Annotated in this window: 34 protein-coding genes (1 of these 34 running past the window's edge); 14 read left to right on the top strand and 20 right to left on the bottom strand. The window is 62.5% G+C overall.

Features of this window, described 5'->3' with window-relative positions:
• Positions 1-146: the 3' portion of an ABC transporter substrate-binding protein gene (locus tag KW842_RS22195; RefSeq protein WP_218306307.1), read on the top strand. Its footprint begins 625 nt before the window's first position; only the last 146 of its 771 coding nucleotides appear in the window; its start codon lies off the left edge, out of view; its stop codon occupies positions 144-146.
• A 3-nt stretch (positions 147-149) separates the two neighbouring features.
• Here the strand turns inward: KW842_RS22195 and KW842_RS22190 are convergent, their stop codons facing one another.
• Positions 150-2195 (bottom strand): NADPH-dependent 2,4-dienoyl-CoA reductase, encoded by a 2046-nt coding sequence (locus KW842_RS22190; protein ID WP_218306306.1) that lies wholly within the window; start codon positions 2193-2195, stop codon positions 150-152.
• 99 nt (positions 2196-2294) lie between these two features.
• On the opposite strand from KW842_RS22190, the gene KW842_RS22185 reads away from it, so the two are divergent.
• Entirely contained in the window at positions 2295-2888 is a 594-nt protein-coding gene (locus tag KW842_RS22185) for an SRPBCC family protein (RefSeq protein ID WP_218306448.1), read from the top strand.
• A gap of 9 nt (positions 2889-2897) precedes the next feature.
• Here KW842_RS22185 and KW842_RS22180 read toward each other — a convergent pair whose 3' ends face one another.
• The 6 genes from KW842_RS22180 to KW842_RS22155 form a co-directional block, all read right to left on the bottom strand.
• Positions 2898-3350, bottom strand: coding sequence for a hypothetical protein (locus tag KW842_RS22180; protein ID WP_218306305.1), 453 nt, complete (start codon positions 3348-3350; stop codon positions 2898-2900).
• 21 nt (positions 3351-3371) lie between these two features.
• Complete coding sequence (locus tag KW842_RS22175; RefSeq protein WP_090188952.1) at positions 3372-3812, bottom strand: DUF2721 domain-containing protein; 441 nt, start codon at positions 3810-3812, stop codon at positions 3372-3374.
• Positions 3813-3883: 71 nt separating this feature from the next.
• A complete protein-coding gene (pip, locus tag KW842_RS22170; protein WP_218306304.1) occupies positions 3884-4840 on the bottom strand; it encodes a prolyl aminopeptidase in 957 nt (318 codons plus the stop codon).
• Between the two features lie 108 nt (positions 4841-4948).
• Complete coding sequence (phbB, locus tag KW842_RS22165) at positions 4949-5689, bottom strand: acetoacetyl-CoA reductase (RefSeq protein WP_218306303.1); 741 nt, start codon at positions 5687-5689, stop codon at positions 4949-4951.
• A 73-nt stretch (positions 5690-5762) separates the two neighbouring features.
• Positions 5763-6941: an acetyl-CoA C-acetyltransferase gene (locus KW842_RS22160; protein ID WP_218306302.1), complete on the bottom strand. Its 1179-nt coding sequence runs from the start codon at positions 6939-6941 to the stop codon at positions 5763-5765.
• A gap of 230 nt (positions 6942-7171) precedes the next feature.
• A complete protein-coding gene (locus KW842_RS22155) occupies positions 7172-8080 on the bottom strand; it encodes a LysR family transcriptional regulator (protein ID WP_218306301.1) in 909 nt (302 codons plus the stop codon).
• 248 nt (positions 8081-8328) lie between these two features.
• Here KW842_RS22155 and minC point away from each other — a divergent pair, with 248 nt between their 5' ends.
• From minC to minE, 3 genes are read left to right on the top strand one after another with little or no spacing between them, the layout of a single operon-like run.
• Entirely contained in the window at positions 8329-9111 is a 783-nt protein-coding gene (gene minC / locus KW842_RS22150; RefSeq protein WP_218306447.1) for a septum site-determining protein MinC, read from the top strand.
• Between the two features lie 26 nt (positions 9112-9137).
• Entirely contained in the window at positions 9138-9953 is an 816-nt protein-coding gene (minD, locus tag KW842_RS22145; RefSeq protein ID WP_218306300.1) for a septum site-determining protein MinD, read from the top strand.
• A gap of 2 nt (positions 9954-9955) precedes the next feature.
• Positions 9956-10207 (top strand): cell division topological specificity factor MinE, encoded by a 252-nt coding sequence (minE, locus tag KW842_RS22140; protein ID WP_072782712.1) that lies wholly within the window; start codon positions 9956-9958, stop codon positions 10205-10207.
• 14 nt (positions 10208-10221) lie between these two features.
• Here minE and KW842_RS22135 read toward each other — a convergent pair whose 3' ends face one another.
• On the bottom strand, positions 10222-10737 hold the full coding sequence (locus KW842_RS22135) for a hypothetical protein (protein WP_218306299.1): 516 nt from the start codon (positions 10735-10737) through the stop codon (positions 10222-10224).
• 237 nt (positions 10738-10974) lie between these two features.
• On the opposite strand from KW842_RS22135, the gene KW842_RS22130 reads away from it, so the two are divergent.
• The 5 genes from KW842_RS22130 to prmC all read left to right on the top strand — a co-directional run bounded on the left by KW842_RS22130 (position 10975) and on the right by prmC (position 15534).
• Complete coding sequence (locus tag KW842_RS22130) at positions 10975-11664, top strand: response regulator transcription factor (RefSeq protein WP_218306298.1); 690 nt, start codon at positions 10975-10977, stop codon at positions 11662-11664.
• A 98-nt stretch (positions 11665-11762) separates the two neighbouring features.
• Positions 11763-13037, top strand: coding sequence for a glutamyl-tRNA reductase (gene hemA, locus KW842_RS22125; protein ID WP_218306297.1), 1275 nt, complete (start codon positions 11763-11765; stop codon positions 13035-13037).
• Positions 13038-13112: 75 nt separating this feature from the next.
• Positions 13113-14189 (top strand): peptide chain release factor 1, encoded by a 1077-nt coding sequence (prfA, locus tag KW842_RS22120; protein ID WP_218306296.1) that lies wholly within the window; start codon positions 13113-13115, stop codon positions 14187-14189.
• A gap of 65 nt (positions 14190-14254) precedes the next feature.
• Entirely contained in the window at positions 14255-14725 is a 471-nt protein-coding gene (locus KW842_RS22115; protein WP_218306295.1) for a disulfide bond formation protein B, read from the top strand.
• Positions 14722-15534 (top strand): peptide chain release factor N(5)-glutamine methyltransferase, encoded by an 813-nt coding sequence (gene prmC, locus KW842_RS22110; RefSeq protein WP_218306294.1) that lies wholly within the window; start codon positions 14722-14724, stop codon positions 15532-15534. The genes KW842_RS22115 and prmC overlap by 4 nt, the downstream gene beginning before the upstream one ends.
• Here the strand turns inward: prmC and KW842_RS22105 are convergent, their stop codons facing one another.
• From KW842_RS22105 to KW842_RS22095, 3 genes are read right to left on the bottom strand one after another with little or no spacing between them, the layout of a single operon-like run.
• Complete coding sequence (locus tag KW842_RS22105) at positions 15535-16452, bottom strand: hypothetical protein (RefSeq protein WP_218306293.1); 918 nt, start codon at positions 16450-16452, stop codon at positions 15535-15537.
• Positions 16449-17333 (bottom strand): response regulator, encoded by an 885-nt coding sequence (locus KW842_RS22100; protein ID WP_373925222.1) that lies wholly within the window; start codon positions 17331-17333, stop codon positions 16449-16451. The genes KW842_RS22105 and KW842_RS22100 overlap by 4 nt, the downstream gene beginning before the upstream one ends.
• Before the next feature lie 18 nt (positions 17334-17351).
• Positions 17352-30407, bottom strand: coding sequence for an Ig-like domain-containing protein (locus KW842_RS22095; RefSeq protein WP_218306292.1), 13056 nt, complete (start codon positions 30405-30407; stop codon positions 17352-17354).
• Between the two features lie 241 nt (positions 30408-30648).
• Between KW842_RS22095 and gshA the strand changes: the two genes are divergently transcribed.
• Positions 30649-32259, top strand: coding sequence for a glutamate--cysteine ligase (gene gshA, locus KW842_RS22090; protein ID WP_218306291.1), 1611 nt, complete (start codon positions 30649-30651; stop codon positions 32257-32259).
• Between the two features lie 2 nt (positions 32260-32261).
• Complete coding sequence (locus KW842_RS22085; RefSeq protein ID WP_218306290.1) at positions 32262-33305, top strand: histone deacetylase family protein; 1044 nt, start codon at positions 32262-32264, stop codon at positions 33303-33305.
• Between the two features lie 42 nt (positions 33306-33347).
• Here the strand turns inward: KW842_RS22085 and KW842_RS22080 are convergent, their stop codons facing one another.
• Together KW842_RS22080 and KW842_RS22075 are read right to left on the bottom strand one after the other, a co-directional pair.
• Entirely contained in the window at positions 33348-35756 is a 2409-nt protein-coding gene (locus tag KW842_RS22080) for a sulfite reductase flavoprotein subunit alpha (RefSeq protein WP_218306289.1), read from the bottom strand.
• Positions 35753-37849, bottom strand: coding sequence for a TonB-dependent siderophore receptor (locus tag KW842_RS22075; protein ID WP_218306288.1), 2097 nt, complete (start codon positions 37847-37849; stop codon positions 35753-35755). The genes KW842_RS22080 and KW842_RS22075 overlap by 4 nt, the downstream gene beginning before the upstream one ends.
• Before the next feature lie 182 nt (positions 37850-38031).
• On the opposite strand from KW842_RS22075, the gene KW842_RS22070 reads away from it, so the two are divergent.
• Positions 38032-40587 carry a TonB-dependent receptor gene (locus KW842_RS22070; RefSeq protein ID WP_229223847.1) on the top strand — a complete coding sequence of 852 codons (2556 nt, stop codon included), beginning with the start codon at positions 38032-38034 and terminating at the stop codon, positions 40585-40587.
• 31 nt (positions 40588-40618) lie between these two features.
• On the opposite strand, the gene KW842_RS22065 is transcribed toward KW842_RS22070, so the two are convergent.
• From KW842_RS22065 to KW842_RS22040, 6 genes are all read right to left on the bottom strand, one after another.
• Entirely contained in the window at positions 40619-41431 is an 813-nt protein-coding gene (locus tag KW842_RS22065) for a DUF4198 domain-containing protein (protein ID WP_218306286.1), read from the bottom strand.
• Between the two features lie 65 nt (positions 41432-41496).
• Entirely contained in the window at positions 41497-43803 is a 2307-nt protein-coding gene (locus KW842_RS22060) for a TonB-dependent hemoglobin/transferrin/lactoferrin family receptor (RefSeq protein ID WP_218306285.1), read from the bottom strand.
• A gap of 176 nt (positions 43804-43979) precedes the next feature.
• Positions 43980-46100, bottom strand: coding sequence for a TonB-dependent siderophore receptor (locus KW842_RS22055; protein ID WP_229223846.1), 2121 nt, complete (start codon positions 46098-46100; stop codon positions 43980-43982).
• A gap of 259 nt (positions 46101-46359) precedes the next feature.
• Entirely contained in the window at positions 46360-51075 is a 4716-nt protein-coding gene (locus KW842_RS22050; RefSeq protein ID WP_218306284.1) for a hypothetical protein, read from the bottom strand.
• Between the two features lie 273 nt (positions 51076-51348).
• Positions 51349-53298: a UvrD-helicase domain-containing protein gene (locus KW842_RS22045; protein ID WP_218306283.1), complete on the bottom strand. Its 1950-nt coding sequence runs from the start codon at positions 53296-53298 to the stop codon at positions 51349-51351.
• On the bottom strand, positions 53295-55604 hold the full coding sequence (locus KW842_RS22040; protein ID WP_218306282.1) for an AAA family ATPase: 2310 nt from the start codon (positions 55602-55604) through the stop codon (positions 53295-53297). The genes KW842_RS22045 and KW842_RS22040 overlap by 4 nt, the downstream gene beginning before the upstream one ends.
• Positions 55605-55916: 312 nt before the next feature.
• Between KW842_RS22040 and KW842_RS22035 the strand changes: the two genes are divergently transcribed.
• Positions 55917-56414 carry a hypothetical protein gene (locus KW842_RS22035; protein WP_218306281.1) on the top strand — a complete coding sequence of 166 codons (498 nt, stop codon included), beginning with the start codon at positions 55917-55919 and terminating at the stop codon, positions 56412-56414.
• 938 nt (positions 56415-57352) lie between these two features.
• Here the strand turns inward: KW842_RS22035 and KW842_RS22030 are convergent.
• Complete coding sequence (locus tag KW842_RS22030) at positions 57353-57490, bottom strand: SEC-C metal-binding domain-containing protein (protein WP_218306280.1); 138 nt, start codon at positions 57488-57490, stop codon at positions 57353-57355.
• Positions 57491-57671 lie beyond the last annotated feature (181 nt).

Raw genomic sequence — 57671 nt, 5'->3', positions numbered from 1 at the left:
GCTTCGAACCCTTGCTCATCGCCGTGCCGAAAAGCGGCGGCTATACAAAACTGCTGCCGGTGCTGAACCAGGCCATCACGCGCATCAGCAAATCTGGCAGCATACAGAAAGCCATCGACAGCGTGGCCAATGTGTCCGGCTGCTGATGCCTAAAGTCTTGCCGCCAGCTCGGCGCCTTCCTTGATGGCGCGCTTGGCGTCCAGCTCCGCCGCCAGCGCGGCGCCACCGATTTTGTGGAAGCGCGGCCAGGACGCGTTGGCTTTCACTTCCTGCTCGCCCGGCATCAGCTCCGCCAGGCTGTCCTGGCCCGCGCAGATGACCACGTTGTCCACCGATAGCAGGCGCTGCTCGCCGCCCACGGTGATATGCAAGCCCTGATCGTCGATGCGGTCGTACTGCACGCCGGCCAGCATCACCACGCCGTTGCGCGCCAATACCGCGCGGTGCACCCAGCCGGAAGTCTTGCCCAGGCCAGCGCCCGGACGCGAAGTTTTCCGCTGCAGCAGATACAGCTGCCGCACAGGGTCCGCCTGCACCGGCGGCACCAGGCCGCCCGGCGTCTCGCCTTTCAGGCTGACGCCCCATTCCCTGGCCCAGACATCCAGCGCCTGCGGCAGTGGATGGGCGGCGTCGTGCAGCAGGAATTCGCCCATGTCGAAGCCGATGCCGCCCGCGCCGATGATGGCCACGCGTTTGCCGACCGGCGCCTTGTCGCGCAATACATCGACATATGACAGCACCTTCGGATGATCGATGCCTTGAATCGGCGGCTTGCGCACCTTGATGCCGGTGGCGACGATCACATCGTCATAGCCTTCGGCCAGCAACTGCTCGCGCGTGGCGCGCGTATTCAATCGCAGCTTGACGCCGGTCAGTTCGAGCTTGCGCGCGAAGTAGCGGATGGTCTCGGCGAATTCCTCCTTGCCCGGCACCTGCATGGCGATCTTGAATTGCCCGCCGATGCTGTCGGACGCATCGAACAAGGTCACCGCGTGGCCACACTCCGCCGCCACCGTGGCCGCCGACAAGCCAGCCGGCCCGGCGCCGACCACCGCCACGCGGCGCTGCTTCGCCGTCGGCGCATACACCAGCTCCGTCTCATGGCAGGCGCGCGGATTCACCAGGCAGCTGGCGCGTTTATTCGAGAAGGTGTGATCCAGGCAGGCTTGATTGCAGCCGATGCAGGTGTTGATCTCGTCGCTGCGGCCAGCCGCAGCCTTGGCGACAAAGTGCGCATCGGCCAGGAAGGGACGCGCCATCGAGATCATGTCCGCCTCGCCGCGCTGCAGAATGCCTTCCGCTTCGGCCGGCATGTTGATGCGGTTGGAGGCCACCACCGGTATCGTCACCTCCAGGCGCAGGCGTCCAGCCAGGCTGGCAAAGGCGGCTCGCGGCACCGAGGTAACGATGGTCGGCACGCGCGCCTCATGCCAGCCGTAGCCGGTGTTGAGGATCGACACGCCGGCCTGCTGCAAGGCCTTGGCCACCGTCACCACATCGTCCCAGGTATTGCCGCCTTCGACCAGGTCCAGCAGCGAATGGCGGTACATGATGATGAAGTCCTTGCCCACTTCAGCACGGATGCGCTTGACGATTTCCAGCGGCAGGCGCATGCGGTTCTCGATGCTGCCGCCCCATTTGTCGGTGCGCAGATTGGTGCGCGCACACAAGAACTGGTTCAGCAGATAGCCTTCGCTGCCCATCACCTCGACGCCGTCGTAGCCGGCATCGCGCGCCAGTTTCGCACAGCGGGCGTAATCGCGGATGGTCTGCTCGATGCCGGCCTCGCTCAGCGCGCGTGGCTTGAAGGGCGAGATCGGCGACTTCCTGGCGGACGCCGACACCACGAAGGGCTGGTAGCCATAGCGGCCCGAGTGCAGGATCTGCATCAGGACCTTGCCGCCCTCCTCGTGCACCGCCTTGGTGACGCGCCGGTGATTGGGTACGTCGCCCTTGAAGTTGAGCGTACCCCCAAAGGGTAACAGCCAGCCGGACCGGTTAGGAGATATCCCACCTGTAACGATTAAACCTACGCCACCACGCGCGCGTTCACGATAGAATGCGGCGAGCTTGCCGTAATTGTAGAAACGGTCTTCCAGGCCGGTGTGCATCGATCCCATGATGACGCGGTTACGCAGCGTCGTGTGTCCGAGATCGAGGGGTGCCAGCAAGTGTGGGTATGGTGTCGTTATCATAATGCCCGCATTTAATCCCAAATCTCTAGACCTGGGCTTCTAAAGTCCCCGCGTGCCGCTCTTGTATTCTGCCACCCTTTACCGTACGCTGGACAAATGATGCGATTCCTTGTGTTTTTGTTGTTGGGTGTCACCGCGCCGCTGGCGGCGGCACAAGCACCCAAGCCTGACATGCCCAAGCTGGAGGTATCCGTCAACCGTGTCGACCAGGACGGTCAGCATATGTATGAGGTGGACGCCACCGGCATGGTCAACGCGTCGCTGCCCAAGGTATGGCGCATCCTCACCAACTACGAACGCATGACAGAATTCGTGCCGGACATGGAGTCGTGCAAGGTCCTGTCACGCAATGGCAATGAAGTCATCATCGAGCAATTCGGCGTGGCGCGCTTTCTGTTCATGAACCGCACCATCCACCTGATTGTGCGCGCCACCGAACAGCCGATGTCGGCTATCGACATCGCGCTGATTTCCGGCGATATGAAGCATTATGAATCGCGCTGGGAACTGATCCCTGTGCCGGAAACCGGCGGCACCAAAATCGTCTATCACGGCAAGCTATTGCCGAACTTTTACGTGCCGGGCCTGATCGGTTCCAAGATGATACGCAGCGACATCGAGCGCATGATGAGCGCCGTGCTGGCGCGCCTCGACCGCCGCGACGATGCGCGCGTCGAAGCCATCCCCAAATAATCCGGGAGTTTAGGCGAGGTAGGTGTCGCGCGAACGCAGCTCGGCGAAGTTTTCCAGGCTGCCGATTTTGATCAGCACGGGATTGAGGCTCAGCTGCGCCTGCATGGCGCGCCAGGCGAATTGCCATTCCTGCTCCTGCGCTTCGGCCGCCGTTTTGGTGAAGGCCGCGCCCAGCGCGGCGCGGGTGCCGTATTCGACGGCGCCGTCGATGCCGGCCCAGCTCGGCAAGGCGCGCTGTACGGCGCGGTGCAGGCGCTCACCGAATTCCTCCGTGTTGTGGATGATCAGGCAGGCGTCCGAGGCAAACAGTTCGAACAGGCTGCTGTCCCAGGCCTGGGAAAAGCTCAGCGTCAGGCAGTTGGAGGCTGGACGCAGGATGAACTGGCCCTGGCTCAGCGCCAGTTCCAGGTCTTCGCGCACGCCGTAGCGGTACAGGGTGGGCGGGCGTTGGTAGTCGTGCATGATGTTTCTCACATAAAAAGTTTAACGCTTGCGGCGGACGTGGCGCTGGGAACGCATCCAGTTCGACGCAATATAGATTTCGCGCAGCAGCGAAACAAAGCTGCCAACCAGGCAGATCACTGCCACCACGAACATGCCTGCAATATACTTGTCCAGTCCGAGATTGGTGATGTCGCCCAGGAACAGCATGGCCACGATCACGCACACGAACAGCCCGCAGGCGGTCGACAGGAAAATCGACATATTGATCAGGTGCGAGCGGCGATACAGCACATCCAGTTCATTCAGATAAGGATCGCTGTAGGCGACGTCCAGCCGGTCCTCCAGCACGCGCGAGCGGTCGATGATGCGCGCCAGCCGGTTGGTCAGCACGATCAGGTTGGTGCATACGCCCGACAGCAGGAATACCGGCGCAATCGCCAGCTGGATGATGTGACCGATGTCAGCGGTCTGCAGTGTCATGAGTGCCATTACGATTTATTCTTATCGATTAATCCACAGTGTAGCAGCCCACGTCTCCGGTGGGCCTTTTTTCAGGCGAAGCCGCGCTTGTGCTTGAACTGTTCGGTGGCGGCCACCAGCGCGCGGGCGATGCCTGTTTCCATGGCACCATGGCCGGCGTCGGGGATCATCTTCAGCACGGAACCGGGCCAGGCCTGATGCAAACGCCAGGCGGATACCGGCGGACAGATCACGTCGTAACGGCCCTGCACGATCACCGCCGGCAGATGGGCGATACGGCTGACCTCGCGCACCAGCTGGTCGTCGCTGAAGAAGCCGAGATTGGCCATATAGTGCGATTCGAGCCGGCCGACGCCCAGGTCCAGCGTGTCCGATGGCGCTTCCTCGGCTTGCGGCAGCAGGAATACGCGGCGGCCTTCGAAGCGGCTCCAGGCGCGCACCGCCGGCCAGTGCACGGCCGGATCGTCGCTCATGATGCGGCTGACGTAGGCTTGCAGCAGTTTGCCGCGTTCCTGTTCCGGGATCGGTGCGATGAACTCGGCGTGAATTTCGGGATGGAACCATTGGGCGCCGTCGAGGAACCAGTCGATTTCCTTTTGCGTGCACAGGAAGATGCCGCGCAGTACGAAGCCGAGGCAGCGTTCGGGATGCGCTTCGCCATAGGCCAGCGCCAGCGTCGAGCCCCACGAGCCGCCGAATACCAGCCATTGCGCAATGCCCGCCATCACGCGCAGTTTTTCGATGTCTTCGATCAGCAGCTGGGTGGTGTTATTGCGGCATTCGCCCAGCGGCGTCGACTTGCGGGCGCCACGCTGGTCGAACAGGATGACGCGGTATTGTTCGGGATCGAAGAAGCGGCGGTGCTGCGGCGACAGTCCGGCGCCAGGGCCGCCGTGCAGGAAGATCACCGGGATGCCGTCCGGATTGCCCACTTCTTCCCAGTAGATGGTGTGCAGTTCATCCACCGCCAGCATGCCGTGGCGGGATGGTGCGACTGGTGGGAACAGGGGCGAGGCGGCATCGAACATGGCTATCCTTTGAGCATTGATAGCCAGATTGTACCGCCAACCCGCACTGCGGCGGCAAGGGTCTGACCCCGTACGGGGTCAGACCCTAGTGGGGTGCGGGCTGCGGGGTCAGGACATGTGCTGGCCGCCGTTAATGGCGATGTTGGCGCCAGTAACGAAAGCCGCTTCATCAGAGGCCAGATACGCCACCAGGCCCGCCACTTCGTCCGGCTTGCCCAAACGGCCCATCGGGATTTGCGGGATGATTTTGCTATCCAGCACGTCCTGCGGGATCTCCATCACCATCTTGGTGCCGATATAGCCCGGCGAAATGGTGTTGACGGTCACGCCTTTTTTCGCCACTTCCAGCGCCAGCGCCTTGGTGAAGCCGTGCATGCCGGCCTTGGCGGCCGAGTAGTTGGTCTGGCCGAAAGCGCCCTTCTGGCCGTTGACCGACGAGATATTGATGATACGGCCCCAGCCGCGCTCGATCATGCCGTCGCACACCGGCTTGGTCATATTGAACACCGAGTCCAGATTGGTCTTCATGACCGCGTCCCAGTTGACCTTGTCCATTTTCTTGAAGGTCATGTCGCGCGTGATGCCGGCGTTGTTCACCAGCACGTCCACCGGACCGATGTCTTTTTCGATCGCGGCGATGCACGCCTGCGCCGATTCGTAATCCGATACATCGCACGGATAGGCGCGGAAGTTATAGCCCTGGTCACGGGTCGTGGCCAGCCACTGTTCTACCTTGGGATTACCTGGGGAATAAGTGGTGACCACGCAATAGCCCAGCGCGGACAGCTTGTAGCTGATCGCTTCGCCCAGACCACCCATGCCACCGGTTACCAATGCAACTCTTGCCATTTTTGTGTCCCCTTCTATGTGTCGCCAAAATCGGAAACGGTCCGGTCTATCGCCGGACCGAAAGTTTTTCTTGTTATGCGCGCTCGATCGCCAGCGCCACGCCCATGCCGCCGCCGATGCACAGCGAGGCCAGGCCTTTCTTGGCGTCGCGGCGTATCATTTCGTGGATCAGCGTGACCAGCACCCGCGCGCCGGACGCGCCGATCGGGTGGCCGATTGCGATTGCACCGCCATTGACGTTGATCTTGCTGGTGTCCCAGCCCATTTCCTTGTTGACCGCCACCGCCTGCGCGGCAAACGCCTCGTTGATTTCCAGCAGGTCCAGGTCGTCCGGGGTCCAGCCGGCTTTTTTCAGGCACAGTTTGGTGGCCGAAACCGGGCCCATGCCCATGTAAGCCGGGTCCAGGCCCGACGAGGCGTAGGCCTTGATTTTGGCCAGCACCGGCAAGCCCAGTTCCCTGGCTTTCGAGGCGGTGGTCATGATGACGGCGGCAGCGCCGTCGTTCAGGCCGGAAGCGTTGCCGGCGGTGACCGTGCCATCCTTGGCGAAAGCAGGACGCAAGCCGGCCAGGCCTTCCAGCGTCGAGCCCGGCTTGATGTATTCGTCGCTGTCGAAAATGATGCTGCCTTTTTTCTGCACGATTTCCAGCGGCAGGATCTCGTCCTTGAATTTGCCGGCTTTCTGCGCGGCTTCCGCCTTCAGCTGCGATTGCAGCGCGAACTCATCCTGTTCGGCGCGCGAAATCTCGTATTTCTTCGCGACGTTCTCGGCGGTGGTGCCCATGTGGTATTGGTTGTACGCGTCCCACAGGCCGTCGACGATCATGCTGTCGGTCATTTTGATGTCGCCCATGCGGAAACCGTCGCGCGAACCGTTCAGTACGTGCGGTGCAGCGCTCATGTTTTCCTGGCCGCCAGCGATGACGATCTGCGCGTCGCCCGCCTTCAGCGCCTGCGCCGCCAGGTGGGTGGCTTTCAGGCCGGAACCGCACACATGGTTGATGGTGAAGCCAGGGATGGTGTTCGGCAGGCCAGACTTGATCACTGCCTGGCGCGCCGGATTCTGGCCGACGCCGGCGGTCAGCACCTGGCCGAGGATGGCTTCGCTGATCAGATTCGGATCGATACCGGACTTGGCGATCAGGCCCTTGATGACATGGGCGCCCAGTTCCGACGCCGGCACTTTTGCCAGGCTGCCGCCGAATTTACCCACACCCGTACGACCAGCAGCAACGATAACTACATCATCCATTTGATTCTCCAATGCGCCGGCCTCAGCCGGCTAAGTTGAGCGAAACTTGAGCGAAAACGCAAGCTTTCATCATACGCCGTCCCCATGGAAGGCGTGGCAGGTTTCAATGCTGCGCTGCCGCGAGAACTCCGTCGCGCGAGGGGCTATTTATCGTATGCGCCGGTTTCAACGCCTACCTTGATATGCATCAAATCACTTATCTTGTATTTTGAAGAAACAATAATTTTTTTTCAAGATAATAATTTGATACCGTCCAGTGACGCCGCGCATTGCGCACGTATCACATTGACGAAGTCCAGCACATAGGCCTTGTGCCGCTGCACTTCGGGCACCGAGACGAACAGGTCACTCCACAGGCCCTGCTCGCCGACCGGGCGCGCGATCACATAGTCGTACTCGACATAGTTCTTGATGGCCCAGTTGGGCAGCGCGGCAATCCCTCGGCGGCTGGCGACCAGCTGCAGCACCGCCACCGTCAGCTCGGCGGTGCGGCGCTGGTAGCGGATGTGGGCCGGTTGCAGCACTTCGCGGATCAGGTCGACCCGCTGTTCCGGCACCGGGTAGGTAATCAGGGTTTCGCCTTCGAAATCGGCAGCCTGCAGGCGGCGCTGTGCGGCCAGGCGGTGCTTCTGTGCCATCACCACCAGGTTTTCGTAGCGGAACAGCGGGAAGCTGGCGTACTCCGGTCCGCACGGCGAGCCAATCACCAGGTCCGCTTCGCCGCTATGCAGCAAATCTGCCGGCGCGCTATGGAAGCCCGACACCAGGTCGATCTCCACTTCCGGCCAGCGCTTGCGGAATTCGTCCAGCACCGGCATCAGCCAGTCGAAGCAGGTATGGCATTCCAGCACCACCCGCAGCTGGCCGGTGTCGCCCTGGCTCAGGCGCGCCACTTCGCGCTCGGCGGTTTCGATTTCCGGCAACAGCAGGTCGGCCAGCTTGAGCAGCCGGGCGCCGGTGGCGGTAAAGCCGATCGGCACCGATTTGCGCTCAAACAGCGGCGCGCCGTAGCGGTCTTCCAGCAATTTGATCTGATGCGACAGGGCGGACTGCGTCAGGTTGAGCAGTTGTGCGGCGCGGACCAGGCTGCCGGCCGAGCGCAGTGCGCTCAAAGTGCGTAGATGACGGATTTCGAGCATTATGTATTACTTGTTTTCATCTGAAGACGAGAAATCTTTCATTTTAATGATAGACCGGCTGCCGCACACTGTAGCGCATCAATATGAAATGCGGATGACAGCGCAACTCCCTTAAACCTGCTCAGGCCGCCTGCTCAGACCGCCTGTTTACGCGCCCGCACGCTTGCCGGGCCTCCCCTTTCCTGATTTTCCACAGTAGAATGCTGATGCCTGCGCATGCGCGCAAGTTAACCCTGATACTGTCGCCCATGTCCAAGAGCCTGTTTCAAAAGCCCATAGAAATAAAGATTTCCACCGTCGTCGCCGTTTCCGCCATCCTGGCCACGGCAGACCGCATCGCTCTCGACGCCGCGCTGGCTGAAATGACCGGCGGCACCGCCGACTTTTTCGAAGACGACCTGACCGTGATCGACGTGGCCGCACTGCCGGCCGGCGGCGATCCGGTCGATTGGGGCGGCCTGATCGCCCTGCTGAAAAAATACCGTTTGAATCCGGTTGCCGTGCGCAACGCGCCGCCGGAAATGGCGGCCGCCATCGCCGCCCACGGCCTGAGCCTGGAAACCGCCAGCGCCAAGCCGAAAGAGGAAGCGCCTGGCGCAGCCAGGCCGGCGCCAACGCCAGCCGCTACGCCGGTGGCAGTCGCCGCCGCCCAGGCCCAGCCGCCGGCCGCCGCCAGCAACGGCACCGACGTGATGATCATCGACACTCCGGTGCGCGCCGGCCAGCGCATTTACGCGCGCGGCTGCGACCTGGTGGTTACCGCCGTGGTCAACAACGGCGCCGAAATCATCGCCGACGGCAGCATCCATGTGTACAACACGCTCAACGGCCGTGCACTGGCTGGCGCCTCGGGCAATGCCCAAGCGCGTATTTTTGCATTGAACATGGCGCCGGAACTGGTCTCCATCGCCGGCGTCTACAGCACGTTTGAAGACGGCTTCCCGGCCGAATATGCACGCGCGCCGACGCAAATTCGCCTGGTTGGTGACAGAATCGATATATCATCTGTCAATACTGCAAACCGCGCTTAAGCACACCACTCTGAAAAGGATTATTCGTGGCAAGAATTATTGTTGTAACGTCCGGCAAGGGCGGTGTAGGTAAAACCACCTCCAGCGCCAGTTTCTCCACTGGCCTGGCCATGCGCGGCCACAAGACGGCAGTCATCGACTTCGACGTCGGCCTGCGCAATCTCGACCTGATCATGGGTTGCGAACGCCGCGTGGTGTACGACCTGATCAATGTGATCAATAAAGAAGCAACGCTGACCCAGGCGCTGATCAAGGACAAGCACTGCGACAACCTGTTCATCCTGCCGGCCTCGCAGACGCGCGACAAGGATGCGCTGTCGGAAGACGGTGTGGAAGTCGTGCTGCACGAGCTGATCAACATGGGCTTCGAGTTCATCATCTGCGATTCGCCGGCCGGCATCGAGCACGGCGCGCTGATGGCGCTGACCTTTGCCGATGAAGCCATCATCGTCACCAACCCTGAAGTATCGTCGGTGCGCGATTCGGACCGTATCCTCGGCATCATCCAGGCCAAGTCGCGCCGCGCCCAGACCGGCGGCGAGCCAGTCAAGGAACACCTGCTGATCACCCGCTACTCGCCGAAACGCGTGGAAGCGGACGAGATGCTGTCGTACGTAGACGTGCAGGAAATTCTGCGCATTCCATTGGTCGGCATCATTCCGGAGTCGGAACAGGTGCTGCATGCTTCGAACCAGGGTAACCCGGCGATTCACTTCAAAGGCACCGATGTTGCGGAAGCCTATGAAGACGTGGTGTCGCGCTTCCTCGGCCAGGAACTGCCGCTGCGCTTTACCACCTATGAAAAGCCCGGCCTGTTGCAGCGTATCTTCGGGAGCAAGTAATCATGGCACTGCTTTCTTTCCTGTTTCCACCCAAGCCGAAAACCGCGACCGCGGCCAAGGAACGCTTGCAGATCATCATCGCGCGCGAGCGCAGCGGCCGCGCCGGTCCGGACTTCCTGCCGGCGCTGCACAAGGAACTGATCGAAGTGATTTCCAAGTACACCAAGGTCAACGCCGACGACATCAAGATTTCGCTGGACCGCCAGGGCAACCTGGAAGTCCTCGACGTCAACGTGGTACTGCCTGACGCTTGACGCCTGATTAAGCGTCAGGCCGGCTGGCGATGCACGCCCGCCGCGATCAACTCCTGCGCCACCTTGGCGCAGGCCTCCACATGCTGATAGCCAATCTGGCGAAACGCATAAAAGCCGATCCCGGCGGAGGCCAGCTGCCCGGCCAGCGGCACCAGCTTGCCCGCCTGCCGCGCCACCGTCTTGAAACCAGTGCGGCGCAACAGCTGCATCACCACCTCCCGCGTCACCAGTTTCCCCACCAGCATGCCGCCCACGCCGATCGCCGCTTCATAAGCAATCAGGCGGAATTTCGGCTGCAAGCGCTCAATTTGCTGTTCGGAAAGACCGAATTCCTTATTGATATCGTCAATTAACAACGAAAACAGGCGCAGGTCGGACACGATATCCAAGCCCGGAATGGGCACTGCGGCCATGCCGGCGGACACCATCGCGCGCCGCCGCACCAGCTGGCGGCAGCGTTCCCGTACAGAGGCAATATCGCTAGCCGAGGCCGGCAACAGCGTCCAATGTGTGTCTTTTTTGCTGCTCATGCCGCCTCCTTGCACGCGCTGGGTGTTCTTGCCATTTTTCAACTTCTGCATTGAATTCGCGGTTTTTCCAGTGTACCGTGTAATCCATATAGGGCCCGTCTCAGTGGAAAACAAGCATTGCCAAGAAATCACTGATAGTGTCCATAAAAAATATTTTTAGCCTTTTTGCTAATTTATTTGTGAATCTCTGTTATATTTACGGTGACTTCTCCTTAACATTTCCCCACAGGCAAGAGCATGAGAATTGCCGTACTCGACAACGACCGCAGCCAGGCTGAGCTGATTTGCCAGGTGCTGACTTCGGCTGGCCATATCTGCCACAGCTTCCAGACCGCCAAAGACGTGCTGGCGCAATTGCGCAAGGACAGCTACGACATGCTGATACTCGACTGGCAGGTGGTGGATCTGGGTGGTGCCGAAGTGCTGCGCCGCGCCAAGGAGAAGCTGCCGGACAACGCGCCGGTGCTGTTCCTCACCACCAGTTCCGGCGAAGACGATATCGTGGCCGGCCTGGCCGCCGGCGCCGACGACTACATGATCAAGCCGCTGCGCCGCAGCGAGATGGTGGCGCGCGTGCAAGCGCTGCTGCGCCGCGCCTATCCAGCGCAAAACGGCGCCGAACAGCTGCAATTCGGCCAGTACATCTTCGAAACGCGCCCCGGCCGCCTGCTGATGGACGGCATCGTGCTGGATGTGACCCACAAAGAGTTCTACCTGGCGCTGTTATTTTTCCGCAACATTGGCCGTCCGCTGTCGCGCGCCTACATTCATGAGGCGGTATGGATACGCGAAACCGTCGTGCCATCGCGCACCATGGACACCCACGTTTCGCGGGTCCGCAACAAATTGCAATTAAAGCCAGAAAACGGCTTCCGCCTGGTACCGGTCTATAGCTACGGTTACCGCTTGGAAAAACTCGGCGCTTGATAGTAGCCGACTAAACTGCTATAGCATTAGGCAGTCCTGCGGGCAACATACTGGCAGTAGGGGTATAATGTCCGCATATTTACCAGCCTGGACCCGAAATGCAGTTGCTTGCCGTCGGCCTCAATCACACCACCGCCCCGGTCTCGCTACGCGAGCAGCTGGCGTTCGCCCCTGACCAACTGGGCCAGGCGGTGATGGCGGCGCGTTCGTGGTTCGAGCGCATCGACCATCGTGGTTCCGACGAAGCGGCCATCCTGTCGACCTGCAACCGCACCGAGTTGTACGCCGCCAGCCATGTGCCGGATCCGCTCGACGCCGGCGCGCATTTCCTGGCTGATTTCCACAAACTCAATTACAGCGAACTGCGGCCGCACCTGTACATGCTGCCGCAGCACGACGCCGTGCGCCACACCTTCCGCGTCGCCTCCGGGCTGGACTCGATGGTGCTGGGCGAAACCCAGATCCTCGGCCAGATCAAGGACGCGATCCGCACCGCCGATGAAGCGGGCGGCCTCGGCACCTATCTGCACCAGCTGTTCCAGCGCTCGTTCTCGGTCGCCAAGGAAGTGCGCAGCACCACCGAGATCGGCGCGCACAGCGTGTCGATGGCGGCCGCTGCGGTACGCCTGTCGCAGCGCATCTTCGACAAGATCGCCGAGCAGAACGTGCTGTTCATCGGCGCTGGCGAAATGATCGAGCTGTGCGCCACCCACTTCGCGGCGCAAAATCCAAAAACCATCACCATCGCCAACCGCACACTGGAACGCGGCGAAGTGCTGGCGCACCGCTTCGGCGGCCGCGCCATCCGCCTGGCCGATTTGCAGGACAAGCTGCACCAGTATGACATCGTGATTTCCTGCACCGCCTCGTCGCTGCCGCTGATCGGCCTTGGCATGGTGGAGCGGGCCATCAAGGCGCGCCGCCACAAGCCGATGTTCATGGTCGACCTGGCCGTGCCGCGCGATATCGAGCCGGAAGTGGCGCGCCTCAACGACGCCTTCCTGTACACCGTCGACGACCTCGGCAAAGTGGTGCAGACCGGCCTGGAAAACCGCCAGGCCGCCGTGGCGCAAGCCGAAGCCATCATCGAAACCCGCGTGCAATCGTTCATGCACTGGGTAGACGACCGCGCGGTGGTGCCGGTCATTCAAAGCCTGCATGAAAACAGCGAGGCGCTGCGCCTGATGGAACTGGAGCGCGCCCGCAAGATGCTGGCCAAGGGCGAAGATATCGACACCGTGCTGGAAGCCCTGTCCAAAGGCCTGACCGCCAAGTTCATGCACGGTCCGCAACAGGCGCTGCGCCACGCCCACGGCGACGAACGCGCGCAACTGGCAGAGATCCTGCCGCAGATGTTCCGCGGCCGCCGTTAGCGCGCCGCATCCCTCGCTGTCTTCCCATCGCCGCCAGCTGCGCGGCGCCCGCAACACCCCTCTACGAAATACGCTATGAAACCATCCATGCTGGCCAAGCTCGATCAACTGGCAAACCGCCTGGTCGAACTCGATGAATTGCTGATGTCCGAAGGCGCTACCGATAATATGGACAGCTACCGCAAGATGACCCGCGAGCACGCCGAGATCGGCCCGCTGGTGGCAGTCTACAAGTCTTACCAGGAAGCGCTGGGCGACATCGCCGCCGCCGAGGAGATGCTGGCCGATCCGGACATGAAGGAATTCGCCCAGGAAGAAATCGAGGCCGCCAAGGCGCGCACCGCCGAACTCGATCTCGACCTGCAAAAAATGCTGCTGCCGAAGGACGCCAACGACGAGCGCAACATCTTCCTGGAAATCCGTGCCGGCACCGGCGGCGATGAATCGGCGCTGTTCGCCGGCGACCTGCTGCGCATGTACACCCGCTTCGCCGAACGCAACCGCTGGCAGGTGGAGATGGTGTCCGAGTCGGCGTCCGACCTGGGCGGCTACCGCGAGGTCATCGTGCGCCTGGTTGGCAACGGCGTCTACTCGAAGCTGAAGTTTGAATCGGGCGGCCACCGCGTGCAGCGCGTGCCGGCCACCGAAACCCAGGGCCGCATCCACACCTCGGCCTGCACGGTGGCGGTGATGCCGGAGGCGGATGAGGTAGAGGACGTCAACATCAATCCGTCCGAGCTGCGCATTGACACCTACCGTGCATCGGGCGCCGGCGGCCAGCACATCAACAAGACCGACTCCGCAGTCCGCATCACCCACCTGCCGACCGGCATCGTGGTCGAGTGCCAGGACGACCGCTCGCAGCACAAGAACAAGGCGCAGGCGATGAAGGTGCTGGCCACCCGCATCAAGGACGTGCAGCTGCGCGAGGCGCAGGCCAAGGAAGCGGCCACCCGCAAGAGCCTGATCGGTTCCGGCGACCGCAGCGAACGCATCCGCACCTACAACTACCCGCAGGGGCGCATGACCGATCACCGCATCAACCTGACCTTGTACAAGCTGGACTTCATCATGGACGGCGACCTGGCCGAGATGACCAACGCGCTGATCGCCGAACACCAGGCCGAGCTGCTGGCCGCGCTGGGCGATTAAGACGGCGCTAAGGCTGAAATGGCAACTTTGTGCGAGAATGCCCCGATTCATCCCAGGATACTCTCATGATACATACCCGCTCCCTGCTGCTGTCCATTGCCATCGCCGCGTTCGGCCTGATCGGCGTCGCCCTGTACCTGCAGCACGGCATGGACATGCTGCCCTGCCCGCTGTGCGTGATCCAGCGCTACCTGTTCATCGCCATCGGCGTGTTCGCCCTGATCGGCGCCTATACCAGCAAGCCGAAGGCGCTGGCCAGCGTCAGCCTGCTGGCCGCGCTGGGCGGCCTGGGCACTGCTGGCAAACACCTGTGGGTGCTGGCCCATCCCGGCCTGTCGTGCGGCATCGACCCGATGGAAACCTTCCTCAACAAAATCCCGACCGCCACCTACCTGCCCTTCCTGTTCAAGGCGGACGGCCTGTGCGAAGACGCGCTGGCGCCATGGTTCGGGCTGTCGATTCCGCAATGGTCGTTCCTGTGGTTCGGCCTGTTCACGCTGGCGCTGGGCTGGCTGCTGATCCGCCGCACGCGATGAACCCTACCATCGGTGCGCTGCAACAGCACAGCCAGCTGGACGCGCTGGATAACCGCGTACTGCTGTGTTACGCGCTGGGCATCAACCGCATCGCCCTGATCACCCAGTCCGAACGCGTGCTGAGCGATGGGGAACTGCAGCGCTACAGCGCGCTGGTGCAGCGCCGCCTGGACGGCGAGCCGATCGCCTACATCGTCGGCCAGCGCGAATTCTTCGGCCTGCCGTTCGAAGTCAGCAGCGCGGTGCTGATACCGCGTCCCGACACCGAACTGCTGGTCGAGCTGACGCTGGAGCGTACGCCGGTGCGCGGCCGGGTGCTGGACATGGGCACCGGCAGCGGCGCCATCGCCGTCTCGGTGGCGCACAACCGCGCCGACGCCGACGTCACCGCGCTCGATGTCAGCGATGCGGCGCTGGCAGTCGCGCAGCGCAACGCCGACACCAACCAGGCCCGCGTCAGCTTCCTGCGCAGCGACTGGTACACGGCGCTGGCCGATGCGCCGCGCTTCGACGTGATCGCCGCCAATCCGCCCTATATCGCCAGCGGCGACCATCACTTGTCCGAAGGCGACCTGCGCTACGAACCGGTGGGCGCGCTGACCGACCACGCCGACGGCCTGTCGGCGCTGCGCATCATCATCGCCGGTGCGCCGGCCCACCTCAAGCCGCAAGGCTGGCTGCTGATGGAACATGGCTACGACCAGGCGGAACAAGTGCGCGCGCTGCTCAGCGCAGCAGGCTACGCGGAGGTGCAGAGCTGGCGCGACCTGGCCGGCATCGAACGCGTCAGCGGTGGAAAAACCGGCTGATCACAGCCGGATTTCCAGCCGCCGCCGCAAGGCCGCCAGCAGCATTGCCGGCGGCGCCGGCTTGTACAGCACCTCGATGAAATCGGCCGGCCGCTCCGGCGGCAGCAGCGTGTGCAGCAGCACCGGCGGCGCCTCCTCGCGCGGCCAGATGTCCCACACGCTTTCATTGGCGCACAGGATCAGCGCCGGTTCGCGGTCTTCCGGCGCATATTGCACATCGAATTCGGCGCTCTCCAGAATCTCGCTCAGGTAGTCCTGCATAGGCTGATGCGGCTCCAGCAGCAGCACCGCGTGGCCGGCGCCAAACGGTTCGGGCCAGTCGAAATGCGGGGTCGGCGGCATCGCGTCCTGCTCCTCCGCCAGCGGCGCGAGCATCTCGAAGCGCAAGCCGTCGCCGCTCTGCTGCAAACGGCCGCCCATGGCGCGCACCAGGTGCGCCGCCAGCATCACCCCAGGCAGGATGCGTTCGTCGGCCAGCGAGGCGCTGACGTCGCACCATGCGCCATCCGCCTCGCCCGCCACGAACTGCAAGTGCACCGCCTCGCCGTCGCGCCGCGCCTGCACCGCCAGCTGGCCGCCGCTGTGTGAGCGCAAGCGCGCCAGCACTTGTCCCAGGCGGCGCGCATCCAGCAGCGCCAGCGCCGGCAGCGCGCCGTCCAGCCGCACATGCCGCATCAGCGCATGCAGATAGGCCGGCGCCACAGCCAGTTCCGGCGGCTGCAGTTCGAAGCGCGCACACTCCTGCAAGTCGGACAGCCATTCCAGCTGGCGCCGCGCTTCGCCTTCCAGCATCGCCAGGTCGGCCCAGCCGGTGCCGACCTGGGTGGCAATCCGCGCCAGCGGCGCGCGCAAGTCGTGATTCAGCGCCGCCAGCAGGCGGGCGCGGATGCGCACCGGGTCGCGCTCGTCAGCGCTCACGGCAGCGCTTCCGGCGTGTGCTGGCGCATCGCCTGGCGATAGGCGGTGGGGGTGGTGTCGGTCTGCTCGCGGAAGGCGGTGGCAAAGTTGGCCGCGCTGCTGAAGCCGGTCTGCTCGGCGATCTGCTGCACCGTCAAGTCGGTATCGCTGAGCAGATGCCGGCCATGACGGATGCGCGCCTCGCCCAGATAGCCGAACACCGTCATGCCGACGTGCCGCCGGAATGCCTGCGACAGCCGCTTCTCATACGTGCCCAGCGAGCGCGCGATGCTGGCCAGCGTCAGCGCCGCGCCCAGGTTGTCGTCGATCAGGCGCATCGCGGCCTTGGCCACCACCTCATCCGGATCGTGCGGCGCCGGCGCCGACACGGGAAGCGTCCCGGCGCGGCGCAGCCCAGCCAGTTCCAGGTGGATGCGTACCCGCGCGAACACTTCGGCCGGATGGTAGGGTTTGGCAACAAAGTCGACCCCCCCCATGGCCAGCCCGGCCACGCGTTCGTCGGGCTCGTCCAGCGCGCTGAGGAAAATGACCGGGATATGGCGGGTGGCGGGATTCGCCTTGAGCAGCCGGCAGGCGGCAAATCCGTCCATGCCGGGCATGCGCACATCCAGCAGGATCAGGTCCGGCGGCGCGGCCAGCGCCGACTGGTAGCCTTCCGAGCCGTCGCTGGCAGTGCGCACATGGTATAGCTGGCGCCGCAGCAAATCGGTCAGGAAGCGCAACTCCTCCCGCTCGTCATCGACGATCAGGATACCCGGTCGAGCTTGCTCGGTTGTGGTAAGGGCGAGGATGGCGCACTCCCATTCAGGGGTTACGCAGCCGATTATGCCCGCGTTTTCGCCTGATCTGTCAACTGCGCCATCCAGCAAAAGCGTTTTCACATCCTCCAGAATGGCAAATTACAAGCTACCAATCAGGCTCAGGCCGCCCGCGCCATACTGGCTGCCCACCAGCGTGACGTCGCTGGCCAGCAGGGACAGCAGATCTGCGCGGCTGTGGTTGTCCAGATACGCGTCCAGCTGCGCCAGCACCGGCGCGGACGGCGCCTGGGCCACAGTATGCTGGTACAGCATGGTGATGAACTCGCTATCGTTCAAGCTACCGAAGCGCTGATTGAACTCCGGCGAGGCCATGAAGCCAGCCGCCAGGGTGCTGCCATGCAAGCCACTGTTGACCCAGAACTGGAAGCCGGGGAAGTCGCCGGCGCGATCCAGCGTCAGGTGGTACAGCATGCCGATTTCCTGCAGCGTGGCGGCGCTGGCCTGGGTGAAGCCCAGATCCAGCGTCACGCCGTTGAACTCGCCGCGCTCGATCTGCAGGATGGTGTCGCGCGCGCCATCCGGTTCGCCGATCATCACCTCGCCATTGCGGTTCAGCGCCAGCGAGTAGCTGGCCGCTGCGCCGCTGTAGACCACCGTGTCGACGCCATCGCCGCCCACCAGGCGGTCCGAGCCAGCGCCACCTTCCAGCCGGTCATCGCCGGAATTGCCGATCCAGCCCTGTTCCTGCGCCAGCAGCTCGCCGCCCAGCGCCATGCCATTGCTGCTGGTCCAGGCGCTACGGTGCTCGGCGGTCAGGGCGATATCGGCCAGTACGCCGGCGCGCGCCGTCAAATCGCCCGGCGTGGCCGCATCCAGCCGCGCCACCAGCACCGTCAGCGCAGATTCGGCCGGCTTGACGCCCAGCGCATTCTCCAGCAGCGTTGCGACGTAGTCGTGGTTGCTCAGCTTCATCAGGCCCTGTACCGCTTCCGGCGCCATCAGGAAGCCTGCCGCCAGTTGCTGCGCGCTGAGACCGTTCTGGCCGGCCCAGAAGTTCAGGCCGACCAGATCCGGCGCACGCTCGAAGGCGGCGTGGTACAGCAGCGACAGCGTCTCCAGCCGCGCCGTGCTGGCGCCGGCGAAGGCCAGCAGCGGCTGGCTGCCGTTCAGTTCGGCGGCGGTGACGGTTTCCATATTGGTGGCGCCGGCCAGCGCCAGCTGATGCTGGCCAACCACCTTGCCGTCCTTGAGGAAGAACTGCCACTGGCCCACGTCGCTGCGGCCGCCTTGCAGCACATCGTCGTCGGCGCCGCCGGCCAGGCGATCGTTGCCGCCGCCGCCGGCCAGCCAGTCGCGGCCATCGCCACCGTCCAGGTAGTCGTTGCCGCCGGCGGTGCCGAGGATGTCGTCGCCGCCATTGCCGTACAGCGTGTCATTGTCATTGCCGGTGGTCAGCACAATCCGCTGCGCTTCCCCGTCACCGATGAAGAAGTTCTGGCCGGCGCCACCCAGCACATTGGCGGCGCCGATGATGGCGGCGAACTGTACATCGTCCAGCTGTAATCCGATGCCCAGCGGCAGCGAACGGGCGTCGATCACCAGCGCCACCGCCGTATCCTCGCCAGGCGTGTCGTGCAAGGGACCGCCGCTGGCGCCGCCGGATGTCACCATGTCGGAACCATCCACCAGCACTGCCGTATTGGTGATGCCGTTCACACCGCTCAGCTTGAGCGTGGCATGCTGCAGTTGATCGTCGCTGTCCATGCTGGCCAGGAACTGTCGCGCCTGCGCTTCCATGGCCGCGCGGTTGGCCTGGCCGGCGGCAGTATAGTCATCGATACGGCCGATCAGGTCGGTCAGCGCCATGACGCCGCTGAGCAAGGACGATGGACCGCTGGCCTCGAAGCCAACGCCGACCGGCACGCTAACCACCAGAGTGCTGCCCGGATTGCCGCCATTGGCGGCAATGCCGATCGGAATGTCGGCCAGGTTGGCGTGCTCGGTGCTGTTGTCTTCGGCACGGGTACTGGTCACGGTAGGCACCGACACCGTGCGCGTGGGCAGGCCGGTGCGCGCATCGGCGCCGGTGGTGGTATTCACCTGCACCCCATCGATGGTGGATGGCGTGCCAGGATTGTCCGGTGGCGGATTGGTGTTGACCGACAGCACCAGTGGAGTCGATGCCAGGCTGGCATTACCGGCCGTGTCGGAGAACAGCTGGCCGGCGACACTGACGCTGATTGGCCGGACGCTGTTGGCGGGCGGCATCACGGTCGCCGTGTAGGTGGTGCCGCTGCCGCTGAAGTTGCTCAGCACGGCGCCGCCAGTGAGCGCAATGTCGGCGGCGGTGAGCACGCCGGGGTCGCTCAGCGTGAAGGTCAGAATGGCGCTCTGGCCGATGCCCAGCGTCGCCAGATTGCTGCTGACGGTCACTGTCGGCGCCACCGTGTCGACGTGGTACGGCACCGAGTAGGCGGCATTGAAGTTGCCGGCGGCGTCAGCCACCCGCACCGACAGGGTGCCGGCGCCGGCCAGGGTCTGGCCGGCCAGCTCCCAGGCTGTGCCGCTGACAGCGGCCGTGTGCCAGACCACGCCGTCGAACGAGACCTGCACCACCTCGCCGGCCAGCAATGGCGCGCTCAGGGTGCCGCTGACGGTTTGCGCCGGATCGTTGGTGATCAGGTCGTCGGGTGCGCTGCCGGTGTCGTGCAGGAAGGATGCGCCGCCCGCGCTGGTGGTCGGCGCCACCGTGTCGATCTGCAGCGCGGCGATGCTGCCGGCGCCGCCATTGTTGCCGGCCACGTCCATGTAGCCACCGCTGAGGGTGATGCTGGCGCTGCCGCTGGCCACCCCCGTCGTCGGCGTAAAGGTCGCCGTGTACACCAGCGGATTGGCGGTGGCGGTGAGCGCGCCCAGCACCCCGCCGCTGACCGTGATGTTGGCCGCGCTGAAGCCGACCGGCGCCTCGGAGAAGGTGAAGCTGATCACGGCCGGGGTGACGCCGTTGGCCACCGCCATGTCGCTGGTAATGACCACCGTCGGCGGACTCTGGTCGTAGGCGTACCGCGTGGCGGTCTCGGCACTGTGGTTGCCGGCGGCATCGACCACGCGCACCCGCAGCACGCCGCTGCCGGTCAGCGTGTGCCCCAGCGACCAGCCGGTACCGGGGCCGTTGACGGTGGCGGTCTGCCAGCTGACGCCGTCGTTGAACGAGACTTCCACCGTTTCGCCGTTGGCCAGCGGCGCCGTCAGGTCGCCGCTGACGATCTGCGCGGCCACCGTAGTGATCAGGTCGGTGGCGCTGACGCCGGTGTCGGCGTTGAAGCGCGGCGTGCCGCTGGCAGCCGCCAGCGGCGCCAGCGTGTCGATGCTGATCGGCGCCGAGCTGGCGCCAACGCCGCTGTTGCCGGCGGCGTCGCCGTAGACGTTGTTGGCAACGCTGACCACGGCGCTGCCGGCGGCAGTGCCAGCGGTCGGCGTGAACACGGCGGTGTACACCAGCGGGTTGGCGGTGGCGGTGAAGCCGCTCAGGACGCCGCCGCTGGCGCTGGCATCGCCGGCAGCGAAGCCGACCGGAATCTCGCTGAAGGTAAAGGTGATCAAGGCCGTCTCGCCGCCCTTGAGCGTGGCGACACTGCTGGTGATGGCCAGGGTCGGCGCCTGGGCGTCGACGCTGAGCACGAAACCGCCCGAGCCGAGGCCGAGGTTGCCGGCCAGGTCCATGTAGGAGCCGGCCGTCACGGTCACGCCGGCCGCGCCGCTATAGCCCGGCGTCGGCGTGAACACGGTGGTGTAGACGCGCGGATCGCCAGCGCTGGCGACCAGGGCGCCGATGTTGCCGCCGGTCACCACCAGGTCGCCGGCCTGGAAGTCGTACGGCACCTCGCTGAAGGTGAAGGTCAGGGTGGTGGTGTCGCCGGCCTTGAGCACGGTGCTGCTGGCGCCGATGGTCACCAGCGGCGCCACCGTGTCGATGGTGTAGGCGCTGGTGCTGACGGCGCCGTGGTTGCCAGCGGCGTCGGTCACCCGCACCTGCAGCGTGCCGCTGCCGGCCAGCGCCTGCAGCCCCAGCGTCCAGCCGGCCGCGCCGTCCGGGCCGGCCGGCACCCACAGCAGGCCGTTGTTGAACGAGACCTCGACGAACTCGCCCGCCGCCAGCGGCGCGTCGAGCGTGCCCTTGACGACTTGCAGCCCGACGTTGGTGACCAGGTCGGTGTGGCTGGCGCCACGGTCGTCGTCGAAGCTGACGCCGGTGCCGCTGGTGCCCGGCGCCACCGTGCTGAAGGCGATCGGCGTCATCAGCGCCGCCACGCCGGCGTTGCCGGCAGCGTCCAGGTAGCTGCCGCCGAGCACCTCGATGGTGCCGCTGCCGTTGGCCAGACCGACCGTCGGCGTGAACACGGCGGTGTAGACCAGCGGGTTGGAGGTCAGGCCGAAGCCGCTCAGCACGCCGCCGGCGACGTTGATGTCGCCCACCACGAAGCCGACCGGCAGTTCGCTGAAGGTGAAGGTGATGGTGGCCAGCTCGCCGATCTTGAGGTTGTTGCCGCTGCTGGTGATCTGCAGTGCCGGTGCCGCCGTGTCGACCGTGATCAGGGGCGAGGCGACGGTGGCGCCGGAATTGCCGGCGACATCGGTGTACTGGCCGGCGGCCACGGTGATGCCGGCCGCTGCGCCGGCCAGCCCGGCCGCCGGCGTCAGCGTCGCCGTGTAGACCAGCGGGTTACCGGGATCGACCGCGAGGCCGCTCAGGTTGCCATTGAACGCCACCACGCTGGCGCTGGTGAAGTTGGTCGGCACCTCGCTGAAGGTGAAGGTCAGGGTAGCCGACTCGCCGGACTTGAGCGCGGTGGCGCTGCTGGTGACCACCATGGTGGGCGCCACCAGGTCGAGCACGTAACCGGCCGAGAACAGCGGACCGAGGTTGCCGGCAGCGTCGGCCACGCGTACCTGCAGCGTGTTGCTGCCGCTCAGCAGTTGCGGCGGCAGCAGCCAGTCGGTGGCGCTGACGGCGGTGGCGGCCAGCCAGTGGACGCCGTTGTCGAGCGAGACCATCACCGTTTCGCCCGCGTTCAGCGCGGTGGCCAGCACACCGCTGACGACCTGGCCGGCGGCGTTAGTGACCAGGTCGGTGGAGCTGGCGCCGTAGTCGGCCGAGAACCGCACCGTGCTGTTGAGGGTGGTCGGCGCCTGGGTGTCGACCGCGATGGCGGCGCTGCCGGTGCCGGTGCCGGGGTTGCCGGCGGCGTCGGTGTAAAGGCCGTTGGCGACGCTGATCACGGCGTTGGCGCCGTTGGTGCCGGCGGCCGGCGTGAAGGTGGCGCTGTACACCAGCGGATTGGCGGTGGCCATCAGGCCGCTCACGCTGCCGAAGGTGGCGTTGATGTCGGCCAGGGTGAAGCCGACCGGCACCTCGCTGAAGGTGAAGGTGACGGTGGCGCTCTCGCCGCCCTTGAGCGCGCTGGCGTTGGCGGTGATCGCCAGCGTCGGCGCCAGCGCGTCGACGCTGATCGACGGCGAGCTGCCGCCGCCACCGAGGTTGCCGGCGGCGTCGTTGTACAAGCCGGCGCCGAGGGTCACGCTGGCGCTGCCGTTGTAGCCCGGCGTCGGCGTCAGCACCACCGTGTAGACCAGCGGGTTGGCGGTGGCGGTAAAGCCGCTCAGGCCGCCGCCGCTGACGATCAGGTCGCCCACCGCGAAACCGACCGGTGCTTCGCTGAAGGTGAAGCTGATGGTGGCGCTCTGGCCGGCGCGCAGGGTGGCGCTGTCGCTGCTGATGGCGACCGTGGGCGCGGTGTTGTCGAACACATAGGGGCGGCTGACGGCGGCGCCGTGGTTGCCGTTGGCGTCGCTCACGCGTACCTGCAGCGTGCCGGCGCCGCTCAGGGTCTGGTTGGCCAGCGACCAGTTGTTGCCGGTGATCACGGCGGTGCTCCAGCTGACGCCGTTGTTGAGCGAGACCTCGACCACGTCGCCGGCCGCCGGCGTGCCGCTCAGGGTGCCGAAGATGGTCTGGGCGCTGACGTTGGTGATCAGGTCGCCGGCGGTGCCGCTGTCGACCAGGAACTGCACCGTGCTGGCCGCCAGGCTCGGCGCCAGCGTGTCGATGGTGATTGTGGGCCCGCTGGCGGCGTTGCCGGCGTTGCCGGCCAGGTCGGCATAGGCGCCGTGCGCCACGGCAATGCTGACGTTGCCGGACGCGACGTTGGCCGCCGGCGTCAGCAGTGCCGTGTAGACCAGCGGGTTAGCGGTTTGCACCAGGTTGCTCAGGCTGCCGTTGCCGACGCTGACGTCGCCCAGGCTGAACGCGGCCGGCGCCTCGCTGAAGGTGAAGGTGATCAGCGCCGTGCCGCTGCTGTTGAGGCTGGCCGCGCTGCTGCTGATGGCCAGGGTCGGCGCCAGCGTGTCGATGCTGATCGGGGTCATGCTGCCGGCGGCGTTGAGGTTGCCGCCGCTGGAGAAGGTGCCGGCGTTGACCACCACCGTGCCGTTGCCGGCCGCCAGCCCGGCGGTCGGGATGAAGGTGGCGGTGTAGACCAGCGGATCGCCGGTCGCGCCGAAGCCGCTCAGCGTGCCGCCGCTGACCGTAACGTCACCGACCACGAAGTCGCTCGACGGCGCGCTCAGCTTGAAGGTGATGACGGCCGTCTGGCCGGCCTTGAGTGCGCCCAGGTCGCTGCTGACGGCCACCCCCGGGGTCGCCGTCGAGTAGGCAATCGGCGTCACGGCGGCGGCCACGCCGGCGTTGCCGGCGAGGTCGGTGTAGGCGCCCGCCGCCACCGTAATGACGCCGCTGCCGGCCACCTGGCCGGCGGTCGGGGTGAACACGGCGGTGTAGACCAGCGGGTTGGCGGTGGCCGTGAGCGGCCCCAGCATGCCGCCGCCGACGCTGATGGCGCCGGCGTTGAAAGCGGTCGGCGCCTCGCTGAAGGTGAAGCTGATGGTGGCCGTCTCGGCGCTGTTGAGCACGGCCCGGTCGCTGCTGATCTGCAGCGTCGGCGCGCTCTGGTCGAGCGTGTAGGCAGCGCTGTAGGCAGTGCCGTGGTTGCCGGCGGCGTCGCTGACGCGCACCTGCACCTGATGGCCGGGGCCGGTGGTGAGGGTCTGCCCGGCCAGTGTCCAGCCGTTGGCGCCGACGCTGGCGCTGGCGGCGAGCCAGGTGACGCCGTTGTTGAGCGAGACTTCGACAGTTTCGCCGGCTACCAGGTTGGCGCTCAGGGTGCCGCTCAGGTCCTGGGCGGCGACATGGGTGACCAGGTCGCCGGCGGCGCCGCTGTCGGCCGAGAACACCACGCTGGCGCCGCTGGTGGTCGGGGCCTGGGTGTCGACCGGCAGCGCCGCCAGCGTGACCCCCGCGCCGGGGTTGCCGGCGGCATCGGTGTAGCTGGCAGCGGTAACGCTGACGCTGGCGCTGCCGCCGTTGACGCCGGTCGCCGGCGTCAACAGCGCCGTGTAGACCAGCGGGTTGGCGGTGGCCGTGAGCGGCCCCAGGGTGCCGCCGGTGACCACCAGGTCGGCGTCGGTGAAACCGTTAGGCGCCTCGCTGAAGGTAAAGCTGATGGTGGCCGTCTCGCCGGCCTTGAGGGCGACGGCGCTGCTGCTCACGGCCACGCTCGGCGCCGTGTTGTCGAGCACATAGGCGCGCGTGTAGGCGTTGCCGTGGTTGCCGGCGGCGTCGGTCACGCGCACCTGCAGCGTGTTGCTGCCGGTCAGCAGGGTGGCGCCGGCCAGCGACCAGCTGTTGCCGGCGCCGGCGGTGGCGCTGGCCCAGTTGACGCCGTTATCGAGCGAGACCTCGACGAACTCGCCGGCGCCGAGCGCGCTGCCGAGGGTGCCGCTGATGGTCTGGGCGGCGGTGTGGGTGATCAGGTCGCCGGGAATACCGCTGTCGACCAGCAAGGCCACGCTGGCGGCGACGGCGCTAGGCGCCAGCGTGTCGATGCTGAGCGTGGGCGACGGTCCCGAGGCCGGGTTAGCGTTGCCGGCGGCATCGGTGTAGGTGTTGCCGGCGATGCTGATGCTGGCGGCGACGCCCTGGATTCCAGCGGTGGGCGTGAACACCGCCGTGTACACCAGCGGGTTGGCGGTGGCGGTGAAGCCGCCCAGGGTACCGCCGGTGGTCACCACATCGGCAGCGGTGAAGCCGAGCGGCGCCTCGCTGAAGGTGAAGCTGATCAGCGCCGTCTCGCCGCCCTTGACGGCGGCCACGCTGCTGGTGATGGCCACGCTGGGTGCCAGCGTGTCAATCGCGATGAGCGGGCTGGTGCCGGCACCGCCGCTGTTGCCGAAGGCGTCGGTGTAGCTGTTGGCCGCGACGGTGATGCCGGCGCTGCCCGAGGCCAGGCCAGCGGTTGGCGTGAACAGCGCCGTATAGATCAGCGGATTGCTGGTGGCGGTGAAGCCGCTCACGGAGCCGTTGGCGGTGCTGATGTCGGCGACGGTGAAACCGGTCGGCGGCTGGCTGAAGGTGAAACTGATCAGCGCCGTCTCGCCGCCCTTGAGCGCGGCGGTATTGCTGGTGATGACCAGCGTTGGCAGCGCGCTGTTGACGGCGATCGACACCGGCGCACTGGCGGCGCCGCCATTGCCCGCCAGGTCTGCGTAGCCGCCCGCGTTGACCGCCACCGAGGCGTTCACGCCGGACTGGCCGGCGGCCGGCGTGAACACGGCCGTGTAGATCAGCGGATTGGCGCTGGCGGCCAGGTTGCTGATGGTGCCGCCGGTCACCGCCAGCGAGGTCGCCGTAAAGTTGTACGGCGCCTCGCTGAAGCTGAAGGTCAGGATGGCGCTCTGGCCGGCGCTGAGGGCGGTGGCGTTGCTGCTGACGGTGGCAGTCGGCGCCGTGGTGTCGAGCGTGTAGGCGTGGCTGAACACCGGGCCGTGGTTGCCGGCGGCGTCGTTGACACGCACCTGCAGGGTGTCGCTGCCGACCAGGGTGCGGCCGGCCAGGGTCCAGCTGGTGGCGCCGGCGGCGGCGCTGGCGTTGACCCAGGTCTGGCCGTGGTCGAGCGAGACCTGGACCACCTCGCCGGTGGCCAGCGCGGTATCGAGCGTGCCGCTGATGGTTTGCGCGGCGGTGCGGGTGATCAGGTCGCTGCCGCTGTCGCCGGTATCGGCCGAGAAGGTCACCACGGTGGTGCTGGTGCTCGGCGCCAGGGTGTCGATGCTGATCGACGGGCTGGGGGCGGCCTGGCCGTCGTTGCCGGCGGCGTCGGTGTAGGTGCTGGCGGCAACGGTGATGCTGGCCGCGCCGCTGGCGACGTTGGCGTCCGGCGTGAAGCTGGCGGTGTACACCAGCGGATTGGCAGTGGGGCCGAACGCGCCCAGCGTGCCGCCGGTGACCACCACGTCGCCGGCGGTGAAGCCGACCGGCGCCTCGCTGAAGGTGAAGGTAATGGTGGCGCTGTCGCCGATGTGCACCGCCGTCAGGTTGCTGGTGATGGCCAAGGTCGGCGGCCGGGTGTCGATCGCGATCACCGGCGAGGCGCCAGCGCCGCCCGAGTTGCCCAGCAGGTCGGTGTAGCTGCCGCCGGTGACGGTGATCGAAGCCGGCGCGGTGACATTGGCGCCGGGCGTGAAGGTGGCGGTGTAGACGTTGCCGCCGGCGTAGGTCGGTGTGCTCAGGTTGCCGCCGCTGACCACCACGTCAGTCTCGCTGAAGCCCTGCGGCAGGCTGCTGAAGGTGAAGGTGATGGTGGCGGTCTGGCCGGCCTTGAGGGTGGCGGCATCGCTGGTGATGGCCACGCTCGGTCCCACGGTGGTGATCGAGATCTGCGACGAACTGGCGCCGCCGCCGCTGTTGCCAGCGGCGTCCGTATAACTGCCGGCCGTCAGGGCGACGCCACCGGCCACGCCGACCAAGCCGCCGGCGGGGGTGAACTCGACCGTGTAGACGCGCGGGTTGGCGGTGGCCACCAGGTTGGCCAGGCTGCCGTTGGTCGGCACCAGGTCGCCCAGTACCAGGCCGACCGGGGGCTCGCTGAAGGTGATGGTGATGAGCGCGCTCTCGCCACTCTTCAGGGTGCCGACGTTGCTGGTGAGGGTGGCGCTCGGCGCGCTGCTGTCGTAGGCGTAGGCGAAGCCGGTGCCGGTGCCGGCGTTGCCGGCGGCGTCGACCACGCGCACCTGCAGCGTGTTGCTGCCGCTGATGGTCTGGCCGGCCAGCTGCCAGCTGTTGATGCCGGTGATGCTGGCCGCCACCCAGGTGCTGCCGTTGTTGAGCGAGACCTCGACCCGTTCGCCGGCTGCCAGGTTGGCGCTCACGGTGCCGCTGATGTCCTGCGCGGCGATGTTGGTGATGCGGTCGCCGCCGGTGCCGCTGTCGGCCGAGAACACCGCACTGGCGCCGGTGGTGGTGGGCGCACTGGTGTCGAGCTCGTAGCCGACGCTGAGCGGGGTGCTGGAGCCGCCGATGTTGTTGACGCGCACTTGCAGGGTACCGACGCCGTTGGCCAGGGTCTGGCCGGCCAGCTGCCAGGTGGTGGCGCCGACGCCGGCGCTAGCGGTGGTCCAGTTGCCCCCGTTATCGAGCGAGACCTGGACCGATTCGCCGGCCACCAGCGCGGCGCTGAGGGTGCCGGAGATGGTTTGGGCGGCAACGTTGGTGACCAGGTCGGCGTTGCTGGTGCCGCTGTCGGCCGAGAACGCCACTGTCAATGCCGTGGTCGAGCTTGGCGCGGCCGCAACCACGGTGGTGGCGTTATTGCTGACGATCACACTGCCGTCGTTGAGGGTGACGGTGAAGGTGGTGGTGGCGTTCAGCCCGGCCGTGCTCTGGAACACCAGCGCTTGCAGCGCCGCCTGGGCGGCGGCCGGCGCGGCCGCCGCATGGGTGTAGGTGGCGCCGCCGTCGGTCGTGGTGAAGCCGGAAGCACTTAGCGAGGCCGGCGTGAACACACCCTTGGCCGCGCTGTCGGGCTTGATGGTGACGATGACGGTGGCGCCGACGTCGGCGTCGGCCACCGTCACGGCGCTGAACGGCCGCACGGTGCCGCCGGCCGTTACGCCCTGGGATGCCGCTGTGCCGGCGAACACCGGCGCGTCGTTGACCGAGGTGGCGGTGACCACGGTGGTGGTGTTGACGGCGCCGGCCAGGCCGAAGCTGTCGGTGGCGGTCAGCGAGAAGGTGGTGGCAACGCCAACGCCGACGGCAGCCTGGTTGGCGGTGGGGGTGAACACCAGCGCCTTGAGCTGGGCCGTCAGCGCGGCCGGGGTGGTGGCGGCCAGCGTGTAGCTGCCGGCGCTGCCGGACAGGCCGGCGCCGCTCAGGGTGCCGTTGGCGCCGTTGTAGCTGATGGTCATGCTGACGTTGTCGCCGTTGACGTCGGCCACGGTGACGCCGCTGAACGGCTGCAGAGTGGCATTGTCGCCGACCGCACCAGCGGCTGCGCCACTGATGGTGGGCGCCATGTTGGACGTGTTGGTGACCACCACGCTGACCCCGGCGACGCTAATGTTGGCATTGCCGATCACGCTATTCCAGTCGTCGCCGGCGCTCAGCTGGTAGGCGGTGCCGCTGGCCGCGCTGGTGCCGTTCTTGGTCATCAGCGCGGTGACGGCAGCGACGTCGGCGCCGCTCAAGGTCACCGTGAACGAGGTGGCGCTGGTCACCTCGACGTTGCCGCTGGTGCTCAGCACGCGGGTGGCGCCGCCCTCGCCGCGCAAGGTCAGCTTGGAGACGGTGATGTCGTTGAGCGCGCCCACCACGCCAACCAGGTTGGTGCCGGTGACGGTCAGCACGTTGGTGGCGGCGTTGTAACTGGCCGCCGTGATGGTCGGTAACTGGACGTTGCTGACCGTGACCGGGTTGCCGGTGGCGTCCGGGCCGCCGGTGACGTTGCCATCCCAGTTGGCGGCAGCGGCGATGTTGAAGGTGGTGCCGTCGACCGCCGCGCCGCCGTTGTTGTTGAGCAGGCCGTTGAGGGCCAGCTTGTCGGCGGCGTTGAGGGTGATCACCACCTGGCTGGCGCTGGCGGCGCCGACCACCGACGAGGTCAGGGTGTAGCTGCCGCCCTGGCCGGTCAGGGTCAGCTTGGCCGGATCGATGGCGTCGCCGGCGTTGATGCCGGTGGCGCTGATGGTCAGCACGCCGGTGGCGGCGTTGTAGGACGAGCTGGTGATCGACGGCGCCAGGTGGGCGTTGGCGACCTGGATGTCGTCGATGCCGATCTCGAAGCCGAGCGGGTTGGTGATGCGGAAGCCGTAGATACTCTTGAAGTTGGCCATCGAAGCGAAGTTCAGCAGGCCATACTCGTTGACCAGCAGACCGACCACCGAGACGCCGGGGCCGGTCGGCTGGTAGTTGGAATCGAGCGCGTAGACACTATAGATGACGTTGCCCAGCAGGTTGCCGACCAGGTTGCCGCTGCCGATCTTGATGCTGACCAGGTCGAACACGCCGGCATTGGCGCGCAGGTCGACATAGCTGGCCGGCGACAGCAGCGAGCCGTTGATTGTCAGGCGGTCGTCGGTCAGGCCGAGCACGTCGCCGTTGGCGTTGAGCACGGTGATGGCGCCGCCGCCCGAGCTCTGGGTATACAGGTCGAAGCCGGTGCCGAGGATGTTGGTGGCGTTGACCACGGCACCAGGCGCCAGGCCGGTGGCGCTGAGCACGGTGACGTTGCTGCTGGTGCCGAAGCTGATGGTGCCGTTGACGCCGTTGTTGACCAGCGCCAGCGTGCCGTCATACGCCTGTTGCGCCTGCGCGTTCAGTACGCTGGCGGCCTCGATGCTGCCGGTGCTGCGTTCCAGCTCCCAGTTGGCGCCCAGCAGCGTGCTGCCGGTGGTGTCGGTGGAAGCCGCCACATCGGCGCCGGTGTACCGCGCCAGGCTGTCGATAAACGACAGGCCAGTGGCACCGGCGGCCACGTCGCAGCCATACAACAGCAGGTCGCCGCTATCGCTCAGGGCGGCGCCCCATTCCCGTAATGCTTCGGTGTAGGCAGTCACATTGTTGGCATCCAGCACCGTTTTGCCGAGTTGCAATTGACCCGCCGCGCCATGCGACACAATCTGCACGCTGTCCAGTCCCTCATACTGGCGCAGCACGCTCGCAATCTGCTCGACGCCATCGCGCCATGAAACCAGTTTTACGACCAGCACATCATCGGCAACATCGGCTGCCAGCGCGGCCGCATTGGCGACACCGGCGTCAATGAACAACACCGACGTGTAGGGATGGTTTTGCTTATTCATATTGCTTCTCCGCATCTTTACGGGGGTTACCCGATTATGCGTAGCTTCAAATGGATCGCAAAATTTTCCCGTTTGCCAAACGTTCTGTACCGGATAGCAAAGGCCTTGCGCGGTGTTTCACACGGAAAAAAGCGGGGTATTTGTTAAAATGCTCTTCTTGCCGGGCCTTTCGGCGAGTTCCGCCAATTTCGGTTACTCTCTGCACCAATAATTTATTTGCTGCACCAGAAAGGATTTAAAATTGCCAACTCTTTTGACACGACGCCTGGCCTTGCTGGCCGAAGAAAAACACCGCGCCGTGCTGGCTGGCGGATTGCGGGGCATCGAGCGGGAGACCTTGCGCGTGGACCGCGCCGGCCATCTGGCGCGCACGCCGCATCCGGCCGCACTGGGTTCGGCACTGACGCATCCGCAAATCACCACTGATTACGCCGAGACCCTGCTGGAGTTCATCACCCCGGCCGAGCAAGACATCGCCGCCACCATCGCCAAGCTGGATGGCATTCACCGCTATGCCTACAGCAAGCTCGGCGACGAGTTGCTGTGGAGCCAGTCAATGCCGTGCCAGCTGCCGGCTGAAGAAGAGATCGAGATCGCCTGGTATGGCAGCTCCAACCTCGGCACGCTCAAGCATGTGTACCGGCGCGGCCTGGCCCTGCGTTATGGCAAGGCCATGCAATGCATCGCCGGCATCCACTACAACTATTCGCTGGACGAACGCCTGTGGCGTGTGCTGGCCGAGCACGAGGCTGGCGATCAGCCGGCCAGCAAACGCCAGACGGCACGTTCCTTCCAGTCGGAAGCCTACCTGGCCACCATCCGCAACTTCCGCCGCTACAGCTGGCTGCTGATGTATTTGTTCGGCGCCTCGCCGGTGCTGTCGTCCGGCTTCCTGCGCGGCCGTCCGCACAAGCTGCAACAGCTGTCCGCCGACACGCTGTACCTGCCCTACGCCACCAGCCTGCGCATGAGCGACCTGGGCTACCAGAACGACGCCCAGTCGGGCCTGAGCCCGCACGAGAACTGTCTGGACAGCTACGTGGCAGCGCTGACCAAAGCGGTCAACCAGCCATACGAGCCGTATGCGGCGCTGGGCACCAAGCGCGACGGGGAATGGATACAGCTGAGCACCAATGTGCTGCAAATCGAAAACGAGTACTACTCCACCATCCGCCCGAAACGCGTGATCCAGACCGGCGAGCGGCCGATCCAGGCACTGTGCGCGCGCGGCGTGCAGTACATCGAAGTACGCTGCATGGATGTCGATCCGTTCCAACCGGTCGGCATCAGCGAGCAGGCCGGCCGCTTCCTTGATGCCTTCCTGCTGTTCTGCGCGCTGGAAGAAAGCGCGCAGATCACGCCGGAGAAAAGCGCACGGCACACCGAGAACTTCGCGCGCACCGTCAAGGAAGGCCGCCGTCCCGGCCTGACGCTGCACAACGGCGAGGAGGAGGTACCGCTGCCGGTGTGGGGCGCCGCGCTGCTGGAGCGCATCCGCCCGGTGGCCGAGCTGCTGGACACGCTGCGCGGCGACAGTGCCCACGCCGACGCGCTGGCGGTGCAGTCGCTGAAGCTGAACGATGCCACGCTGACGCCATCGGCGCAGGTGCTGGAAGCGCTGAAGGCGCACGGCAATTCCTTCAACGCCTTCGCGCTGGCGCAAAGCGAACAGCACGCGGCCTACTTCCGCAGCCATCCGCCAAGCGCTGAGGAAGCCGCGTACTTTGATGGCCTGGCCGCCGCCTCGCTGGCCGAACAAGCCGAGATGGAAGCCGCGCCGCAAGCCAACTTCGACGACTATGTCGCCGCCTACCGCAACAGCAACCTGTGCCAGTCGCGCGACTGCGACTAACAATGCTCACCTTCTACAACGAACTGCACGCGCAGCACAAAGGCCGCCACGAATTTTTTCGCGGCGCGCCGGTGCCCTGCTTTGAAAAGCCGGAGCGTGTAGATTCGGTGCTGGCGGAGCTGGGCCGGCGCGGCCTGGGCCGCATCGTCACGCCGCATGGCGTGCCGCTGATGTCGCTGGAGCGCGTTCACACGCCGCGCTATCTGCACTTCCTGCGCAACGCCTGGAGCGAATGGGTGGCGCTGGACCCGGCCAATGCGGGCAAGGACGCCTTCCCTTCGGTGTGGCCGGTGCGCACGCTGCGCAGCGACGTCGAGCCGCAGAATTTCGCCGCCCGCATGGGCTTGTACTCGATGGACAACGGCACGCCGCTGACCGCCGGCACCTGGACCGCCGCCAAGACCGGCGCCGATTGCGCGGTCAACGCGGCGCACGCGCTGCGCCTGGGCGAGCGCGGCGCCTTTGTGTTGAGCCGCCCGCCCGGCCACCATGCCGGCGCGGATTTCTTCGGCGGCTACTGCTTCCTGAACAATGCCGCATTGGCGGCGCAGCACATGCTGGACGATGGCGCGCGCAAGGTCGCCATCATCGACATCGACTACCATCACGGCAACGGCACGCAAAGCATCTTCTATCAGCGTGACGATGTGCTGTTCATCTCGATACATGCCGATCCGCGCGATGAATTTCCGTTCTATCTGGGCCACGCGGACGAGCGCGGCGAAGGCGCGGGCCACGGTTTCAACCTCAACCTGCCGCTGGCGGCGGGCAGCAGTCCGCAAGCGTGGTTCTCGGCGCTGGAAACCGCCTGCATCCGCATCGGCAGCTTTGCGCCGGACGCGCTGGTGGTGTCGCTGGGCGTGGATACCTTTGCCGGCGACCCGCTGTCGCGTTTCGCGCTGCAAAGTTCGGACTATCTGAAAATCGGCGAACGCCTGGCGTGGCTCAATCTGCCGACCGCCTTCATCTTCGAAGGCGGCTATGCGGTGAAGGAACTCGGGGTGAATGTCGTGAACGTCCTCGAAGGCTACGAGACAGCGTTGTAGCGGCCCCGAACCCGCACGGCGACAGCGCGCGGGGTCTGGGGCTTAATACACGTCGCGTCGATAGCGGCCCTCTTCCGCCAACTGATCCAGCCGCGCGCGGCCGATGATGTCGGCCAGCGCCACATCAACCCCGCCAGCCATGCCTTGCAGACTGCCGCAGACGAAGATCACCGCACCATCGTTGATCCATGCACGCAGCTCGCCGGCGCGCTCGCGCATCACGTCCTGCACATAGCCGCCGCCAGTGACATCACGCGAGTACACCAGGTCCAGTTCAGGCAGATAGCCTTTAGCACGCCAACCCTGGATTTCTTCTGCGCAGATGGCGTCATGCTCCTGCTGTCGTTCGCCAAAAATCAACCAGTTGCGCTGCGCGCCTTCCAGCACACGGCCGCGCAGATGCGAGCGCAGACCAGCCAGTCCAGAGCCGTTACCGATATAGATGGCCGGCGCGGGGAATTGATACGCATCAAACGCAGGATTGGCGATCAGGCGCACCCGCACCTCGTCGCCAGGCGCCGCATGGTCAGTCAGCCAGCCGGAGGCCAGGCCCAGGCCTTCCTCGCAGCGCACCTGGCGCACGATCAGCTGCATGCTGCCATCTTGCGGCACCGACGCCAGCGAATAGCGACGCGGTGTCGCATCCACACCGTAATGGCCCGGCCAGATGTCCACCAGTGCGCCCGGACGCCAGCCGGCGCCGATAAGGCCGCTCAGCGTGATCTCGTACAGCGGGAAACCAATGCTGCCGGGATTGAGCAGCACGCGTTTCTCCAGGCGCCAGCTGGCGTAGTCGTCATCACTGGCGGCGGCGCTCAGCGCCACGTCGGCTGAATCAGCCGCGCCATCGCCCATCAAGCCGCGCAGCGCAGCGCCCCAGCGGGCCAGTGCGCCCGCATCGCCGTTGTCCACTTCAATCATCGGATGCAGCGGCTGCGCGCCCATACCGGCCAGGCGCTGGTCCAGCGCATGGCCGAAGCCGCAGAATTCTGCATAGTTACGATCGCCCAGCGCCAGCACGGCGTACTGCACATGCTTGAGCTCTTCCTTGGCCGCGTTCAGCAGGCGCGCGAAGCGGCGCGCGCTGTCGGGCGGTTCGCCTTCGCCAAAGCTGCTGGCGACGAACAGCGCTCGGCGATATTTGCCCAGCTGCGGCGGCGTCAGTTTTTCCAGCGAATGCACATGCACCAGCACGCCGGCTTTTTGCAGCGCGGCCGCGCTTTGCAGCGCCAGACGCTCGGCCTGGCCGGTCTGGCTGGCGTAGGCCATCAATACCGCATCGGCATCAGCGCCCGCTGAGGCAATGCCGCTGGCGCCAGCAGCAAACTGCGCGCGCTCGGCGCGGGCGATACGTTTCTGCTTGCGGCGGTCCAGGTACAGCATCCAGCCGGTGATGCCAAAGCCTGGCAGCGCCAATGCGGCAATGAAGACGATGATCTGGCCGACCACGCCGAAGTAGGTGCCGATGTGCAGCGGGTAGATGGTCGACTGGATGCGTGCGCCGAGCGGCTTGTCGGCGTACAGCTCGTTCTTCACTAACTCGCCGGTCTGCTGGTTGATGGTCATGCTGCTGCGCGCGCGCACATGCGTGGCGTCCTTGGCGACCCACAGAATTTGCAGCGGCGCAGTGGCGCGCTCCGGCGGACGCAGGAAGGCCATTTGCCAGTTCGGCGCGTTCTTCTGGAACGTTTCCCAGCTGGCGCTCAAGTCAGCCGGCTCGGACTTCGGCGGCTTGGCGCCTTTCGGTTTCGGCGCGGCCGCTTCGCGCGGCGGACGCAAGGTGCCCATCCAGCCATCCGCCATATTGCGGATCGGATCAAAAGCCCAGTACACGCCGGACAGCGTGAACATCACAAACACCACCATCACCCAGGTGCCCACCACCGAGTGCAGGCCCCACAGGAAGGAGCGGCCCTTCATGCGGGTGTCGAAGGTCAACCAGGTGCGCCAGTCCCACACGCGGCGCGGCCAGCGCAGATACAGGCCGGTCAAGGTCAGCCCCAGCAGCATGAAGGCCAGCGTGCCGCTGAACATCTTGCCGGTATCGCGCTCCATCAGCAGGAAGCGGTGCATGCGCTCATTCCACTCGAAGAAGCCTTCATACTTCAGCTCCGGCAGCAAGGCGCCGGTGTAGGGATTGAGGTAAACCGTGACGCCACGGCGCTCGCCCGGCGCCGGCGCCAGGCCGATGCGCGCGCTGGAGCCTGGCGTGTCGTACAGGATGATGCTGGTGACGCGCTCGTGCGGCTTGGCCAGCCGCGCCGCTTGTGCAAACTGCTGCGGCGACAGCACCGGCGCATCCTGCACGGCGACGTTGCGCACGCCCGGATTCAGCGCATCGATTATCTGTTCACGAAACGCCAGAATGGCGCCGGTCAGGCCGATCACCATCAGGACCGTGCCGGCCGTAATGCCGACAAACCAATGCAGCTGGAACCAGAGCTTTTTCACAGATCCACCTTCACGCTCAGTTTAATCAGTCGCGGTGCGCCGGAAGCCAGGCGGGTGCCGGCGCCAGCCCAGTACTGCTTGTCGGCCGCATTATCGATATTGGCCTGCCATACGGTGTTCTTGCCCATGATGCTGGTAGCGTAGCGCGCGCCGGCGCTAAACAGCGTCACGCCGCCAAGGAAGGCCTGATTCAGATCGTTGACCGGGCGGCGGCCGGTGTAATACGCACCGCCGTTGAACGACAGGCCGGGCACGCTGTCCAGCGCATAGGCGAGGAAAGTGCTGGCGGTCTGCTTGGACGCGTTTTCCGGCAGCTTGCCGTTGTAGTCCGCATTGATGCGGCGGAATTCCGGATCGAGCAGCTGCGCCGACGACTGCCACGACAGCTGGCGCGTCAGCTTGCCCTGCGCCGAGAGCTCCAGGCCGCGATAGCGCTGCTCGCCATCGGCGGTGAAGATATTGGCGGTGTTGGTGTAATAGCCCGGACGCTTGATGTCGAACAGCGCCGCCTGCAGCAGCGTGCCGCCCGGCACGCGCCAGCGCGCGCCCAGTTCCTTCTGGCGGCTGACGCCTGGCGCCATGCGCGTGCCGACGTTGGCGCTGCCGGTCGGCGCAGTCTCGCCTTCTTCCAGGCCTTGCGACGACGAGGCGTAGAACGACATATCGCTGTTCACCTTGTAGATCAGCGCCGCCATCGGGGTGGTCTTGCTGACATCATAGTGGTTCGTGCCCTGATCGCTGCGGTACTGCACATGGCGCACGCCAGCCACAGCCTGCCAGTTCGGCGAGAAGGTCAGGCGGTCCAGCGCATACACGCCGGAATCGCGCGAGTCCAGCTGCGCGGTGGTGGGCGAGGTCGGACGCGCGCTGACGGTGTAGCTGGTGATCGGCGCCGGGTTGTACAGGTTCTGTGCGGCGATGGTGTAGTTGGTCTGGTAGATCGGATCCTGGCCTTTGTCGGTGCGCGTCGCGCCGAAGGTCAGGTCATGCTGGACCGGGCCGGTCTTGACGGTGCCCGCCAGTTCCGCGCGCAGCATGTCGGAATCGACCACACTGTGTTGCAGGTTGCCGGTGATGCGGCCTGCACCGGTGACCAGCGCCGCCGCATTGGTCAGGCGGAAGATGGCCAGCGAACGGTCGCGCGCGGTTTCGGAGTGGCCGGCTTCCACGGTCAGCGCCCAGTGGTCGCTGAGCGCGTAGTCGGCGCGCAGCAGCACGTTTTTGGTTTCCGCTTCAAAGCGCGCCCAGTCCGGGCCGATCAGCCGTTTCGGGTCCACCGCCGGTGGCAGCGTGATGACGCCGTTGACGGCGGTCGGCAGCTGTATGCCTGCCTGCTCGGTGACGCGGCGCTTGTCGTATTCCAGATCGGCCTTCAGCAGCAGGCGCGAATTGACGCGCCAGTCCAGCGCAGCCGACGCAAACTTGCGGTTGCCGTTACCCACATCGTCCATGAAGGATGCCAGCGTGCCGCCGGCCAGGTTGACGCGTACACCCACCTGCTGCGCTTCGCCGAAGCGGCGCGCCACATCGGCGGTGGCGACTGCGCTGCCATTCTGGTCGACCGTCATGCCGACCGTGCTGACTGGCGTAGCGCCGGCGCGCTTGGTGACGAAGTTGACCACGCCGGCCGGCGAAGTGAAGCCGTAGTACAGCGCGGTTGCGCCCTTCAGCACTTCCACCCGCTCCTTGTCTTCCATCGGCACCTGCGAGAAGTTCATGATCGGCAGCGAGCCGTTCAGGCGGTAGTTGGTGCGGTTCTCGACGGCGATGCCGCGTATGACCAGCTGGTCCCAGGTTTCGCCGCCGTTCTGCTGGCGCGTGACACCGGCGGTATTGCGCACCGCGTCGTACAAGCCGCCGGCCGCCTGCAACTCCAGCACTTCGCGCGTGATGACGTTGACGGTGGACGGCACGTCCATGATGTCGGCGCCACGGAAGCTGCCCGCTTCCACCGTTTTCGGCGCGAAGCCATCCGCCCGCGCAGCGGTCACTTTGACGGCTTGCAGAACTTGATCGTCAGCCTGCTGTGCGTAAGCAGGCAAGTAAGCAGGGAATACAGCGGCGAGCGCGAGATAAACAGGAAGGAGACGCATGGGAAGGCCAATAAGAAGAATGCGAACATTCTATAGATAATGCGAATCATTATCAATTGCGGAGAAGCGCAATCCGGCCAGACTATGCAGAAAACATATAAGCATACGGCGAATGATTCGTTCCATGGAGGTTACTTGCACCGTTATAGTGCGTCCGTCTTTACACCTCTTTACAAATGCATATGAAACAACTGTCTCTGGTCCTGGCCATCGCCGCCGCCTTCCCCACTTTCGCCGCTGCACAAGACGAGCTGCAACGCGTGGTCATCACCGGCTCCAACATCCGCGTCACGCAGAAGGAAGGCGCCAGCGCGGTGCAGGTGATTACCGCCAAAGACCTGGAAGCGACCGGCAAGACCGCCGTCGCCGACGTGCTGCGCGCGATTTCCGCCAACAGCGGCAACAGCTACAACGAACAATTCACCGGCAGCTTCTCGGCCGGCACGGCGGGCCTGTCGCTGCGCGGCCTGGGCCAGAAAAACACGCTGATCCTGGTGAACGGCAAACGCGTCTCCAGCTTCGCCACCGCGCAAAATCTGCAAGAGACCTTTGTCGACCTGAATAGCCTGCCGATGGAGGCTGTGCAGCGCATCGAAGTGCTGAAGGATGGCGCTTCGTCGGTGTACGGTTCGGATGCGGTGGCCGGCGTGGTCAACATCATCCTCTACCAGGAATACACCGGCACTGAACTGAAAGCACAAGTCGGCAGCTCGACCGAAGGCACCGGCCAGACCGAAAAAAGCGTAGCGCTGAAAACCGGCTTCGGCAAACTGGATAGCGACGGCTACAGCGTGGTGTTCTCGGCCGACGCGATGGAACGCGACAAGCTGCAGCAAAGCGATGTGTCGTGGCTGGCCGGCAGCGACTTCCGTGGCTATAAAAACGGCACGCTGGCGTGGGTCCCGACCAACTACTACGGCACCGATCCCACCAAACTGCTGGGTGGTGCGCAAGGGCCGCTGCAACTGCTTCCTTACGGCGACATCACGCCGGGCAAGACCGGCACCGTGCTGGCGTATAACCCGGCGCAGTACAAGACCCTGATTCCGGGCGTAAAGCGCGTGCACACCGCCTTGCGCGGCACCCTGCGCCTCAACCAAGACACCGACGTGTACGCGGACCTGATGTACGGCTACTCCAGCGCGGCGCAAACCTTCAGCGCGCCACTGTCGGTGGGCACCGGCCTGCGTGCTTGGAACAATGCTACCCAGTCGCTGGACAATATCGCTGTCACGCTGCCGGTGGGCCATCCGAACAATCCGGGCACGACGCCGGTGGACATCAACGCCACGTTGTTTGACCTGGGGCCACGCATGAAGGTTGGCCGGGTCGACTTCTATCGCGCGCTGACCGGCGTTAAAGGCACGGCTGCCGGCTGGACCTACGATGCGTCGCTGGGCCGCTCCGGCAGCAAGCTGAAAGAAACCGTCGATAACTTCGTCAACCGCTATGTATTCCAGGATGCGCTGGCCAAGGGCAGCTACAACTTCGCCGACCAGTCGAAAAACAGCGAAGCGATCCGCCAATCGCTGCGCCTGGCCACGCTGCGTCCGGCTGAATCGACACTGACCACGGTCGACTTCTCGGCATCGAAAGATTTGTTCTCGCTGCCGGCCGGCGACGTCGGCTTTGCATTTGGCGCGCAATGGCGCCGCGAGGAGATGGACTCCAACACGTCGACCGCCGTATTGAGCGGCACCGAGCTGCGCCCCGCCATCAACATCATCAAAGGCCAGCGCGATGTAACGGCGGTGTTCGCCGAGTTCAACGTCCCGCTGCGCAAGGAACTGAGCCTGAACCTGGCCGGCCGCGGCGACCATTACGACGACTTCGGCAGCGCCTTCTCGCCGAAGGCCAGCCTGCGCTACGAACCGTATCAATGGCTGCTGCTGCGTGGCACCGCGTCACGCGGCTTCCGCGCACCATCGCTGCCGGAAATCACCAACAGTACCGCCGTCAGCTACGCCAATGTGCTGGACCCGCGCGACCCGATCTCGCCAACACAGGCGCGCGGCATCACCAACATCACGCGCGCCAATCCGGACCTGGGGCCGGAGCGCTCGAACAACGTGGATCTCGGTTTCGTCATCGCGCCGTCGAAGAACAGCAGCATCGGCGTCGACTACTACCGCATCCGCCAGAAAGGCGTGATCGGCACCGAAAGCGCCGACACCATCATCGCCAACGAAGCCACCGCGCCGCAAAACATCGTGCGCGGTGCCGACGGCCGCATCCTGACCTTGTACCGCCAGTACGCCAACCAGGGCGAGCGCCGCGTGTCAGGCGTGGACATCGACCTGCGCCAGCGCTTCGTCGGCAAGGAATGGGGCAACCTCACCATCAACGGCCAGTTGAGCCGCGTGCTGAAATTTGAAGCACCGCTGTCGACCGGCGCGGCGCTGACCAATGGCGCCGGCACCAACTACTTCGGCTCGATCCCGAAATGGCGCGGCGTGACGGCCGCCACCTGGGACATCGGCAACTGGGCCAGCACGCTGACCTGGACCTATGTCGACGGCTACGAGCAAACCACCCGCAAGGGCGACACCGTGGCGCCATTCGCCACCGTCGACCTGAACGTGGCGTGGCAGGTCACGCCAAAAACCTCGCTCGGCCTGACGGTGCTGAACCTGGCCAACACCCGTCCGTCGTGGGATTCGTCGCAATCCTTCTTCGACTACACCCAGGCCGACCCGCGCGGCCGCTTCGCCTCGCTGAAGCTGACGCACAAGTTCTGACCGGGCCGCTGACGTTGCTGCGTCAGCTGGATCACTGATCCAGCACGCGGAAGGTCAAGGTGTAGTTATGCCCGTACATGGGTGCGGCTGCGCCGGCTGGTGCGGCCGCCTGATAGCGAACCAGCGCCAGGTAGATGCCGGATTTCGTCAACGGCAAAGCGATTTTGCCATCGCCGTCGGTGGACAGGTTCTGCACCGTGCTCTGGCTGGCCAGGTCCATCGGCGAGCGGTATACGCTGACCTTCTGGTTCGGCAAAGGCTTGCCGTTGTATTGCACGATGAAGTCGAATTTCTCGTTGACGAACAGGTCGCTCGGATGCGTGACGGCGACGATTTCCAGGCCCTTGCCCACCGGCGCCAGCGCCTTCACCGACGGCTTGCCGGCGGTGACGTAAGCTTCGGAAATCGACAGCGACTGGTAGTGGCTCAGCAATTTGGCATCGGCCGGGATCTCCTGCTTCGGATCACGCGCGGATTCGGTTTTGCCGTTGCGCTCCCAGGTGCGGAACACCGCGCCCAGCCGTGGACCGGTGCTGAGCCGGTAGGTGCCCTTCTCATCGGGCAGTTTTTGTTCGGCCACCGTGCGTTGCTTGAACTGGTGGATATCGCCGAATGGAATGCGCGCGCCTTCCGGCGTGACGATCACAAACGCTGTATCGCCAAACGCGACGTCCGACACAAAGAACTTCTCGGTAAAGCCGGCATCGACGCCGATCATCTCCTTGGGCTGAACATCAAAGCTGTTCGGCATCAGGAATGGCGTATGGGCCTGCGCGGTCAGCGTGCTTAGCACCGTCAGGCATGATGTGGCGATAAGTGTGCGCAGCAGATACGAACGCTTCATGGATTTTTCTCCCTCTATCCTCGATTAAAAAAACTGCCGGCCTTCGCAAAGGCCGGCGGGACAACTTAGAACGCCAGGTTCAATGACAGCGACGCGGTGCGGCCTGGTTCGGTCAGCAGTTCGATATCGCGCCGGTCACGCGCGACAGCAGGTTGCAGGCTGCGCGCGCTGGAATACTCCCAGTAGCGCTTATCGCCAAGGTTGTAGATGCCGGCATCCAGACGCATGTTCTTGTTGATCTGCCAGTAAGCGGTCAGATCGAACGAGGAATAACCCGGCACGCGGAACAGCTGTGTGGTGGAATCGGCCAGTGCCGGTCCCGAGTTATTGTAGGCATCGCGATTGGTCGCCACCGCCTGCTTGTCCGCAACGAAGGTGCCGGTGAGATTCGCACCCCACGCTTTCAGTGGCGCATCGTAGCCAGCGCCAATGATGGCTTTGCGCGGCAACACGGAATCCAGCGCGATCTGCTTGTCGCCGGCGTACCGGGATTTGGCAGTGCCGCGACTCAGACCCATCGCCCAGGTCGAGTAGAAGCCTTTGGCGTCAGGGCTCCATTGCCCGTGCTCCAGCCGTGCGCTGAGTTCGAAGCCGTAAATCCTGGCGTCGTCGCGGTTCTCGGCTTGATAGATGGTGCCGATGTGCGCCGGCACATTCGGGAACAGCGTCGGGAACTGCGCGCGGGTATAGCGTGTGTAGGCGATGAAGTCTTTGTACTTGGTGTAGAACATCGATGTGTTCAAGCTCACGCCCGCAGCAGGCTTGCCTTTGAGGCCGACTTCAACTGCATCGCTGGTTTCTTCTTTCAGGTTTTGGTTGCCGACCAACGCGTACTGATTGCTGACGACGTAGTTGCTGTTCATATTCCACGAGCCGAAAATTTCGCCGGCCGTTGGCGCGCGTCCGCTGCGCTTGTACTGCGCATACGCCAGCATGGTGGGCGTCAGGTCATAGCTCAGGCCCAGACTCGGACTCCAGATGACATTGCTCGGGCTGCCGTAGAGTTTTTCCACATCGGCTGGCGTCAGCGGGGCCGCAGCAAAGTTTTCCAGGTTACGCATCTTGATCTTGACGTAGTCCGCGCGCAGCGCCGGTATCACCACCAGGCGATGACCGCCGACGTCGAAGCTGATGTCATCCTGCACAAACAAGCCCGCACGCTCGGTGGTGGTATCGGGCTGCGGCTTCATGTAGCCGGCCACATTCCAGCGCCGCTCGGCATCCTGCGAGGAAGCGTTGACGCCGTAGCTGATGTAATGCCGGTCCAGACGCTTGTTGGCCACGCTCGACAAACCCCAGGTCCGGGTCTTGTTCTCGGAAACATTGCGCACCTTGGCGTTGCTGGCCAGTGTGGTGGTATCGGTGGTGTCTTCGGTATCGGTGCTCTGGAAATACAGGCGCGTGTCAGCCTGATCGAGCCAGCCGTGATTCGGCGTCCATTGATGCGTCAACTGCAGCGTGTTGCGGCTGGTGTCGCTCTGCTGCTGCGAGTTCTCGGTAATGGCCGTGCTGTTGGTGTCCCAGCCGTAGAAAAAGGTGTCGTTCTTGCGGCGATACAAATCGGCAGACAGTTCCAGCCGGTTGGCGGCATCGATACGCAATCCGCCCTTGAGCAGCAGCGCATCCGAATGCCAGTCGTCAGGCATGCTGTCGACCACATCGCTGTTGTTGCGCGTGGTATGGCCATCGCGGCGCGAATAGCTGACCAGTCCATCCAGGCTGCCGCTCTTGCCTGCCGCCGTCACGCTCTCGTTCCACGAACGGTCGACCGAGTCGTAGCCCAGTTTGCCGCCGAAATAAGCGGTTTTGCCGCCGCGCAGATAGTCGTCCGCAGCCTTGGTCTTGAAACTGACCGCGCCGCCTATGCCACCGGCCGAGCGCCTGGCCGAGGTGGTGCCGGACAGGATATTAATCGAGGAAAACATTTCCGGATCGAGGAAGTCGCGCCCCACGCCAAAGGTATTGGCGCCAACCCGGCTCACGTAAGGGCGGGTCGTGGCGTCCGGCATTTCCACGCCGTCGACATCCATGCCGACGCGATTGCCTTCGATGCCGCGTATGTTATAGCCGGTCGTGCCGGAACGGTCAAAGCTGCTGCGGTTGCGGGTGGTGCCGGCGGACGTGCCCGGCGCGGAAACCAGCGGCTGGCTGCGGATCACATCCTTCATATTATTGGCGCGATCCAGTGCGTCGCCACTGATGGTGGTGCTGGTGCCCGGCTCCGCCTGCTCGGTCACGTCGACCTGCGGCAGTATTTGCGTGATGGGGCCGTTGGCGTTTTCCTGGGCAAAGGCCGATGCCAGGAACATGGTGGAAATTGCGCAGGCCAGTGTAGTGCGGGGGATCGAGCCCCGTATAGCGTATCCAGTCATATCATCTTTTCGTACTTGTTATTGGCTGGATACCTCCTTCATTGTGGTTGTAGGGATTTCTGGCTGGCAAAGCATGATATATCAAATGAGAATCATTTGCATCTGAATTCGCGCTATACCTTGCGGTTGATGGCGCCTGATAGCCCCAGTGAGTCCATCAGGCGCCGCAGCCATGCTTACCAGCGGTAGGTGGCCGACAAGACCGCATTGCGCTTTGCGCCAAACCAGCAGTCACCCCGGCCCAGACAGGTAGCGACATAAGTCTTGTTGCTCAGGTTGTTGATATTGAGCGCCACACGCCAGCTCGGGCTGTCCCACGCGAACAAGGCGTCCACCAGGGTCACGTCCGGCGTGGTTGGTGCGCTGCCGTCACGGAAGGAATTCATGTGGCGCACGCCGCCACCGACCGACAGCCCGGTCACGCCGGCTGCGGCAAAGTTGTACTTCGTCCACAGCGAGGTTTGTTGCGACGGCACGCCGTTCAGCTGCTTGTCGAGATCGATGTAGTTGTACTGGGCAATCAGCTCCAGTCCTTTGACGACCTGACCGCGTGCTTCCAGTTCCACACCTCGGGCTTCGGTCTTACCCAACTGCACCGACAGCACCGGCGTGACCGCGAACAGCTGATTCTTCTCTTTCCAGTGATACGCAGCGGCGTTCAGGGACAAGCTGCTGCCGACCGGCTCGTACTTGACGCCCGCCTCCCATTGCTCGCCGCGCAGCGGCTTGAATACCTGGCCCTGGGCGCTGTTGGCCACCGGCGTGAACGATTCACTGTAGCTGACATACGGCGACACGCCGCTGTCGGACAGATACATCAGCCCTGCGCGCTTGGTAGTGGCGCTCGACTTCTGGGTGTCCGCACCTTCGGTTTCGTTGCGTGCCTTATCGTGGCGCAGACCGACTGTCAGCAGCAGTTTCGACGTCAGGCTGATCTGATCCTGCACGTAGAGGCCGGTCTGCTTCTGGGTATTGGCCGCCAGCAGTGACAGATCATTGAACGTGAAGCCGGTATAGACCGGGTTGTAGACGTCAATCGGGGTCGCCGCAGGATAACCCGCCGAGCCGGTCTGCTTGTAATGCAGATAGTCCACGCCAAGCAGGATTTTGTGCTTCAGCGTGCCAGTGACGAAATTGCCTTCCAGCGTCTGGTCGATACCGAACACCTTGGTCTGCGCCAGCGACGCGGAGGCGTAGCGGTCTACAACGCGCTGGTTGACCGGGTCGGCGTTATAACCGCCCGGCAGCGAGAACGAGTCGGCGTAAATCGAGCGGTAGTCGTTCTTGTTGTACGAATAGCGCGTGTTTTGACGCAATTTCCAGTCGCTGTTCAAGGCTGTCTCAAACGTCCAGCCTATGGTTTTGCGTTTGGTGTTGTAGCGGTCGAAGCCAGGCTCGCCGATAAAGCGGCTGGCCGGGATTTTGCCATTTGGGTTGTTGGTCAACACGCCCGACCATGGGAAGAACTGCGAGGTCGAGCTGGTTTTGTCGTCCTGCCACAGGGCTTGCAGCGTCAGCGTGGTGTCGGCGTTGGGTTTCCACGTCAGCGACGGCGCTACCAGCGCGTGGTCGTCCTGCACATAGTCGACCTGGGTATTGGCGTCGCGCTTGACCGCTACCAGACGGTACAGCCACTTGCCGTCCGCAGTCAGCGGGCCGGTGAAGTCGGCCTGCACCTGCTTGCGCTGGTAGCTGCCATACTGCACACCGATTTCGTTCTGCGCCTCGGCCTGCGGACGCTTGCTGACCATGTTGACCACACCGCCGGTGCCGCCCTGGCCATACAGCATGGCAGCTGCGCCGCGCAGTACCTCGATGCGCTCAAGGGTGTACGGATCGGTGCGGGCGGTACTGGTGTAGTAGCTCATCGACTTGCGCACGCCGTCCAGGTATTCGTCGGGCGAGACGCCGCGCACCAGCATGCCATCGCTGCGTGAGTCGATGCCGTATGCATCCGAACGCACGCCGGCCGCGTAGTTGAGCGCGTCTTGCAGGTTGCCTGCGCCCTGGTCGATGATCTGGTCGCGCGTGACCACCGTGACCGCCTGCGGCGTCTCCGACAGCTTGGTATCGGTCTTGGTGGCGGTAGCGCTACGCTTGGCCAGATAACCGGCGACTGCGCTGGTCGCCGTTTCCCCCTGGCCGGTGACGACCACCTGGGGCAATACGGCGGTGTCGGTATCGGCGGATGCGGCGGCGCCGGTCTGCGCCAGCGCTGGAGCGACGACGCCGACGGTCAGTTCGGCCAGCAATGCCGCCAGTAGCAGGCGGCGCGGTTGAAACGGGGAGTACGACATGGGCGGGCTTCCTATATTGTTAGTGAATCAGCAACTCACGTGAGAATGATTATTGTTCTCATTATTATATAAGTAATCCGCGTAAATAAAGTCGAAAATAGCCTCAAGGGCGTAGCACTGAAAATCCAGTATCCCAAAAGGTGCTAAAGTCGAAAAAAAGCCGGGCCGTGCTTCAACTTACGCGCATGACCCGACAAATAAAGTCGAAAAATGAATGTCAAATCACTTGGCTAGACTAACTGACCGCCGCTTAGAACGTTCACCTCGATAGCGCCCCGTCCAACATCAGCCACTTGACAGGTTTGTCCAGCCCAAGGAATTTCTCGCCTAACTTCGCCGTTCCTTCTTCTGGCTTTTTCAATGTCTTAAGGTACAGATCCTCGTTGGACCTCAGATGTATCTCGCGCAAGCGGTCCAACTCGGTTGTCGTCAGGGAGCATGATCGGCGCCACACCAACGCACGTCGGTCGGCAAGGCCGAGGAATACGTGCCATGCCGCGTAGGCACTGTCCGAATCAGTAGCGCCGAGAAACCTGTCCCACCAGTGTTTCGCCAGGGCTCCCTTGTTGGTCCACTCGAGCACACTGCGCGCGAGAGTTTCTGCTGAGCCCACAGGCAAACCCTCAGGCCACTGCAACTTGTCCACTGTCGGGAATGTGTTGAAGCCCTTGAAGACGATAGCTCGCTTTTTCCTCCAAAGCAGGTCTGAAGCTTCGTCTTCCGCAATCAGCGCATCGAGCCATGCTTGACGGCCGTGCATCTGCGTCGCAATGACCATCTCCAAAATGTCTTGGTCAGTATTGCAGTGTTGAATGGTCGCCAAGTCGGCACGTGCAGCTAGAACCTCTTTAGAATCAGGCGCCCGAAAGGCAATATGGATCAGCTCTTGAATATTGGCTGGTCCATTAAAGCGTACCCTCAAACTTTGGAATAGGGCACGCCAAAGCCGCAGTCCTTCCGCCGGGGCGTGTATGAACAGCACATCGCAAAGGCACAAGTACAATCCCTCCGCAAGCTGAACCCGTCGTTGGAACTCCTTCGATTGAGCATCGGCCCCCTGTAGGAGCGGCTCCCAAGCAGCCGGAGCTGCTTTGTAGGCAACCTCCACGGCCTCGAACTCGAAAGTGTGCAGGTACAGGCTGTGTCCCTGACGACGCATCCTTTCGATAGTCGCCGCCGCGTCCTGAGCAAGCTGCCGTATGCGCTTGCTCACCTCTTCAGGGTCTCGCATCGCTTGTTTGAGGGCCGCCCTCAAGTCTCCCGTTACTCCTTCGGGCTCTCTGACCTGGACGTGAGCCATTTCCGATGGGTTAGGCATGCGGACCGATAGTATGCCCTCCACCTCCTCATCTGATTGTAAAGGGGAGCCCAGGACGGCTACCAGCCGGTGAGTCACGAATTCAAGTTCAGCTTGAACTGAACCCCGGCTCACAGCTGCCTCCAGCCACAGCCAGGGCGCGATGAGGGGCAGCACGTCAGCGAGGTCGAGATGCTTGCTGGCCGCAGCCAACGCCTTGCTGCCGTAGTGAGCTGCCCACGGGTCAGCTGCATCCGCCTTCCAGTTAATTGCAAGCAGTTCTCGCCCAGTAACTTCGGGGGCACATAGACCAAGAGCGATGAAAGCGATACCCCGCACCTCCTGCTTCTCACTCCTAAGATAGGGCAATAGCTTCTGTGCAAGTTCGTCAGCGCTCTTCGTGCCCTGATGCGCCATCACTTGCATGATAATGTAGGCCGTCTTGTCACGAGCTTCCGGCCCGGCTTTTTGAAGAAACGAACGCAGCCCGTTTGCGTCGGCGAGCCGCACCATGTCGACTAGGTCGTTGATGAAGTGGTAGTCGTCGGCCTCTAGCAGCAATTGTAACTGCTCTCCCAGGCCCTTGTGCAACAGCTCTAACTGCAAGCTCCTTGTGTTCGCCAGCTTATTGCGCTCGCCAGCCGAACTGGCGGTTCGGAACAGTGCAAACTTGGCAACGGACTTCTCGTCCGCTACCAAGAGAAGCTCGGATGCGGCAAGTGCTGCCCAGTACTTCTGGTCCTCTCTTCTGTCGGCCAGTGTGTTTAACCATCGATGCGCCATGTCCGCTAGTTGGGCTGGCGCAAAGCGTGCCCCGAGACTCACCAGCCGCTCCAAGTTGTACGCTTCGACCGTTTTTTGTCCGGACGCATTGATCCTAGCGAACGTCTGGAGATGCAGCCCTTTGATGACGGCCTGAAGGAGTTCATCTGGGAGCTTAAAGTCCGGTAGAGCCAAAAAGCGCGATAGTCGGTCCAGCTTCTGCCAGGTATTAAACTCTGTGTCATCGAGCACAGCGCCGACGTGTCTTAACTCTAGATGAAAAAACGACCGGCCGGGCTTGTCCAAGTAGTCCCTCTGATAGTTCCACACTTGGCCGAACGTCTCGTTCACCTCTGCAGCTCGTTCCTCGTACTTCTGCACCCCGGTCAATCGCAATAAGTAGGCTGCTGCTCGATTGCGTAGCCGCGGGTGCACACCCTGCTCAGGCGTACTGATAAGCAGTGTCTCAGCCATCTGAGCGACCTCATCACGTGCGTTTGATGCGTTCTGGCAGGCGGCCAGCAGAACCCACCGTATACCTTCCCAGCTTCGATCGTTGTAGTCAACCCTGACAGCCTCGCGTACCGCCGCCCGGCGAATTACCGGCATGAAGGCACTTAAATCATGGCCCTCTAAGATTCCAGCGATAGCTACGGCAGGATCCCCAGGATGCGAGTAGTCGAGCTTCAGCGCCTCGCCGTGAACAACACACATCGAGGGCTCAGCGATGCTGATTCGCTCAAGCAGGTGGCCGTGGTGTCGCTGGGCATAGTGGTTCGGGTCGCCCAGCTTATCTTTGTTCGGCAGAGTGACCCAGCTAGCCCAGACCAGCATGCGGCTACGGATAATCTCCCAGTCGTTCGTCCTTGAGCGTGGAAGTCGGCGCAGACTCTGGGTGGCGTAGTGGAATGCGGATGACTGGGAGCTTAGCGCCGACCGCTCGATTACCGTTAACATTGAGCGTGGGAAGGCCTCTCCGAACGCGAATGCGTCTTTCTCGAAATCGACCATTGGGTTCTGCCCGTTCATCCAAAGCACAAGCAGCACATCTGTGATAGAACTTGCATCAGGCGTCGCGGTCGCTGATAGGATTGCGAGCGCCGCTTTCAAGACATCCGCCGCTAGGTCGATGGCCGCAACAGGCTCTAGCCACTCAAGAACCTTGGTCTGCACACCTTCAAAGGTGTCTGCAGCCCCTGAGATACTGTCCAACAACGCGATCCCCAGCCCTAGAACCGTAGGTTCCTCCTTCAGAACGAGCTTTTGATTCCCAGTGATAGATGATTCTCTTTCGAAAAGCCGGCCGTCAACGACGTCGCTAAGCCGCCTAGCGACATCTTCTCGGGACACACTAGCAATGTTCAGGCTCTTCGCGACGTCCGCGATGCTGGTGGTGAACTGACTCGCCTTCGTCATCAGCAGGAGTTCTCTGTACTCGTTCGCCCTGCCGGCGAGCCATTGAACCCAATCTCCGTCAGTAAGAGCCCCTTGCTGCCGGATTTGATGAACATCCTTTCCGTACTCGAACAGCAGCCGTAGGACGGACGCATCTGAGCGCATTGCGTCTTTGTCTTTGAGGCGCATGACCAATGGAAAAAGCCTGGGCGTGGAGGCCAAGCTTAGCAGACCAGGCGGTAGATCAGAACTGCTGACGCCGTGCAAGCGAAGCAGCTCCTCGAGCTCGCTTGGTGAATATCCGCCAACACGCACCTGTGCAGGACGTGCGACAAGCTCCCTGAACTGGCGCATGTTCTCTTCGAAGTAGTGTCTTCTTGAGGTGCACAGCAGCCTCACCTTGCCAGCAAGCGAGTCCCCTTGAAGAGTTTGCGCGAGCGCCAGCCAAGGAGTAAAGGGTTGCTGATTGAGTCCGTCAACCAAGAGCAGGAATGAGGCACCGTCCGTCACCGGGCGCTCCAGCATCCTATCGACCCTCAACCGCCAGTATTCAAGACTCTGGTGCGAGTTGGTAATGCGCCGAAGACTGCAAGCAATCAGATCCCGAACACCTGTGTCGGAGAAGTCCTGGTTGCTGACAAACGCGCTGGCTGGGAAAGGCAGCACAATTGGCAGCGTGACTAGGTTCTGATTGACCCAGTCGAGCGCAACCCAAGTCTTGCCCATCCCCTCCAGCCCAGTCACGGCTACCGGCGACCTAATGTCCGAGGGGGCTAGCCACCAGTTCGAAAGCTCTAGCAGGATGTCCTTGCGCTTGAGGAGGTGGACGCCTGCTTTACCTCCGGCAGCATCTTGGTTCAGGGTGGCCTTTGCCTGAGCGCTATTTGCCCACACACACTGCAGGTACGCCACAGTTTTCTTGCGTAGATTCTCGAAACCGATGTTCCACATCTCGAGGTTGGTGCGCAGGTCGTCGACAGCTGAACCAACGTGAGCCGCCAGTCCTCTGGCGGCATCAGCAGCCGCCTTATTAACGTGGGTCTCAACGACGTCTGGCCACTGCGCACACAGAGCTGCCAAGGCGTTGATGCCAGCACCAGTGGCAGGTGCCGTCCAGTCGATGACGATCATCGGGAATCCGCGTCTATCCGCTTCATCGCGAGCAAGTCTGCGTTCGGTCTCGCTGACAGCCTTGGTAGCAACCAGAATCCAAACTTCTAGATGAGGGTTCGCATGGCTTGCCTCAACGATTTCACCAGCAAGCATTCGTGGAGACAGTCGAGTGCTCTGCTTGTAGCGCTTAGACTCCACTCGGATTTCGCGACGTCTCAACCCTGTGGTGCCAGCATCACCACCAAACTGAGATCCTGTCTTGGCGACGTAGACGCCGATATCATCAAGAAGCTTGCTTAGCAAGTTCGCCGCAAGATACTCCACATCTCCATCGTCGACGTTCTCAAGCTCCGTCCGGAGTTTACTTAGAAGCGTCGTTTTCCCCGAACTCACGCTACCTGTTACCATCTTGTCTTCTCCCTATGACTACAGCAATTTTTTTGTCTGCGCATCAGAGCCAGCATTGAGTACTACTTATCGCAAAAGCATGCAGGTAATATGGTCACGCAAAACGTTAGAGCTCCACACGGTAATCCCCGGTTACCCAGATTAAAAATAAACGATCTTTTCACCATAGTTTGAGTCTATGCCCCATGTAACTACGCTTGGCAGCGTCCCCCCACTCATTGGAGAGAAGGCCAGTCAGAGCAGGGCAATTCCGTGAACAAGCAGTTGAGGCACTTACTCAATTGCCACGAACTCACCTTCCGAAAACCACTCACTGTTCTTGATCCTTTCCAAGGCTGCTGCTGGATCCGAAGACCAGAGCACCAAGGCAAGCGACTCCTGAGCCCTGCTGCAAGTAACATACAAAAGCCTTAAAGTCCGGTCGATGCTTGTTTCTTTTCCTTTGTCCATATTGTCGCGATCTGACTTGCTAAGCTCGGCACCGCCAAAGATCTTATCGTAGGAGATCTGATGGCCGCCGGCTAGCTTATCGTCCATCACCACCATGACGTGAGAAAACTCCGAGCCTTTGACCACTTGGTGAGTGGCCATGGAAGAATCTCCTGCCAGATAGGTACGATACTTCTGGAGCTGACTCCAAGGGGCCGCGAACAGTGCACACCAGCCGCGCCGCATGCGGTCCGTTTTGGACTCCTCTTCACCCCGGCCTGGCGGTGGCGGTGGTGCAGATTTATCTGAGAATGCTTCTGAAAGGCGAGGATGTGCGTCGAACAAGTTTGCGCTCAACGCAGGAGTTAGAACCTGTTCCACAGTCGCCTCCGGATCAATACTGGCAGCAGCGAACGCATTGATAGCAGTTAGCATTTCGGCGGCGCGATTTTCTCGGTTGCCCTCGCTTTCAGACAAGCTATCGAGGCGACCAAAACGGCGAAACACTTCAGTGGCACAAAATTGGTCCAAGACGCCTTCTGCATTAATGCAGGCCTCCAACTGGGCGAGCTCATTCAATAGCATCTGTACTGCACTAGGTCCTTTGTTTTCACCGCTCCCACTGGGCGCTGCCGAATTGGGATCGATAAGGGCCATGGCACTGTATGCGTCGAGGAATTCCCCCCTTGTGGCTACAAGCTTATGCTCAAGGGCGAGTAATTGATACATGTCAGTCTCCCATTCGACCGCCCCCGTTGCTTGTCTCATCTGATCCGCGCACCATTGTTCGCCGGTGACTTTTTTCTCGACTGTGCGATTTGTATCACCGACGAATATCCGAACAACTCCGCCAGTCTTTTCTGTTCTTGCATGTTGTTCGACGCCATTCGCAGGCTGGGTTCGACCTTCAAGCTTCGCTTCCCATATCCGGTTAATAAGCTTGACGATCCGAAGTTGACTGCGGTGGTTCATTTGCAGTTCGGGCGTCGCCCAGTTCCCAGGCACACGACTTGGAAGATCTGCGTGTCCGTCTGTGTAGATCCGTTGTCGATGATCGCCAAGCAATCCAAGTGTGAGGCCACTTCCTCGCGGTTCAGCCAAACCCATTAGTGCATCTAGCATTCCCTTCATTGTGTCTTGCGATTCGTCGATAAGAATGATCGGGTAAAGATCTTTTAATATGGCCCGTAACGTAGCCCTGTGAGTCAGAAGCCAGGCAGTGGCATCCAACACGTGTTTATGGGCAAGTGCGCCGGCGCCATATGTATCGCGATCAGGATGATAAAGGAACACCTCCGTCTGCGCGAACGCTGCGATGTCATCTCTTATTTCATCCAGGTCCCTTTGTTTCGCGGGAGTGATTCCCCTGGGCTTGGCTAATGCTTCGGCAGTTTCTTTTTCAAGCTGAGCTTGCTTGACGGAGATTAGGGCATCTCGGATGTCATCGTTGAATCCACTGATAAGCTCCCAACAGAACGCATGTATAGTAGACACGCAGACCAGATGATTGTCTCCAAGGCGTCCATTGATAACCGCGACAGCGTTTTTTGTGTATGTCACCACACGTATCGAACGTCCATATATCCGCATACGTCGGGCCAGCTCTCCGCCTTTCTCGTGCTGAACAACGCCTGTCATGCGACGAAGTACCTCAACTAACGTACGCGTTTTACCAGAGCCAGCACCAGCGAAAAGAAAGTAGCTGCGCGGTGGAGATTCTGTGAGGTAACCGCAAATCTCTTCGACAACGCCAGCGTCGCGCTCGTTACCCGAGTGAACTGGGACGGTGCTCATGCTGTCCCCTCTTTGCCGGGATCCAGTTCTTTCTGTAGCCAAGTCAAGGCATCTGAAATGTATTTCGGACAGGCTACGAGTTCGTTGGCTGAGAGCTTTTCGAACATGCTTGCGGCAAACTCGCCTTTGTTGAGAGAGCTATGCATTACCGCGTGTAGGGCGGTGACTACTTCAGCGATACCATTTGCGTCAGCCACAGCCCTTGCAACAGAACCAAGCGCACCCGTCGGCGGGTCTATTTCGATGCCTTGCGCATCGACCTTTTCGTCCATGAGTCCCTTGAACCAGGCTACGTTTGTCAGGACAAGTGAGTCTTCAAAAGAGCTAGGCCATTTCTCTCCAGCTTCAGTAACCGGTAACTGCCAAGCGAAACGCACCGAGCATTCTGCAGTTTCGCTCCAAACTAACTCGGCATCTGTGGGATTTTTAAAGTCGTCAAGTTTCTGTAACTTCGGATGCCAGCCGCGTAGTGTCGGATTCCCGCATTGAAGATTGAGTTGGCCAGTGTTAGCGACTGCAACTAGCTTTTTAGTTGGATCACCGTTCTTCTTAGGTTTGCCTTCTTGTTCCTCGCAAGGATCAATATCGGTGATGATCACAGTCGGGATGCGTAGTTTCTCCACAAGTGGCCTGAGTCGGTGCGCATGGCTCCCACCTATATCGAGAAAAGACACATACCGGCTATTGAGCTCCTTGAAATCGCGCTCTATAAATAGCGGGACGAGCATGCGCTCAGCGACGCCTTCAACGAAGATGGCTGCATTGGCGAAGAGTAAGTCAGTATGCTGGACGCGGAAGTATCGCTCAGCAAACTGGCGCGTTTGTTTGTCATCTCCAAAAACCTGCCCAAGATTGACAATCTCAGTACTGGGCATTGCGCTCTGTGCATTTTTCGCGACACGCCTGACATAACGCAGACGGTCAAAGTCCTCTGCGTGCGCGAGATGGCTGGAGTGGGTGCTAATGAGAAGCTGGCTTTGGAGAGCTGAAGCATCAGCCTCGGTAGGGCTAATGAGTTTGTGCGCTTTATCCGGGAAAATACGCTGCACCTGAACATGTAGATGAGCCTCAGGCTCTTCAATCATAACCAGATGAACAGGAGCTGGTGATCCTTTTTCTGGATTGAGTCGAGCTGCTCTAAATGAGACTAACTGGTAACTCAGTGATTGGAGGTTTTGATATCCAAGGCCTATGGAATGCTCAGGCAGGAGTTCTTCGAGGGATTCCTTCTGCATGCTGTACTGAACTGCGGTTCCATGATCAAGCAAGTCAGCTGTTTGTATCCGTGTTCGGAATCGAATTTCCTGTGGGTCATGGAGGCCGGGATAACCAAGCTCTTTAACCTGTTCAACGGAATCTGCGAGAGCTTCGTGGATCTTCTTGTCTAGGTCTCTTTGCGCTTCTGCTACAGCTTTTATAAGATCGGCTCGATGGCCATGGCCCGTACTGGCGACATTCAAGTGCTGACGTGCGAATTTGAGCAATTGGTTGGAAAACAGACCAACTCGATGAGGGCCGCTGGCTGATCTTGATTCAGCCTCCTCGCTACCCAACCCGCGTTGGGCAGCAACAAAATCGACGCGGATAATGTTAGTGAGATATTTTTTTTCAATCGGAACTGCATTCTCAGCCAGAGCCTGGGTCGAGTACGTGCTAAATGCCGTAACTGGGTTGTTTTCAGTATTAAGTTTATAAGCACGGACTTGCCCAAGTTTGGCCGGCTCGCGTAGCCAAAAGTCCAAGAGATCAATCGGCCAAGCGAGCGAGTCTGCTTCCATCCCCTTGATGGGCTCTCGTGCGGTTCGATATTTCCAGGCAAGCTGCTTGAGGTCTTCAATGGTCGATGCTGGCTCCAGACGTAGCCGGATTCCGACGGCGCCGCCATCCCAGGTGAATTTGGACAAGAACGGCGCGACGTAATGGTACATTCCGGATTCCGCGTTAAACCAAAGATCTAGCGTCGGCATTGTCGACAGGAGCTCGTGAAGCTGTTGCTTCCAATTTTCATCGCTTCCGGTAACCGTCAGAGGGTCTTCTGTCAGCAACTCCCACTTCTTTCCGAGAGCACGTAGGGTAGGCCATTTGGATAAGCTGATGTCAAATGCACCAAAAGGTGAACCGTCAGCGAGAAAGTGGCGTAGTGCCGCGAGTATGGAGGTTTTACCACTATTGTTGGCGCCGACCAAAATGGTCGTTTTTTTATCAACCTCCAGCTGGACCTTGCCGAGACGTCGGAATTGGCATAGCTCCAAGAATCGAAGGGTAACACCGCCAGGGATAGGGTTTGGAGGAACTTGGTCAGCCACTAGCGGCACCTTTCAATTAAGTTAGTGTGCGTCCGCGTAGCAGTTGCGTCGAGACGCCCAGAGTTTATTGGAATATGTTATCACTTTTGATAGTAAAATTTCCATCATTCATGTAAATTTAGTGGGACTGCGAGAGTGGATACCGTCGTCAGTGCGTCGATATCGTCCTATCGGGAATGACTATGAAGAAGAGGGCGGTGTGGAGACGTGCGTGCATCTAATCTTCCATCGGGACTTACGGGAACGACTGAACGCGAATCTATTTGGCAGGCTTACAAGCCTACACAGTATCGTTAATTGAGAGGAAAGTAGATGTCATCTAATGACGAGAGTATAGGGACGAGTCCTAAACCATCAGCTGATGAGGGCCAAGCCACTTGGCATTCCCGAGTTTTAGTCGACAACCCGGCTGCGCTTATGGTTGCACTACGTGCGGCGGGGCTTCCGCTTGCTAACAATATCGATATCATCGAAGAAGAAAGCAGTCAAAGTAGCCTTGTTTGTGTTGCCGAGATTGACGAGGACCGCATCTTGGCAATCGTGGCATGTCCATCGGGTCAAGTGTATCGATTTGAGCCAACGGTTTTCGAACAATCGTTTTGGTCGTTCGCTGCCCGAAACTATTATTGGGTTACCGGTTCGATGCTTGATCGTGAGCAAGTGAGTAAGCTCACAGATGTCCCGGTAAAAAGTATAAAGGGGCGGACGCTTACCCGCGGTAAATCACTGCGCAGCAAATTATCATTGGACTCGATGCTTGCTGAGCTTGGATATTCAGCCTCAAAAGAACAAAATGGACTGTTTGAGTAGGCAAGTAGGCAACCTTGTCGCAGAGAATGAGCGTTGACGAATAGGGTGCGGGAGGGGTAAGTGGACAAAGAAGCATGGGGCGTGGTGCAATCCCTAATATCAGCCTGCACAGGCCTCGTAGGTGTCTGGTTTGGCGGATACTTGACGAATCAGCGTGAGAAGAGGCGGCAAGCTGAACAACGTCAGCTGGCCGCTACGTATCTTGCCGCACTCGTGCTGGCACACCTGGATCGCTTTGTTGAGGGTTGCGTAGACGTTGCGCACGACGACGGCACAAGCGAAGGCCAGCCGAGAAGTAAGGGGACTATATGACCGGTGTTATCCGCTGCGCACCAGAAGATTTGATGCAGAGCCTGAGAGATGCTAATGCGACGCAGCCAGGAAAGTGTTTTGAGAACTGCATAATTGCCGTCTTGGGCCTTCGCCGCTCTCGGAAACTGCAATACGTGTTGGGATTTGTAACTCCGCCTGGTTATGGCTCGGTAGTTCACGCTTGGCTAATGCAGGAAACGCCGGGCGCTCTCATATTTTTCGACCCCACACTTCAAGCATCGTCCCCGCTATGGATCGAACGGAAGGACGAGTTCATCTATGACCAACGATATTCTTTCAGCGATGAGCAGCTGTTAGAATGGTTCAGGTCGAGTTACCCAGATCGGGAATTCACAACCTTAGGAATTCCTAACGGGCGCATTCGAGGCCCCATAATTAATCTATCCGGTGAGCTGGAATAGCGATTTTTGCCACGCAGTCTGACAAACGCGCAGCTGTTGAAGTCGAGCAATTCGTAAAGATCAACAAGAGCGATGCGAACGACGCGGTTGCGTTCATCGAAGCGGTGAGCCAAACGGTAAACAGCAGCCCCCTAGCATCCTCTCTGGTTGCATAAATCATGCGCTTGATGCGCTCGCGCTTTATAAACTGGAAGAAGCTTTCAGCTATTGCCCGTGGCATCTCTTGTATTTGGTTCCACTGCCACAGGGGCAGGGATCGTTTCGGCCAGGCTTCTTAATCCCTACCTGTCGAGCTAATAGTTTGGGAGGCTCAAGCTTCACGACACGCTCTGGGGAGGACATGCGTGCAGCATCTTCGAAAACATGTTCATTCTCCTTAGTCCTTTCCGTGGGAATAGTGTAGTGGTCAACCCATCCCGGACACTACGTTAAGTTTTTCTTCGGTGACGGCCGGCGCCAATCCTTCATTGAACTGATGTGGCCGTATCCAGTTATACCGGTGCATCAGATAGTGGCTGATGTC

Source organism: Duganella sp. sic0402, from assembly GCF_019219065.1.
Lineage (GTDB): Bacteria > Pseudomonadota > Gammaproteobacteria > Burkholderiales > Burkholderiaceae_D > Rugamonas.
This window is presented reverse-complemented; position numbering and strand designations above follow the sequence as displayed.

Coding starts and splice junctions, on each gene's coding strand:
- KW842_RS22075 (WP_218306288.1), bottom strand. CDS start 37,849: ATGCGTCTCCTTCCTGTTTATCTCGCGCTCGCCGCTGTATTCCCTGCT.
- phbB (WP_218306303.1), bottom strand. CDS start 5,689: ATGGCAAGAGTTGCATTGGTAACCGGTGGCATGGGTGGTCTGGGCGAA.
- KW842_RS22185 (WP_218306448.1), top strand. CDS start 2,295: ATGCGATTCCTTGTGTTTTTGTTGTTGGGTGTCACCGCGCCGCTGGCG.
- KW842_RS22060 (WP_218306285.1), bottom strand. CDS start 43,803: ATGACTGGATACGCTATACGGGGCTCGATCCCCCGCACTACACTGGCC.
- prmC (WP_218306294.1), top strand. CDS start 14,722: ATGAACCCTACCATCGGTGCGCTGCAACAGCACAGCCAGCTGGACGCG.
- minC (WP_218306447.1), top strand. CDS start 8,329: ATGTCCAAGAGCCTGTTTCAAAAGCCCATAGAAATAAAGATTTCCACC.
- KW842_RS22155 (WP_218306301.1), bottom strand. CDS start 8,080: ATGCTCGAAATCCGTCATCTACGCACTTTGAGCGCACTGCGCTCGGCC.
- hemA (WP_218306297.1), top strand. CDS start 11,763: ATGCAGTTGCTTGCCGTCGGCCTCAATCACACCACCGCCCCGGTCTCG.
- KW842_RS22130 (WP_218306298.1), top strand. CDS start 10,975: ATGAGAATTGCCGTACTCGACAACGACCGCAGCCAGGCTGAGCTGATT.
- KW842_RS22035 (WP_218306281.1), top strand. CDS start 55,917: ATGTCATCTAATGACGAGAGTATAGGGACGAGTCCTAAACCATCAGCT.
- KW842_RS22135 (WP_218306299.1), bottom strand. CDS start 10,737: ATGAGCAGCAAAAAAGACACACATTGGACGCTGTTGCCGGCCTCGGCT.
- KW842_RS22045 (WP_218306283.1), bottom strand. CDS start 53,298: ATGAGCACCGTCCCAGTTCACTCGGGTAACGAGCGCGACGCTGGCGTT.
- KW842_RS22030 (WP_218306280.1), bottom strand. CDS start 57,490: ATGTCCTCCCCAGAGCGTGTCGTGAAGCTTGAGCCTCCCAAACTATTA.
- minE (WP_072782712.1), top strand. CDS start 9,956: ATGGCACTGCTTTCTTTCCTGTTTCCACCCAAGCCGAAAACCGCGACC.
- KW842_RS22115 (WP_218306295.1), top strand. CDS start 14,255: ATGATACATACCCGCTCCCTGCTGCTGTCCATTGCCATCGCCGCGTTC.
- KW842_RS22175 (WP_090188952.1), bottom strand. CDS start 3,812: ATGACACTGCAGACCGCTGACATCGGTCACATCATCCAGCTGGCGATT.
- KW842_RS22180 (WP_218306305.1), bottom strand. CDS start 3,350: ATGCACGACTACCAACGCCCGCCCACCCTGTACCGCTACGGCGTGCGC.
- prfA (WP_218306296.1), top strand. CDS start 13,113: ATGAAACCATCCATGCTGGCCAAGCTCGATCAACTGGCAAACCGCCTG.
- KW842_RS22070 (WP_229223847.1), top strand. CDS start 38,032: ATGAAACAACTGTCTCTGGTCCTGGCCATCGCCGCCGCCTTCCCCACT.
- KW842_RS22085 (WP_218306290.1), top strand. CDS start 32,262: ATGCTCACCTTCTACAACGAACTGCACGCGCAGCACAAAGGCCGCCAC.
- KW842_RS22190 (WP_218306306.1), bottom strand. CDS start 2,195: ATGATAACGACACCATACCCACACTTGCTGGCACCCCTCGATCTCGGA.
- KW842_RS22050 (WP_218306284.1), bottom strand. CDS start 51,075: ATGGTAACAGGTAGCGTGAGTTCGGGGAAAACGACGCTTCTAAGTAAA.
- KW842_RS22095 (WP_218306292.1), bottom strand. CDS start 30,407: ATGAATAAGCAAAACCATCCCTACACGTCGGTGTTGTTCATTGACGCC.
- KW842_RS22055 (WP_229223846.1), bottom strand. CDS start 46,100: ATGTCGTACTCCCCGTTTCAACCGCGCCGCCTGCTACTGGCGGCATTG.
- pip (WP_218306304.1), bottom strand. CDS start 4,840: ATGTTCGATGCCGCCTCGCCCCTGTTCCCACCAGTCGCACCATCCCGC.
- KW842_RS22065 (WP_218306286.1), bottom strand. CDS start 41,431: ATGAAGCGTTCGTATCTGCTGCGCACACTTATCGCCACATCATGCCTG.
- KW842_RS22160 (WP_218306302.1), bottom strand. CDS start 6,941: ATGGATGATGTAGTTATCGTTGCTGCTGGTCGTACGGGTGTGGGTAAA.